The sequence below is a fragment of the Shewanella sp. GD03713 genome (genome assembly GCF_029843705.1).
Classification (GTDB): Bacteria; Pseudomonadota; Gammaproteobacteria; order Enterobacterales; family Shewanellaceae; genus Shewanella.
In genome coordinates this window covers 1324809-1381442 of sequence record NZ_JAOCIW010000001.1, presented here as the reverse complement: position 1 = coordinate 1381442, position 56634 = coordinate 1324809, and the positions used below count along the sequence as shown (strand labels likewise).

The following is a 56634-nucleotide window of genomic DNA, read 5'->3' as shown; positions in this document are numbered from 1 at the left end:
ACGCCGCGCTTGAAGCGTTAAAAACCATTCAAGCACAGCAATAAGCATAAAAAATGGGGCATTTATTGCCCCATTTTTATTAGTGCGTATGTTGGTCGCCATTGGCTTGATAGTCGAAGGTCGGCATAGACCAATGATAACGCAGTGCTAACATTCGTAAGCTAAAGCCCAGCGTTAAACAGATCACTAGGTTTATCCACTCTGCCAATTGATAGGCGTTGAGCGTGATATATAAGCCTGCGGTAAAAAGCGAAATCACCGCGTAGAGTTCTTTCTTAAAAATCAAAGGCACTTGGTTACAGAGAATATCGCGGATCACCCCACCAAAGACCCCTGTGACGAGTCCCATTACCACAGCTATCGTTGGACTAAAGCCTAACATTAGCGTTTTTTGGGCGCCAACAATCGAGAATACGGCTAACCCCAAGGCATCAATGGCCAAAAATAACTTAGACAGGTAACGCATCACAGGCGCAATGGCGACCGTTAATAAAGACGCAAATGCAATCGCCAGCAGGTAATGGACATTCTCGACCCAAATCAAAGGGTAATTTCCGAGCAGCATGTCTCTTAGGGTGCCACCACCAATCGCCGTCGCGCAGCCAATGATAACCACGCCGAATAAGTCCATCTGCTTACGGCCCGCCGCTAATGCCCCTGTCATGGCTTCGGCTAAAATCCCAATCAACCATAATAATCCGATAAATTGCGCTTCTTGCATTTAAACTACTTATTACCCATGCATAAAGAACGGATTTTGCCTGATAATCCACGGACTGGATAATGAGATTATTTAAATTTTGTCATTAGAATATTTAATCTATTGATAGAATTTGTGCATTAGTCATTTCTACTTTTCAATACCGCGTAACGCTACAACCCTTCAATAACAATACATTAACTAAGAGTAAGCTATTCCCCGTTTTCCATTAAGCTTATTTTTTGATAAGTTTTAATAAATCATAATCAATTAAAATATAGAAATTTGCAGAAAACTCATCTTAACGTCAATCAAGCCTAAATTTTGGCCACAAAAAAGCGGCCAAAGGGCCGCTTTTTTAGACTAAAAGTAAATTATTTGTTTTCAGGCTTTGGCGGGAAATTCGCCATCACGCTGCCGACCGCTTCGTTGATCAGCTGTACTCTTTCCGAAGGAGTATTTTTATCACGGATAGTATCAGCTACTGAGCCACGCCAAATTAACTTAGCTGTTTTATTATCAACTAAATCAATGATCAGGGTGCCAACTTCGTATTCTCTGACTGTGGTCTGGGTTTGCATGTTACCGCCCCAGCCCCAACCTGGGCCATAGTAAGGGTTATAGCCAAAATTGGTATTGAAGGTATCGACATTAATCTTCTTATCGATTTTGGTCAGATAGTTCACTAATACATCGGCATCTTTCGCATCAACCAAGGTCATGCCCTTAGATGAAAGCTGAGAATTCACCGCATCTCGCACGCGCTGATCCATTAAACCATCGAGGTGATAACCCGAAGCATCGGTCTTTTGTGCGACCCACGCATAGGTCTTGTACTGAGTAAAATTGGCGCTAGGGTCAAAATCCCAACCCGACTTAAGGGAACTACAGGCACTCAGTGCCAGTACGGCTAAACCTACAATTATATTTTTCATGATGATTTCCTTGGTCGTTCTTATCGAACACAAATAAGCCGAAAATAAATTTAGCTTACAGAGCAATGGCCGGTTCTACAACTCAATATGATGAAAAAGCAGTGTGTTATTCAGCTTGACTTCAGTAATTACTTTAAATGATAATGATTATCAATTGAAGCGATTAAGGGATAAATAACATGTACTGGTTCATTAGCGCATTGATTGTGGCATCGGCGATTTTCTGGTTCGCACCGCAAAAAGTCTCAGCCGATACCCATAACAGTAAGCTCACACCTCATCTTCCCATGATGTTGCTGTTTTTACCTTTAGTCGTATTGAGTTGGCTCGTCTTTGAGACTGTGTCAAACGGGGTGAATTACACTACGGTTGCCGCCTTTGGGTTTGTTGCCACCGCTTGCTTAATCGCCCTCCCTAAATTGCATCGTTTTATCATGCCCTGCGCCCTACTTACCGCATTGGCATTAATCGCTATGGTATTGCAGCATCTCTAAGTCTGCTTTTTAAACATGCTACTTCCCTGCAAAGAGCTAGCATTGACCTTCGGCCACTTTCAGTCTCTGTCAGTGGCCTTTTTTTACCTCCCCGAAAGACGTTGAGTTTGGTAAACTTAAGCGGCATATATTCAGATAAAAGATGACTTATGAGAGTAGATCCCAACGTTTCCTTAGTGTACAGCACAGATAAGGGCCGCATTACTGCCGAGCCAGAAGCCAAAGCTATCCCTGCATCCGATGGGATTGTACGTATCCACAGAGACAGCAAAGGCCGCAAAGGTAAAGGTGTCTCGGTCATTTCAGGTCTAGGACTTGATGAATCAGGCTTAAAAGCACTGGCACAGACCCTTAAAAAACAATGTGGTTGTGGTGGCACAGTCAAAGATTTCACTATCGAAGTGCAAACCGACAATCGTGAGCAACTAAAACTACTGCTTGAAAAACAAAACTACAAAGTCAAATTAGCCGGCGGTTGATACGCCACCGCTGGATTTAATCTATTTGTCAACGCCTGTGGGCTGAACGGAGCATTTAATGGAGAGTTTGCAGAACCATTTTTTAATCGCCATGCCGTCGCTCGATGACACTTTTTTTGAGCGCACCGTCATCTATCTATGTGAGCACGATGAAAAAGGCGCCATGGGGCTCGTGATTAATAAACCACTGGGCATTGAAGTGAACTCATTGCTCGAGCAGATGGATTTACCCGCTGAACAAGTGTCGACCGATCTGGCACTGGGCGCGCAGGTATTAATGGGCGGCCCCGTTTCGCAAGATAGAGGCTTTGTCCTGCATACATCTCAACCTTATTGGGCCAACAGTACAGAATTAAGCTCTGGCCTCATGCTCACCACCTCAAGGGATGTATTAACGGCGATTGGCAGCGAGCGCTCGCCAGAAAAATTTATCGTAGCATTAGGTTATGCGGGTTGGAGCAAAAACCAGCTGGAGCAAGAACTGGCCGATAACTCATGGCTGACTATCCCTGCCGATCAGGCCTTGCTATTCGATATCAAACACGAAGATCGATGGCAACAAGCGAGCCGCGCGCTCGGATTTGATGCTTGGCAATTGTCATCACAGGCGGGCCACGCCTAGCCGATTTTATTGTGACGAGTGAATATACAGATGAACGCAAAAACCGTTTTAGGTTTTGATTTTGGAACAAAAAGTATTGGTGTCGCCATAGGGCAACAAATCACCGCCAGCGCCACCCCACTGCTATCCCTAAAAGCCGTCGACGGTATTCCCAATTGGGATGAAATCGGCAAACTCATTAAAGAGTGGCAACCCGATTTAGTCGTCGTAGGTTTACCGCTCAATATGGATGGCACAGAGCAGGAAATGACCCACAGGGCGAGAAAGTTTGCCAACCGACTGAACGCTAAGTTTGGGGTCAAAATTGTCACTCAGGATGAAAGACTGACCACCACAGATGCAAAAGCTCGGCTATTTGAACTCGGCGGCTTTAAAGCCCTCACCAAAGGTCAAGTCGATGCAGTGTCTGCCGTATTGATTGTCGAAAGCTATTTTGAAAATCATTTCGGTGAATGATAAGTCATAAAAACAAAAGGATAGCCTAAGCTATCCTTTTTTATTACTGTGCTTATAAAGCTTACAGATAGGGCTTAACCAAGTTGGCCATCATGCTGATATGGTCATCATTATCATTCAGCGCAGGAATGTAACGGAACTTCTCCCCGCCGGCATTAGCAAAGATATGACCATTTTCACCCACGATCTCTTCTAAGGTCTCTAAGCAATCTGCGCTAAACGCTGGGCACACAATCGCCACGTCACGTACACCTTGGCTTGGCAACGCCTGCATGGTTGCATCCGTATAAGGTTGTAACCATTTAGCCTTACCAAAGCGAGATTGGAAAGTCATCACAAACTCATTCGCTGTAAGCCCTAATTGCTCGGCCACCAGACGGGTGGTCTTCATGCAAAAGCAATAATAAGGATCGCCTAAGTGCAGATTACGCTCCGGCATACCATGGTAAGAAAGCACTAACTTTTGCGGCTTACCCTGTTGCTCAAAGTCGGCACGAATTGAGTTCACCAATGCGGTAATAAAGTCGGGGTTATCATGATACGTGTGAATAAAATGCAGCGATGGTAGATAGCGCCACTGGGTTAATTCCCTTGCAATAGCATCGAAGGCCGAGCCGGTTGTCGGCGCTGCATATTGCGGATAGAGCGGTAACACCACCAGCTTATCAATCCCCTGTTGATGCATCGTTTGTAAGGTGCTCGCCACAGAAGGATTGCCATAACGCATGGCTAAATGTACTGATACTTGATGCCCATCGGCCGTTAATTTTTCTGATAACTTAGCGGTTTGGCGCAAGCTGATATCCATCAGTGGTGAACCCGCTTCAGTCCAGACCTTCTGATAGAGCGCCGCAGACTTGGCAGGGCGAACGCGCAGCACTATGCCATGTAAAATCAGCATCCACAGAAGTTTTGGAATTTCGACCACACGAGGGTCGGATAAAAACTCGGCAAGGTAACGCCTCACCGCCGATGCTGTTGGCGCATCGGGTGTGCCAAGGTTAAGTAACAACACACCCACTTTGCCACGCTTTGCGTGCCCCATCTCTTTTGATAATCCTGAAAACCTAGCCAAAGTAGCCTCTTAACATAAGTAAAATGAATAAATTGGGCATTAAAGCACTGATTCTATTGCCTGCTTAAGCTCGGCACTATCAGGTTTCACCTTAGAATTAAACTGCTGCACAGTATTGCCATCGCCACTGACGACATATTTGTAGAAATTCCACTTAGGCGAGCCTGCTTTATCTCCTAAGTATTTGAATACACTGTTAGCATCGCTGCCTCTCACGGGCGATGTCGCGAGCATAGTGAAGGTAACACCATAGTTGATGTAGCACACCTTAGCCGTGTCTTTTTCATCATTTTCTTCTTGGAAAAAGTCATCGGAAGGAAAACCAATCACCACTAAGCCTTTGTCTTTGTATTCTTTATGAAGCGCTTCGAGAGCCTTAAATTGCGGAGTGTAACCACAGTTACTCGCGGTGTTGACCAGTAACACTGGCTTGCCCTGAGTCAATTCACACAGATTAATCTTCTCATCCGAGTGCAATTTACGCACTTCAACATCAAGATAACTCGGGCAAGTTGCCGCAAATGCGCTAGTGCTTAACAGGCTGGCAAAGATAACTAAGGGGAGTTTCATCATAATGTCCTTCTCATTGGGCGCGCCAAGATTGGCAAACTCGTTATTCTCTATTACGTCACTCACTAATATAGAGATCATATTGAATAAAAAAATAAAAGCTACAGCGAGTTATCGATTGGCTTAAGCGATAAAAAAAGCAGCTCAAGGGAGCTGCTTTAGCATCACCGCAGACAGGATTAATCCATATCCAAGGTCACGCCTTCCATAAAGCTTGAACTGGTAGGTTCTTTATTTTGCAGTTTGATCATTAAACGTAAGTCGTTTGGCGAGTCAGCATGGTGAAGCGCATCGGCATAGCTGATTTCCCCATCGATATAGAGTTGCAGCAAGGCTTGGTCGAAGGTCTGCATGCCCTGTTCATTCGATTTGGCCATGGTTTCTTTGAGCAAATGCAGCTCGTTTTTAGCAATCAAGCTCGCGACACGCGGCGTATTGATCAAGACTTCAATCGCCGCCCGTCGTCCTGTGCCATCGACTTTGGGCACCAGTTGCTGCGCCACAATGCCACGCAGGTTGAGTGACAAGTCGAATAGCAACTGCTGGTGTTTACTCTCAGGCACTAAGTGCATGATCCGGTCTAACGCTTGGTTAGCGTTGTTCGCGTGCAGTGTCGCCATACAGAGGTGACCCGTTTCAGCGAAAGAAAGCGCAAACTCCATGGTCTCTTGGGTACGGATCTCACCAATCAAAATCACATCGGGTGCCTGACGCAGCGAACTCTTCAGCGCCGCATCAAAGGATTCGGTATCTATACCTACTTCACGTTGAGTAATGATGCTTTTTCGATGGTCGTGCACAAATTCCACCGGGTCTTCGATGGTGAGGATATGACCACGGGCATGGGCATTACGATAACCCACTAACGCCGCCAAGGAGGTCGACTTACCGGTTCCCGTTCCCCCAACCATGATGATAAGACCCCGTTTACTCATCACCAGATCTTTTAAAATCGGTGGCAGTTTTAAGTCTTCTACCTCAGGGATCTTGGTTTCAATCCGGCGCATTACACATCCAGGAGATTCACGCTGCCAGAATGCGCTGACGCGGAAACGACCTAAATCCTTAACCGCAAAAGCAAAGTTACACTCGCGAGTCGTGTGAAACTCCTTCTTTTGCGCCTCGGTCATCACGGACTCGACAAAATCCAAAGACTGCGCGGGCGTGAAGGCACTCTCGGCTAACGGGCGTAACTCACCATCGATTTTGGCGCTCGGCGGAAACCCTGCGGTAATAAACAAGTCCGAGGCTTTACGCTCCACCATGACTTTTAAAAACGGACGGACATCCATCATAAATCCTTAAAACGTCGCTTGTTTGTTTGAGCTCTTCGCCATGGCATCCTCACGGGTGATGAGGCCACGGTTCACTAAGTTTTGCAGACACTGTTCGAGCGTTTGCATGCCATGGGCCATCCCCGTTTGAATGGCTGAGTACATCTGCGCCACTTTATCTTCACGGATAAGGTTACGAATAGCGGGAGTACCCATCATGATTTCGTGGGCAGCCACACGGCCGCCACCGATTTTCTTAATCAGGGTTTGCGAAATAACCGCCTGTAATGATTCAGATAACATGGTACGCACCATGTCCTTTTCACCGGCAGGGAAAACGTCAACCACACGGTCGATGGTCTTCGCCGCCGAGGTGGTGTGCAAGGTACCAAAGACTAAGTGACCCGTTTCGGCCGCGGTCATCGCCAGACGAATGGTTTCAAGGTCACGCATCTCACCGACGAGGATAACGTCAGGGTCTTCACGCAGTGCGCTACGCAGCGCCGCGTTAAAGCTGTGGGTATGACGATGCACTTCCCGTTGGTTAATCAAACATTGCTTATTCTGGTGAACGAATTCGATCGGATCTTCAATGGTTAAGATATGGTCGTGGCGGTTCTCATTGATGTAATCCACCATGGCCGCAAGTGTGGTACTCTTACCCGAACCTGTAGGCCCAGTAACAAGCACTAAGCCGCGGGGAAAGCTGGAAATTTTCTTAAAAATCTCTGGCGCCCCTAACTGCTCGAGCGACAAAATTTCGCTGGGAATGGTACGAAACACCGCCGCAGCGCCGCGGGATTGGTTAAAGGCGTTCACACGGAAACGCGCTAAATTAGGGACTTCGAACGAAAAGTCGATTTCTAAATGCTCTTCAAAGTCCTTACGCTGTTTATCATTCATAATGTCGTACACAAGGCTGTGTACACCCTGATGATCGAGCGCGGGCAGGTTAATTTTTCTCACTTCACCGTCCACACGGATCATGGGAGATATCCCTGCAGAGAGGTGTAGATCCGAGGCTTTGTGTTTTACACTAAAGGCTAATAACTCAGTGATTTCCATAGTTTGGGATATCCTTGCAACCAGATAATTACATCATGACAACAATAGCAGACAGACTCGCAGTCGCCCAGAGCAGGATCGCGCAAGCGGCGCAAAAATGCGCACGCCTACCTCACAGTATTCGCTTACTTGCCGTCAGTAAGACTAAACCCATCGAAGATATTATAGCAGCCTATGACGCGGGCCAGCGTTGCTTTGGCGAGAACTATGTTCAAGAAGGTGTGACAAAGATTGAGGCACTAAAGAGCACACACCCTGATATTGAATGGCATTTTATTGGGCCACTGCAATCCAATAAAACCGCCTTAGTCGCCCAGCACTTCGACTGGATGCACGCTCTCTCGCGGGAGAAAATTGCCCAGCGACTCAATGAGCAGCGCCCAGCACACCTTGCGCCGCTCAATGTGTGTATTCAAATCAATATCAGTGATGAAGACACTAAATCCGGTATTGATGCCGAGCAAATGCTACCGCTGGCCCATAGCATCAGCCAATTACCCCATTTACAACTGCGGGGTTTAATGGCAATACCAAGCGCCACCAATGACACTGTGCAGCAAAGCCGCGAACTCAGCGAGCTTAAACAGTTATTCGATACGCTAAAGCAGCATTATCCCGCTGTCGATACGCTTTCTATGGGCATGAGTAATGATTTAGACATCGCTATTGAGTGCGGCTCAACCATGGTGCGTATCGGCAGCGCCATCTTTGGTGAACGGGATTATGGCGTAAAAGAGACGACCCGCAATTAGTCGTTACAGGTTAATCCATCTGTACGATTGATGCTAAGGGAAATCACAGAGATAGCCAAAGGCGAGTCAGCAATATCGGCTTTAGCCTTGTTTTTAGAGGCTAAAGCCCAAATACTGTTAGAGAACATTAAATAGAAATTTTTATCCGGCCTAATAACGCTAATTCAATGATATTAATGCTGAATGTTATCCACTCAACCTAGGCCAGACATTATGGGGTACACATGAGTCAACAAAAAATCTGTTTTATCGGTGCGGGTAATATGACCCGCAGTATTATCAGCGGCTTAATTCGTAGCGGTTATCCTGCTGCACTAGTGCAAGCCACCAACCCTAGCCAAGGTAAACTCGATGCCCTCGCCGCCGACTTTGGTGTGCGCGTATCCCAAGACAATGTTAGCGCCGCCCAAGATGCCGATGTCATCGTATTATCCGTTAAGCCACAGTTGATGGAACAAGTCTGCCAAGCACTGCAAGGCATTGATATGTCTAACAAGCTGATCATAACCATTGCAGCGGGGATTAAAGCAGAGCGCTACAGCCAGTATTTAGCACAGTCCATCACGCTAGTTCGCACTATGCCAAACACACCAATGCAAATCGGTGTCGGTATGACGGGACTCTACGCCCCGCAGCCCCTCTCTGATGCCCAACAAGCCATTACCGAACGCTTGATGTCCAGCGGTGGTGAAATTGTGTGGGTGAATGAGGAATCTGAAATTAATCAAGTCATTGCCCTTGCGGGTAGTTCACCTGCCTATTTCTTCCTGCTGATGGAATCTATGATTGATGCCGGCAAGCAAATGGGCATGGATGAAGCCAAAGCCAGAAGCTTAGTACAGCAAGCCGCCCTCGGTGCTGCTATGATGGCAAAGCAAAATCCCGAGCTTACACTGGGTAATTTACGGGAGAATGTCACCTCTAAGGGCGGCACAACGGCGCAAGCCATCGCCACATTCGAAGCGGCGGATCTTCGTGGTGTGGTCAAAAATGCGATGGAAAACTGCATCAAACGTGCAGAGGAAATGGCTAACACTTTTTGATCTAGCTATTGCTGGGTGACTCACTTTTAACGCGGGCGTTTTTAATCGGACTCATATAGGCAGAAATCTCGATGAATGCATTAACCTTTTTAATCAGCACACTCTTCGATTTGTATTTGATGGTGGTGATATTACGGATCTGGCTCCCCTTGGCCCGTGCCGATTTTTATAATCCCTTCAGTCAGTTTGTGGTCAAAGCCACTCACCCGTTGATCGCGCCTATGCGTCGATTAATTCCTTCAATGGGAAGATTCGATACTTCTTCATTTGTACTCGCCCTATTAGTGGTGATGGTCAAAGTGTTGCTGTTAAGCCTTATCGCTGGCGGCGGTATTGATTTAGTGCTGTTCTTTGTGTTTGCACTTGTCACTGTTATCAAACAGGCGGGCGTTTTGCTCTTCTGGATGCTGATCATCCGCGCCATCTTAAGCTGGTTCAATCAAGGCTATAACCCCATTGTGATGATCATGGGTCAACTGACAGAGCCCATTTTGGCTCCAGTGCGCCGCATTATACCGCCCATTGGTGGTTTAGATTTGTCGGTGATGTTGGTGATTATCGGCATGAACTTTATCAACATGCTATTGGCGCAATACGTACCATTCTGGGCCGCGATTTAATGAGCGCAGTCATTATGCAGCAAGGCGACTTGCTGCTTAATTTGTATATTCAACCTAAAGCGAGTCGCGATCAGATAGTCGGGCTACACGGTGATGAGTTAAAAGTCGCCATCACCGCTCCGCCTATCGATGGCAAGGCCAATGCCCATTTAAGCAAGTATTTAGCCAAGGCCTTTAAAGTCCCTAAAAGCGATGTTCACATCCTTAAGGGCGAATTAGGACGTCATAAGCTGGTACGGATTAGCGCGCCCAAAAACGTCCCGGCAGAAATCGCGACATTGCTCGAATAAACGCACCGTTGGAAGTCTCCTTCCTGCGACCTATACTCAAGTAATCCCTCATATGAAGGTACAACATCATGTTACGTAATCTCCTTATTATGCTCGCCTTGACTGCAAGCCTGTGTGGCGTCGCCAATGCCGAGCAAAAAGAAACCGTCGGTAATTTCGACATTCATTACATGGCGCTGGGCAGCACCTTTTTAACCCCGAGCATTGCAAAATCCTATGGCATCGAACGCAGTAGCTACAGAGGCATCATTAACATTGCCGTATTAGATATGAGTGAAGAAGGCTCGCCCGCAGTACCCGTTGAAATCACTGGCGTGGCCAATAACCTACTCGATGCGCGTATCGATTTGAAATTTAGAGAGATCCGTGAAGGTAAGGCGATTTATTATATCGCCGAAGTTCCTTACCGCGACGATCAAGAAATCAATTTCAACATCGCCATCAAACACGGTAATCAGCTCAACACCAATCTGCAGTTTAAGCAAAAGTTCTACGTCGAATAATCTCAACCTCATAAGGCAGGACGATACAAAGTATCGTCCTGCCTTTTTCTGTCCTTTACCGCTCAGCTTGGGTATCATTGCCGCATACAGTCCAATGACATCGCTCAATGTTCACACTCAGTGACACACAGACAAGAGCGCCCAATCCAATAGGTATTCCATGCAACAAATCGTCCTCGCCAGTGGCAATAAAGGTAAACTTGCCGAATTCGATCAAATGCTCGCCGCCTATGGCGTAAAAGTGCTGCCACAAAGCCAATTTAACGTTAGCGAAGTGGCCGAAACGGGCACCACCTTTGTCGAAAACGCCATTATCAAAGCCAGACATGCGGCGCAAATTACTGGACTTGCCGCCATTGCCGATGACTCGGGATTAGAAGTCGATTTACTCCAAGGCGCACCGGGGATCTACTCTGCGCGCTATGCGGGGGAAAATGCCAAGGATCAAGACAATGTGTTAAAACTCTTAGACACATTAAAGGATAATCCTGCGCCGCGTACGGCCAGATTCCAATGTGTTTTAGTCTATATGCGCCATGCCAAGGACCCAACGCCCATCATTTGCCAAGCCTCGTGGGAAGGCCAAATCGATTTCGTGCAACGGGGTGACAACGGCCATGGTTACGATCCGATTTTTATTCCAGAACACCATGATTGCAGCGCAGCCCAATTGAGCAGTGACGAGAAAAATGCCTTGAGTCACCGTGGTAAAGCTTTAGTGCAACTGATTGCTGCCATGCAGGAAAAAGGCGTATTTACCGACGGGAACGCCCAATAATGTCAGTGAATGTGTCACCTCAGTTAACCCTGCCGCCGTTGAGCTTGTACATCCATATCCCTTGGTGTGTACAGAAGTGCCCTTACTGCGACTTTAACTCCCATGGGCAAAATGGCGAATTACCCCAGCAGGCCTATGTGGATGCGCTGCTAGCGGACTTACGCCAAGACTTGCACTTAGTCCAAGGCCGTAAGCTGCACACCATTTTTATTGGTGGTGGAACGCCGTCTCTGTTTGATGCCAATCAAATCAAACGGATATTGGATGGCGCCAATGCGCTAATTCCCTTTAGTGACGATATTGAAATCACCATGGAGGCCAACCCAGGCACCCTAGAGCACGATGACTTTAGTGCCTACCGCGCCGCAGGGGTCACCCGGTTATCCATTGGAGTACAGAGTTTCTCTAAGGATAAGCTCAATCTGCTGGGGCGGATCCACGATCAAAACGAAGCCCAAACCGCCGCCCAAAAAGCCAGCCAAGCGGGTTATTTAAGTTTTAACTTGGATTTGATGCACGGACTTCCGAATCAAAGTTTTGCTGAGGCCATGGCGGATATCGATACCGCTGCGGCGCTCAATCCGCCGCATTTGTCTTGGTATCAACTGACGATTGAGCCCAATACCCTGTTCCACTCAAAACCGCCGCAACTACCCGACGATGAAGATCTCTGGCAGATCTACGAACAAGGGCAACAAAAGTTAGCGGCACTCGGTTATGAGCAGTATGAAATCTCGGCCTATGCCAAACCCGGCTATCAATGCAGACATAACCTTAACTATTGGCAGTTTGGCGATTATTTAGGCATAGGCTGCGGTGCCCATGGCAAAGTGACCTTGCCCGAAGAAAATCGCATTATCCGCACGGTCAAAATCAAACACCCTAAGGGTTATTTAGCTGCCGACAACTATCACTTCGAGCAGAGTGAGGTCGCCGAAGAAGATCGCGCCCTCGAATACTTGATGAATCGTCTGCGCTTAATGACGCCTATTCCTAAGCAAGAGTTTGAAGACAGAACTGGTTTACACCGAGATACGTTGAAAGAGGGAATGGAAAAGGCCAAACAACGGGGTTTACTGACCGAATCGGCTGAACATTGGCAATTAACCAGTAAAGGTCACATGTTTGTGAACGATTTACTGACGCAATTTTGTTAATTCACTAATTAAATTCCCCATATAAATAATGTGTTAGCCTAGGATTCTCGATGAAGGACCTTTTATGGCTAACACATTTTCTAACATTTATATTCATACATTTTTCCCCTGCTTCTTTAGAATTGCCTGAACATTGTTAAGGAACCGACATTCCGCAGCTAATTTAGGAATAAACTACCTCATAGAATCTACCGAGTAATTTGAGTAGTTGTGTTTGGTGATCTTGAAGTCCAGTGATGAACCTTTGGCCGTTAATCTCTAGCGTATCTATGCCTTCGAATTGCAAGAAGACCCAACGTGCCGTCGGTCTGGAGGTCGTCTTGTTCTTTACCATACTTGGGAAGAACGCTTCGGTTTGTGCGAGTTGTTCTCTGATTTTGTGTTCTAAACTAGCGTAAACAAGCAAGCTCAACGTCATTATCATTAGCAACGCTTCAATGCGCTCAGGCTTTTTCAAGAAGATGGAAGAGGTTAAAAACTCAGGGCTTTTTAGAAAACGGAAGCCGCGCTCGACTTTTTGTTGCGATTTGTAATGTGCTAGAAGAGCCGCCATGGTGAGTGCTTCATTGTCGGTGTCATTCGTCGCGAGGATAAACATGCCTACTTTGAGCTTAGCCAGTTTTACTTTTTCTAGGTCGGTGAAGGGGGCGGCTTCGATAAAGTATTGGTATCCTGTCGGTGCTTCATCTGTCTTTGGGCGGCCCGAATGAGAGTAAGTCGGCTGTTTGATGAGAGTGCCTTGTTCAAACCCAAGTAAGTCACATTGTTTCTTGAAATCGTTAAACGCTAATTCTGCGTCAACTTCACAAGCGAATGGTTTTTTACTTAGCTTTTCCAACGCTTTGATTTCTTTTGCTATGTTTTTCTCTAAGTTCTTGAAGAAAGTGATTTCTTCCCGCTTGGTGGCCTGTTCACTGTGAACGAGCAACCAACGTTGATTGACCTTTCCGTAATCCGAGTCTATCCAACATCCTGAGTAGCCATGACCGATAGTGCTTAATTGCTCTGGCTCTAGCGCAAGTAGTGCTTGTTTTGCGAGCTTGATGGTCATGGGGACACGGGTAATGAATTTTTGATTTTGCTCATCTAGCGAGGAGATGCTTTCTTCGGTGTACAAAGCGGCATCAGCGATAAAGTAACGACTATTTTGCGCGGCTTTTAGGCAATGTATGTGTCTTTTAGTGACTTCAGCGAATGCCTTGGCATCATTGGTGTTACCACTCAGTGCTTGCATGTAAACAGGAATACCTGCTTGGTTTTCACAGATGAGTTCAAGCACGACTTGGTTAAGCTCTGGCCTATGATCCCGACTATAACCTCTTACAAGCTTAATCACGTTGGTGTTTTCATCTTGTGCATACTCACCATCAACGTGGAAGCTAGTGATATCAAGATGAACAGAATCGGTCGTCAAGCCCAGTTTATCAACAACACGCTCAGCAATAACCTGATAGAGCGCTGAGACATCGGCTTCGTATAGAGCATCTAATGTGCGGCCTAGTACATCATCAGTCAGGTGGTGTGCTTCAATGTCTTTGGCGAGTAGCTTAGATACAGGCTTGGTCTTAAAAAAGTCCGAGAACATGTGCAGTGTTCTGCTATGAAAGCCAAGTCCATTTAGGAGCATGGCCAATACCGCGTCACCATGAGAAACATTGTGGTCAGAATATTTTGGGATAACGGCATCTATCATCCGTGGCAGGCCAATTTCGTGACAAAAGGCGGCAATGAGACCAAGGTGATCTAAGCGTTTAATAACAGGATGGGTAGACATATTTTGAGACCGTCAAATAGCAGTAATAGATCAAAACTGTCGATCGCGGTCAAGATGGTGTCGTAGTTTTTATGAAAAGCTGATCGCCAGATCACACTATTTAAATTCTGGAATTAGCTGCGGAATGACGGAAGGAAGCCTGATCATGCCAATAAAAACGAACATCAGCTTAGTCGCATTTACTCTCTCCGCCCTGCTTGCACTGCCTTCTCATGCGGTGCCTACCTTAAGTGACTCACAAAATGTGGCCAGTACCAGTGTTGCCGCCCAAAGCGAGTCAGAAAAAGCCAACGCCTTGTTTGAAACCATCTTCATGGAAAACATCATGGCAAGCCCCATTGCGCAAACCTATATGGGCATTAAGCAAGACTATGATAAGTGGGACGATATTGGCGATGAGGCGGATGCCCGTGAGTTGGCGCGAACCAAGAAACAGCTAGCCGAAGTGAATCAACTGGATGCGAGTAAGCTTGATCCACAAACTCGCCTAAGCCTGACGTTACTCACTCAAAACCTTAATAACGATATCAAAGACTATCAGTGGCGCTACCATAACTACCCAGTGAATCAGATGCATGGTGGCCACTCGATGATAGCCTCCTTCCTGATTAATCAACACCAGATCACCGATGTCAGCGATGCTAAGGCCTATATCAGCCGCTTAAATGGCGTGCCCAAACGCTTAAGCCAACTGCAACAGGCGCTCGAGATCCGCGCAGATAAAGGCATTATTGCCCCTAAATTTGTGTTCGGCTACGTGATTTCTGACAGCCAAAACATCATTAAAGGCGCCCCCTTTGATAAAGGCGAAGACAGTGCGTTGTTGGCGGATTTTCGCAAAAAAGTGAATGCGCTCAGCATCTCTGAAACAGAAAAAAACCAACTGATTGCCGACGCTGAAAAAGCACTAGTCTCGCAAGTTGAGCCTGCATACCAGACGCTTATCGCCTATATCAAAACCTTAGAAGCCAAGGCCGATACCCGCGATGGGGTTTGGAAACTCCCCGACGGCGAGGCGTTTTATAACAATGCACTTGCGCGTACGACCACTACCCACATGACGGCGGATGAAATCCATCAACTTGGTCTTGCCGAAGTGGAACGCATCCATAATGAAATGCGCGCCATTATGAAAAAGGTGAATTTTAACGGCACCTTGCAAGAGTTCTTCACCTTTATGCGCGATGATCCGCAGTTCTATTATCCAAATACCGCCGAAGGCAAGGCGGCATATTTAGCCGATGCAACCAAGCTTATCGATAATATGCGCTCACGCTTGGATGAAGTCTTTAAGGTTAAGCCTAAAGCAGCCATGATAGTCAAACAGGTTGAAGCCTTTAGGGAAAAATCCGCTGGTAAAGCCTTCTATGAACAACCGGCGCCCGATGGCTCTCGCCCTGGTAGCTACTATGCCAACCTCTACGATATGAAAGCCATGCCTAAATACCAGATGGAAGCACTGGCTTACCACGAAGGGATCCCTGGCCATCATATGCAAATCGCTATCTCACAGGAGCTAAAGGATATTCCTAAGTTCCGTAAGTTCGGTGGCTATACCGCCTATATCGAAGGTTGGGGGCTCTACAGTGAGTCTTTCCCGAAGGAGATGGGCTTATATGCTGACCCTTACTCCGATTTTGGTCGACTGGCGATGGAGTTATGGCGAGCTTGTCGTTTAGTGGTCGATACAGGGATCCACGCCAAGAAATGGACCCGCGAACAAGGGATAGCTTATTACGTCGATAATACCCCTAACGCAAAATCCGATGCGAAGAAAATGGTAGAGCGTCATATTGTTATGCCATCTCAAGCCACAGCCTATAAAGTTGGGATGATTAAGTTACTCGAACTGAGACACAAGGCGGAAAAACAACTGGGTGATAAATTTGATATCCGGGATTTCCATACTTTAGTCTTGGCTAACGGGGCACTGCCTTTGGATGTGCTAGAAGAGCAAGTCGATCAATGGATTGCCAGCGTCAATAAAGCCTAAGCATAAAACCTTGGGAGGCTAACGCTAGCCTCCCTTGAACGCCGTTGCGAATAACATCGTTAAATCGCAGCCAATAAAAAAGCCACTATCAAGTGGCTTTTTTATTGGATTTATCACCGGCTTGGTCATAAAACCCTATCTCACTGTGGGTCACTATATTTAATGTATTAAGCATAAGCACTTAACACTCGGTGTGACTTTAGGGTACAGAGAGACAAAACTCGTTTTCCGCACTCAACCACCAGAAAAAAATTACCTCAGCCTAATGAGCTGAGGTAAACCAAAAACTAGGATGATGGTTTAAAAGCCAACATTGTTTTAGTTCGCAAACTTCTGCTGGCTGTGATCCGAAACTGCATTGCTGCCAACCTGTACGCTGATATCGAAAGGGGTCATTTCCGATAAAAGTGTAGGACTCAGGTCATTCCGAATCATCTGGCATCCATTGTATTCATTTAAGAACAGACTTCAATACACCCACTAAAAAGCTGTTTTAGAAAACCCTAAAAAACCAAACTAAAATACAAACCAAAAATCACATAACAAATTGATTTTAATAGAATCTAAAAACTACCAAACTCGCTCAAAACGCATTGAACGCATTTTAAGAACAATGTTTCCAAAATTACTGACGTTCACTGAAGAGTTCCGCATAGGGAATATCCCAATAAGGCGGATTACCAATGTGGTCTTTAATAAACTCAATGAAGGCACTCACCTTAGGCGCTAAGTGTTTACGGCGTGGATAAACGGCCTGTAGCGGTAAATGATGAGTCAGTTGCCAATCCCTCAGCAGCGGCACTAAGGTGCCCTTAGCGATTTCATCTTCCATCAAGTAACTGGCAAGATAGACAACCCCTAAGCCACTGATCGCAGCTGATTTTAAAGCGGGAGCGTTATCCACTCTAAAGTTACCAGAGACACCTATCTCACAGTAATCATCGCCCTTTTTAAACTGCCACATGCTGTGCTCATGCCACTCACCTTGATACACCAAGCAGTTATGGTCGACTAATTGCTCTGGACGCGACGGTTCACCATGTTTAGCAATATAATCAGGCGAGGCAACGAGTAGGAACTGACACTTCATCAAAGGGCGCGCCACCATACCCAAGGGAAGCTGCTCAGACATAGTTAACAATAGGTCTAAACCTTCGCTGACTACATCCACCTTATGATCTAATAAGCTGACTTGCAGCTCGAGTTCAGGGTGTTTGGCCATAAATGATGGCAGCGCGGGAATAATATGCATAGCACCAAAGGACTGGGAAATCCCCACCTTTAACACGCCGCGGGTGGCATCGTTTAAGTTATGCACGCTAGCAATGGCCTGTTCGGCATCGCGAAGCAACTCTTCACCTTGCAGATATAACAAATGTCCAGCTTCAGTCAGACTTAAGCTTCGAGTGGTACGCTGGATCAGTTGAACACCGAGTCTATGTTCGAGATCGGCTACCTGCGTACTGACCTTAGATTTAGAGATCCCAAGCCTTCTTGCGGCGGCACTAAAACTACCAGCTCTGGCCACATGAGTAAAAATCGCAATAGGTTCTAACAGTTCTAACATGGAAAGTCGCCTTAAGCAGTTTCGACAGTGATATTAACTTTCGGAATAGCATAGGAATGCAGCACAAATGCCTTGAAGCATCCCTCAATGCCTTAATATCTCACAGCAATTGGGTTCGTTGTAGAGATTTAGCCCGAAAAAGTCCGCTAAAGTAGAGTGTTCTATCTGACTGAATTGCCAGCTTTTCATTATATTTTAAGAGTATACCAAACATTAGTCTTTAGAATGTAATATTCCATAGTAAATAGCCGCAAGCAATTAGATTAATATCATTCCGCTTGGCTAAAATGAATCAAGAAAAAGCCCCAGACACTTAACGTACTGGGGCTTTTTCATTTATATCACTGTATTTATGGTGTCAGTTAGGTCGAGATTACCTGACTCCAACTAGTGTTGGTTTTAAGCTACTCTGCAGATCACTATTCACGTAATTCATGGTGAGTGTTTTGCGTCAACACATAGGGGGCTAACTCTGGCACTTCTTTACGCAGTTGATTCTCAAGCACCAGCAGGTTTTCAAAACGGTCACATAAACGGTCGGCTTTCGCTTCAATCCCCTTAGATTGGGATTCAATTTGCTGCTCAATATCATCGCCCAATCTATCCATTTTTTGTGAGAATGCGTCCATCTTAGCTTCGAAGGACTCACCGTCGCCCGCAAGGATTTGGCTGCCGATATTCATCATTAGAGTGCCAATGGAGTTTTGCACGATTTGCTCCATTTCCTTATCAAATTCGTCGTTAAAGGTGTTTTGCATCGACTCTTCAGTCGCACCAAGGTAAAAACTATCGCCCTGCTTGTAGGCTACGGTATCAACACGCTTCTGCACGCCCGCCATCATCTCATCAAATTTAGCGCCAGCCGCATCGCCCATCAGTGGTGTTAATGCCATACTTACAGCTTGAGAGGCCAGTGCAACGGCTTCGTTGACTAATTCAATGACCTCAGGAACCTGAGTCGACACCTCATCGGCATACTGGCTCACGAGCTTTTTCTGTTTGTCGGTTAAGGTTACCTGCTTGCCTTCAACGTATAACTTGTCAACCTCGATACGATACTTCTCGGTGCCCTTCTCGCTCATCACTAATTTTTTCGGTTCGACTCTCACATCATAGTTAAGGGAGACCTCACAGCGCTCATCGATTTGCGGCTCGGTTTTCGCTTGTGCTGATTGCAAACCAGAAGCGCCTAAAATAACACCCGATAATGCCACTCCGGTTAATAGTGTATTTATCTTCATTGTTGTTCATCCTTTAATCTGAGGAATTCGACTAAGCTAACGTGCTAAAAGACGAATAGCAGAAGATGTGCCAACTTTGTAACAATATGATTAGTATGAAGTTATAAAAATTAGCACCGAGAGCAGATTAGTAAATTTCACTAATATTTAGCCTAACAGTGCTAATAAAAGAGTTAAATCAGAAGATTGAACGTCCGAGACGCTGGCTGAGATGCTCAAGCATCGCCGTCCCCGCGAGGGAGTTACCTTGATTGTCTAATTCGGGTGACCAAACGCAGACCGAGAGCTCCCCGGGGATCACCGCAATAATGCCGCCGCCAACACCGCTTTTACCAGGCATACCAACACGATAGGCAAACTCACCGGCGCCGTCATACAAGCCAGAGGTTGCTAACAGGGCATTTAATTGCCGAGTCTGTACCTGCGAAATAAGCTCAGTGCCATCTAAGGTTTTACCGCGGTTGGCTAAATACAACATCGCCCGCGATAGGTCAGCGCAATTCATTTTTAAGGCGCAATAATGAAAATAAGTGCGCAGCACTGTATCGACATCGCCTTGAAAGTTACCGAAGGATTTCATCAGATAAGCGATGGCCGCATTACGAGCACTGTGCTGATATTCAGAATCAGCTACTTGCTTGTCGAAACAGACTTTATCGTTTTGACTCAGCGCCCTGACCAACTCCAACATCCGATGCTTAGGCGCCCCTAAACGGCTCTGCAATAGGTCAGCGATAACTAACGCGCCAGCATTAATAAAGGGATTGCGAGGTTTACCCCGCTCGAGTTCAACTTGGACTAACGAATTGAAGGAGTGTCCCGAGGGTTCTTTGCCGACACGGCTCCAAATTTCGGTTTCTTCATATAAAGTTAGCGCTAAGGTTAAGCTGAAAACTTTAGAAATACTCTGAATTGAAAATGGCTCAAGGTAATCGCCTGCGCCTATGGTTTCACCGTCAATTGTGGTCACAGCAATGCCCAGTTTACCAGCATCAACATTGGCGAGCGCAGGGATATAATTAGCAACCTTTCCTTGGCCGAGCAAGGGCCGAACTTTGTCGACCACTTCCTCTAATAACGCCTGTTCTGGCATTAACTCCACCAGATATCGTACAGATCGCTAACTTCAAGTTGAGTCACTTTTTGACCCGCCCAGAAAGCCTTCACTGCAGCAACATCTTCTTCGGTGCACTTACCGATAGTTTGGGTAGCAATAATACCTTCCCACTCGATATGACCACCGCCGTGGAAACCTAACTTACGGGCTTCAATGACTTCATCGATAAACTTATCGACTGTTGCATCAATATCGGCTTCAGAGACAGATGCATCGAAGGTCCAAGTAATGTCAAAACCTAACTCTTGGAATTCATCAACGCGCATTTTCTTACGTAAACGACGGCTACGATTCTTTGCCATAGTGATTTTCCCCGTTGTGTTAAAAAATAAAATCCATAAAAGATGTTAAGCGATACGCTCAAACATCAGATCCCACACGCCATGGCCGAGGCGATGACCGCGGGCTTCAAATTTAGTCAGTGGACGATGATCTGGGCGCGGCACCACGGTACCATCGGCGGATTGGTTTTTGTAACCATTGGCCGCATTCATCACTTCCAGCATATGTTCGCTGTAGTTTTCCCAGTCGGTCGCCATATGGAACACGCCGCCAATCTTCAGTTTACGGCGAATAAGCTCAGCAAACTCCGCCTGCACGATACGGCGCTTGTGGTGGCGCTTTTTATGCCACGGATCAGGGAAGAACAATTGCACGCGCGCAAGGCTGCCATCGGCGATAGCATGTTCTAACACTTCCATTGCATCATGGTGATACACGCGAAGATTAGTCACCCCAGCAGCGGCAGCGTCACTTAAGCATGAACCCACGCCAGGCTTATGGACTTCAATACCGATAAAGTTCTGTTCTGGAGCTTCTTGTGCCATTTGTACTAAAGAGGCGCCCATGCCGAAACCGATTTCCAGTACGGTATCGGCTTCGCGACCAAATACTTCGGTCAGGTTTAATGGTGTTGGGCTGTAATCTAAGCCCATTGTTGGCCACTGAGTCTCAATGGCTTGCGCTTGACCTTTAGTCAAACGACCTTCTCTTAGGACAAAGCTTCTGATCTTACGCAGATACTTGCCTTCTTCATTAAATTCAGCGGTAGTGACTTCGCTCATTTTTGCCTCGTCTCGTGGACAACACCATCTAAAAAGAAGGGCATTATCCAAAGTTCAACTTACAGTGCAAGCACTAATGGAGGCGAAGTATAACAAGATTATCCTAGAGAGCGAATCTAGGCCGATTTTTCGATGGGGTGTTACTTGTTTGCCAACCAATCTCCCGCTACACTGCGCCGATGAAATCTACAGCCTCCTTTGCTACACGTATCGTTAATTGGTACGACACCCACGGTCGTAAAACCCTCCCTTGGCAGCAAGATAAAACCCCATATCGAGTATGGGTTTCTGAGATTATGTTGCAACAAACTCAGGTAGCGACTGTAATCCCCTATTACCAGCGTTTTATGGCACGTTTCCCCGATGTGTTAGCCCTCGCTAACGCGCCGGATGATGAAGTACTGCATCATTGGACTGGGCTTGGTTATTACGCCAGAGCTCGCAATCTACATAAAGCCGCTAAGATGGTTCGCGATCTGTATCAGGGGCAATTTCCAACAGACTTTGAGCAAGTGTTAGCGCTGCCAGGTATTGGCCGCTCGACAGCAGGTGCAGTGTTATCCCTATCACTTGGGCAACATCATCCGATCCTTGATGGCAATGTTAAGCGCGTATTAGCAAGACATGGCGCGATTGCGGGCTGGCCCGGTCAAAAACCTGTGGAAGAACAACTCTGGCAATTAACCGAGCAGTTAACGCCAGAGCAGGATATTCAAAAATATAACCAAGCCATGATGGATATTGGTGCCAGTATTTGTACTCGCAGCAAACCCAATTGTGCCGCTTGCCCAGTGGCTATTGATTGCAAAGCTCAATTAATGGGAAGACAAACTGAGTTCCCCGGTAAAAAGCCTAAGAAAACTATCCCAGAGAAAGCCGCTTGGATGTTGGTTTTACTCAAAGATAACCAAGTCTTCTTGGCTAAGCGCCCTCCTGCCGGCATTTGGGGCGGACTCTGGTGCTTCCCCGAATTTAGTACTCAAGCCGCACTCAATGCAGAGCTTGAGGCCCAGGGTTATCACGCCGCACAACTCGAACCATTAATCGGTTTTAGGCATACCTTTAGCCATTTCCATTTAGATATTCAGCCCATGCTACTGAATTTAGATAGCCAAGCAAATGGCTACGACAAGCAAACCTTGGGTATGCAGAGCGTGGGCGCAGTCATGGAACAAAACCAGTCTCTCTGGTATAACATCAATCAACCTTCCAAAGTGGGACTCGCCTCCGCAACCGAGCGCGTGTTGGCCAACTTGGGATCACTCGTAGCTATTGCTAGCAACCTCGACAGTCAGTAAGGAATAATCATGGCGCGTACAGTCAATTGCGTATATTTAAACAAAGAAGCCGACGGCCTAGACTTTCAACTGTATCCAGGTGATTTAGGTAAACGTATTTTCGATAACGTCAGTAAAGAAGCTTGGGGCCTATGGCAGAAAAAGCAGACCATGCTGATCAACGAAAAGAAGCTCAACATGATGAATGTTGATGATCGTAAATTTTTGGAAGAACAAATGACCTCTTTCCTCTTCGAAGGTAAAGACGTGGAAATTGAAGGTTTTGTGCCTGAAAAGGGTCAGGAATAAGCCTAAGCGCCTATCCATAAAAGCAAAAAAGCGCCCAAAGGCGCTTTTTTATTCGCTGATAAATGCAGCTCAGTAGCGTTAAGCTTACTTACGCACGCCTTCTACCACTAAATCTAACTCAACATTGGCAGACGCTGGGCCTAAATCCATCTTGATACCGTAATCTTTCATCGCAAACGTGGTAGTACCGGTAAAACCTGCACGGTATCCGCCCCAAGGATCTTGACCTTCGCCCACAGCATGCGCTTGGATTGCCAACGGTTTAGTCACACCGTTTAGCGTGAAGTTACCTGTGATAACCATATCGCCATTGCCTTTGTCTTCAACCGAGGTCGAAACGAAAGTCGCTTCTGCAAATTTAGCAGTATTCAAAAAATCGCCACTACGGATGTGCTTATCACGCTCGGCATGGTTAGAGTCAACGCTTAAGGTGTTCACTTTAACATTCACTTTAGCTGCCGTTGGATTTTTAGCGTCGTAGCTGAAATCACCGCTGAAATCGTTAAAACGACCGACGACATAGCTATAACCTAAGTGACTTACTTTAAAGGTAATAGATGCATGAGCACCTTCGCGGTCAATTACATAATCGGCGGCAGATGCAGCCATTGGAGCCAGTAAAGACCCACCAATCAAAGCAGCTAATAGTTGTTTTTTCATTATATTATCCTCGGTTAAATTTAATCATCTTGAGTAGTGTTGAATCTTTATCGATAAAATGGTGCTTTAACGCGCCTAACGCATGCAGTAAAACCAGAGCAATCAAGCTGTAGGCGGCATATTGATGAATATCCCCCGCGATATCAGCCTGATTTTCAATCAGTGGCGTTAGGCCGGGTAACTCAAACCAGTCAAACACCATAATTCCACGGCCCTCTGCCGTCGAAATCAAAATACCTGCGGCCATAATCACTAGTAATAAGAGGTAAATCGCGCCATGGGCAATGTGGGCGCTAACCTTTTCCCATGTCTGGTGATTTTGCTCAGGAGCGGGCTTTGGATTAACCAAACGCCAAACTAAACGAAACAGGGTTACCGCCAGCAGCAAAACTCCAATGCTTTTATGCCAATGTGGCGCCGTTTTGTACCATGCACTGTAGTAGGTCAATTCCACCATCCACACACCGACGGCAAAGAGTCCAATCACCACAACCGCACTTAGCCAATGGCTGGCAATAGCAATAAGTCCATAATTCAACTTAGTATTTCTAAACATATAGCTACCCCACACCTCTGCACTTAAGTCGCACAATCAAATAATAGTCATTATCATAAAACGAAAATTAAAAACTAAAATCAGTAAAAATCGCTCATATCTTTCTAAAATTCAGAAAGATTAACGCTATTATGGTATTAACGCTGATTGTGGGGCTTAAACGGGTCACTCACGCGGCTGGAAATACAACTTTGAGGCATCAAAAAGGCTCATTCCCAACTGGTTTATAGATAAAAAACAGCCAAAGTGCACATTAAACAGTCGAACACATCATTTATCAGGAAAAAGCACTTGCAGAGGATAAACACCCTCGTTAATATAGCCGCACTTCGAACGAGGCAGCATTAAGTTGTCGGTTTAAAGTAGTCAACTAACGCTTAGTTTAGTTGCCCGAATAGCTCAGTCGGTAGAGCAGAGGATTGAAAATCCTCGTGTCCCTGGTTCGATTCCGGGTTCGGGCACCACCATTCGCCGGCATAGCTCAGTTGGTAGAGCAACTGACTTGTAATCAGTAGGTCCCGAGTTCGACTCTTGGTGCCGGCACCATAAAAAACAAAAAAGCCACTCACTGAGTGGCTTTTTTGTTTCTGGGATTTGGATGAGTTCAAACTCCTTCAATGTTCGATGTTCAATGCAACTACGTTACGACTAACCAGCTATCAATCATTTAAACAGTGCTTAAGTTCGGTTCTTGGGCATGACGTCATATAAACAAAATACTGATTAACAGCTTAGTACTTAGCACTGCGAATATTTAAAATTCCCAGTCATCCACAGCCGTTTTACTCATTTATCCCACGACTAAATCGAATTAACCCATTGGAATTAACCCATTGATAGTTCGGCCAAGTAAACCATTCGCATCTCTATAAAGCCTTAAATAAGGCGCTTTTTGTTTAATACTTGGTCAGTCGAATTAAAAGGACTTGCACAGTGAAAGCGAGCACTATATGATACGCGCACTTCGAACGAATGGGGTGTTAAACACTCGGTTTGAAGTAGTTAACTAACGCTTAGTTTAGTTGCCCGAATAGCTCAGTCGGTAGAGCAGAGGATTGAAAATCCTCGTGTCCCTGGTTCGATTCCGGGTTCGGGCACCACCATTCGCCGGCATAGCTCAGTTGGTAGAGCAACTGACTTGTAATCAGTAGGTCCCGAGTTCGACTCTTGGTGCCGGCACCATAAAAAACAAACAAGCCACTCAATGAGTGGCTTTTTTGTATCCGTATTTTGAACCTGAATGTTGAGTAAAAGTCACAGCATCGACAGCCCTGAGCAACTGACTTACTCTCGATAATCACAGTCGCTCCCAAACTCCACTCTTAGTGCTAGCACCATTAAAAACAACGAAGTCACTCGACGAGTGGCTTTTTTGTTTCCGTATTTTGAACCTGAATTTTGAGTAAAAGTCACAGCATCGACAGCCCTGAGCAACTGGCTTACTCTCGATAATCACAGTCGCTCCCAAACTCCACTCTTAGTGCTAGCACCATTAAAAACAACGAAGCCACTCAATGAGTGGCTTTTGTTTCTGTCATTTTGACAATTTACTTTATCTGCTCATGCACTATCGGCCTATCCCCCGCCTGCACTTGATGTTGCAAATGCCGCCAACCATGGGTCAACTCATTAAGCGGTTCTTTTCGTTCGGGGAACTGTGCAGACAATTTATCAATAATATCAATTTGTTTTTTGCACAATAAAGACCAACGGTCAGCATTAGATAGGTACATGGCGTTTTCCTTAACTGAGGGAGTACATTTCCTTAGTAGAGTAAGACTAGGCCAGAATCATACCTTTGCCAAATTAAAATTGCGTGTTAGCGCACTGTTAAAAGCCATAACTCCAGAGTATCTTTGTCCTATAAACATAAGAGAGGAGGCATTATGACAGCCACTATTTTAAAGCTCGTTTTTATCGCGATTGGTTTGTTTCTGGTTTATAAGCTGATCTTTGCTGGTAAGAAGGGACTGACTATTTTTGAAATGCATTTTAAAGATGGCCGCATGACTCAACATAAAGGCAAAATCCCCGAGCGTTTCGAGCGCGAATGCCGCCAGCTGGCCAAAGCGGAAAAGCTGACTTGCACTATTAGAGCAGAAAAAAACTCCGGCGTGCGCCTGCATATTTCTGCCAATGTGAATGACAACCTGCAGCAGCGGATCCGTAACCAATTTCCCTTTGAGTATTACGATAAAAAGGCGGTCGACAATAGTCGCCAAGGGGTTAATCCTCTTGACGTTCAGCCCTTATTTTTCAGTAAGGGCTGAAAACATCGCACTCTCGCTAGATTTACCCAACGTTTGTATTTAAGCCAGCTCTAGAATTTAAACCTACTCTTTGGCTCTAGTCGTCCATCTTCACGGGCATCACGAACGCGGCGCTCATTATCCTGCACCATAGGATCGCTTGTTGGTTGATTAGGGTCGACTTGCTCATCTGACTGACCTTCAAATTGAAAATCGATATTCGAACAGGCCATTAAAGACAGACTTACGAATACCAGCATTAACATCCAATAATTTTTCATCGACTTAGCCATGCAGGATTGAAGTGTTTTGTCAGCCTGCTGTAATAAACGAAAAATTATTAGTTAGGCTATACCGTTAATGCTTTTGGATCACTAAGGTCACTTTGGCAACAGTGACGCCCCATTTAATAATATCGCTTTGGTTAATAATGGTATTGTCATTCACTAAGTACATCCAATCATCAAAGTGCACTTGGTATTCATCACCATCTACGGGCAGTAGCATATCGTAACGCCAACGCAGCGCACTGCCGCTCGCCTTCCCTTCCGCAGTACCGATAATATCGTCAGCCCTGCCAGTGTATTGCCCTTCCCCTTGGGATTTAATGCGCCAAATACGAGTTTGGGTTTCACCATCATCATAGACAAACCACTCTTTGATGGCGCCTTCCGTCCCCTGCCAACTCGCCTCCATGGTGACATTAAACCGACGTATCACTTTGCCACTGAAGTTCTCAACAATGCCCGATGCCTTAAGCGGGCCATTAAAGAAGCTTTCTAACACTAAGGGGGGATTGGTGCCTTGATAATCACTTACATCGACACTAGAACAGCTAGACAAAAGGCTGACCATCAACAACCCTAAGACAACAGACTTACCCCAGTTAAGCTTTAGCAATCGCATGATTTTTCTCCTAATAATTGCGCCCTTAAGGTTGGCCTGCTGGTATTGGTCGATAACCAAATCGCCAGAAATGCTTCGGCTAATTTAGGCTCTTCGATAACGCCAAGCGGCTGACCATTGAAAAAGAACTGACTGCGCTGCGCATCGATGAGTTTGAAACTTAAATGATCGCCAGGCACAACATTAGGCCAAATTCCCTTGAGTAATTGCAGCCAATTGGCAATTTCATCCTTGGTGTAACCTAAGTGTCGCCACTGATCTGCCGTCGCCTCTAACAGATCATTCGCCTCAATATCACGATAATATTCAATGTCTAATAACTGCGGATAAATCCCACTCTGGTACTTCCCCGTAGTGGTCATCAGCTTGGCTTTATAGACATTAAACCAGAGCCAATCCATCTCACCTCGGCCAACCTCAACCAGCCCTGAGGTCATAGTCTTTTCGATGGCCGCTGGCGTGGCGCTATATCCTGCGACTGGCAGCATTAATCCACACAGGGCGCCGAGATATCGCTTTTTTAACAACATCACTGACAATATGGATGAAAGATGAAGCATCAGATTTCTCCAGCAAGACAAAGATTAACGACGATATAAACGCGCCTAGATAGCTCATCCCATAGACCTATGGCTGCGCGAGAGTTTGATGAAAAGAGGCAATAACACAGCCCAAATAATCGCGAGAAACACCGCAGACACGCCCTCACCATAGGGAAGGCTCACGGCATGAAATGCGGCCCCAGCCAAGTAACTCAGGCTGCCGAAGATTGCCCCTAGAATGGCTTGTAATACGATCGCAAAGGCGCGGATAAGCTTAAGGCTATGGTGCAAACTCAACGCAAAATGCAACCAGAGACACGCCAACCAAGCGGGAAAAGCGGAAAATTCAAATACACTAGCCAACGTTAGCAGGCTATCAACCGCCATACCGAGTAACCCAATCTTAAGCATTGCGCTTAAGTCCCGCGGGATAGCGGCGGTTTCCACTCGCGGCAGTAATATAAAATGCAGCACTAACAGAGGGATACTCAGTAACAGCGCGCGATTGCCGAACAACACGCCAGTCCACCACACACACTGAAAACTCAAGCTGTTATAGAGTATAAAGCCCTGATATTTTGAGATATTGAGTATGTTTCCCGCCATAGAGGACATCTCATCACCACCTTAGTTACCGCTCACCGCATTCGGCAAACGGTAGTCTGGGCGCACCGCAACCAAATGCACTGTGCTCGTGGTACGCTCTAAAAAGCCTCCTTCGCAATAGCTTAAGTAAAACTTCCACATGCGGATAAAATCGTCGCCATAGCCAAGGGCTTGCACTTGCTCAATGGCGCGGTCGAAATTGTTATGCCAGTCCCTCAGCGTCTTGGCATAATCGAGGCCCATATCATCAATCGACCACACCTGCATATCGGTGCGCTTGGCCAAGTGTCCAACCATTTGGTGAACCGAAGGCAAGCAACCGCCAGGGAAAATATATCGCTGAATAAAATCAACACCTTTGCGATAACTGTCGTAACGTTGATCGGCGATAGTGATAGCCTGCAATAACATGCGGCCATGGGGTTTGAGTAAGGACTCGAGCTTTTTAAAGAACCCCGGCAGGTACTCATGGCCAACGGCTTCAATCATCTCGATAGACACTAGTCTGTCGTAGGTGCCGCCGAGATTACGGTAATCCTCAGTCAATAAGGTGATGCTATCGCTTAAGCCTTCCCGTTCGACTCGCGCTTTCGCGTAAGCATATTGCGCATCCGAAATCGTTGTGGTCGTCACGTGCACGCCATAATGCTTGGCGGCGTAAATGGCTAAGGCACCCCACCCCGTTCCGATTTCGAGTAAGGTCTGCCCAGGTTGTAGGTCGAGCCGCTCACAAATGGTTTTCAGTTTATGCAGCTGCGCCTGCTCTAGACTCGCTGCGCTATCGGGATAAAGAGCGCTGGAGTACAACATTTCGCGATCTAAAAACTGCTCATACAAGGCATTACCTAAGTCGTAATGGGCCAAGATATTACGTTTAGAACCCTGCTGTGAGTTGCGATTCAGCAAATGTTTCATACGGTTAACCGATCCAGTCAGCCAACCGAATTTCGCCTCAATCTTATCGAGCAAGGGGAGATTGCGGGCAAACAGTTGCACCACCTTAGTGAGATCCGGGCTAGTCCAATGACCTTGGATATAGCTTTCACCGGCGCCAATGGAGCCCGAAAACATCGCTTGGCGATAGAAGCTCGGATGCTTCACCACCAGGGTGGCATGTAAATCACTGTGATGCTCACCAAAGCGATAGCTCTTGTCGCCCTCCACTAAGGTTAAACAGCCGTGGGGGAGATTTTCTAATGCTTTGAGCAGTAGCTTACGGGCCAGACTGTCAGGCAATTTTGCCGTAATAACAGAAGATTGCGATGCAGTGTTTTCCATTTTATTTCTCCACTTGGGCTGGATGTGGCACAAAAGGTACGCGCTTAAAGAACAGCTTTAACGCCTGCCAATAAATTCCGCCGAAAATTTTCAGCGTCATAAATGGAAAGCGAAACAACAAGGCGCGAAGGGATTGAGCATTGATAGCTTGCCGAGTCATCGACAGGCTGGCATTAAACAAACGCTTACCCGTCTGATTAGGTAGATTCTCGATGCCAATGTTTAAGCGTTCAGCGGGCGGTTCAACATGCCACTGGTAGCGCATCTCGAGGTTCATAAAAGGCGAAACGTGAAACACTTTATCCGTGGTTTTAGGGGTGGATAAATCCACTAAATAACAGTGACGTTGATCCCACGGGGTGTTACTCACTTCGGCGAGCATATATAGAGGCTGTTGTGCTTGATAACAAAAGTAAAAATTCACTGGGCTGAAGTACACGCCAAAGTGGCGAATCTGCCCAACAAACAACACTCTGTCGCAAGATTGGTGACCGCCTAACTCAGCAACTTGCTCAAGCACCCGCTGCTTAAGGGCAAAGCTGCTTGGCTCGTTTATCTCAAGCTGGCGATTCTGGTTATCCCTTGTCGTAAAAGTGCAAAGGTAATCCTTGGGATTAAATCTGAGCAGAGCGCGCCGCTGACTGGCAAAACACTTCCCCATAGCACTGATGCTATCGACTTCGTCTAAATCAATCGCCAGCAACGCCATTTGGTAGCTAAAGTGATGTTTTACTGGCGTATAGCGACTATGGGTCACGCTGCCGTAGTAAATACCGCTATTGAGCTCACTCATAGCGTAACCCCAAAGTGAGCGCACACATCTAAGGCGCTGCGGACACCGTCTTCATGGAAACCATTGTGCCAATAGGCGCCCGCAAAATGGGTATGGTTTTGCCCCGAGATTTCTTCCCGGCGCGCCTGCGCCTGTAAACTCTGCTCATTAAACACAGGGTGCGCATAGTTAAAACGGCGCAGAATTTTGGCTTCGTCAATCAGCTCTGTCTGGTTAAGCGTTACGCAAAAGGTTGGTGCGTCGCTTGGTAGGCGCTGCAGAATATTCATATTGTAAGTCACAGAGGCGGGGCGTTTTTGATTGCCATCCAAACGATAATTCCAGCTGGCCCACGCCGCCTTACGCTTAGGTAAAAGGTTGGTATCTGTATGTAAAACCACCTCATTATTTTGATACTGCAAGTCACCCAGAATTGCTTTTTCGGCCGAGCTGGCATCGGTTAACATCTTAAGCGCTTGGTCGCTATGACAAGCGAGGATCACCTCATCGAATTCCTGCCACTCACCATTCACATAGAGTTTTACGCCCTCAGCATGGCGTTCGATGGCACTCACTGGGCTGTTTAAATGCAGATTGTCTTTAAAAGGAGCAATTAAATCTGGAATATAACTGCGTGAGCCGCCCTTAAGCACATACCATTGCGGTCTGTTGCTGACGTTTAATAAGCCATGGTGCTCAAAGAAACGGATAAAGAAGCGCAGCGAAAAGGCGCGCATATCCTCGATGCTCGATGACCAAATTGCCGCGCCCATGGGCAAAATATAATGTTCGGCAAAAAAGTGAGAAAACTGCTCGCGGTCGAGAAACTCCCCCAAGTTACCAGCGGGATAATTATCCTGCTGGTAAATCGCCTTGCAGCTTTTATTAAAGCGCACAATTTCATTTAAAAAGGCCCAAAAGCGCGGATTCAGGAGGTTACGCTTTTGGGCAAACAAACTGGCAACGTTATGGCCATTGTACTCAAGCCCCGTCAGGGCGTTGTGCACACTAAAACTCATTTCGGTCGGCAAAATACTGACATTTAAACGGGCTAACAGCCGTTCAAAACGGGGATAGGTTCGGTCGTTAAACACGATAAAACCAGTGTCTATCGCATAGTGTTTACCAAGATGCTCCACATCCACGGTCGCGGTATGGCCGCCTATATAGTCATTGGCCTCAAACACAGTAACCTTGTGGGATTGGCTGAGTAGATAGCCACAGGTCAGCCCTGAAATTCCCGTCCCTACAATGGCAATATTTTTCATCGTCCTGCATCCTTAAGCGCCTTCGGCTGGTTATCCCGTTGGATCATTTTTTGCCAAACCAAGGCTGGTAGAAATGACATCAATTTCAATAAATAAGTAAATCGTTTGGGGAAATGGATCTCGGTTACGCCGCGCGAGAGCCCGCGGCGAATTGCCGTTGACGCCGCCTTTACATCGACTTGCATCGGCATGGCAAAATCATTCTTGGCCGTTAGAGGCGTAGCCACAAATCCTGGGCAAATCACACTCACAGAGATCCCGTGTTGAGCAAGGTCAAGCCTTAGGCTAGCGGCTAAGTACTGCACGCCCGCCTTAGAAGCGCCATAGGCCTCCGCACGGGGAAAGGCTAAATACGTCGCGCTCGAACTCATCAGTGCCAAGCGCGCGCCTCTTGGCATTAAGGGTAAAAACGCGCCGAGGCAGTAGCCCATGGCTATCAGATTGGTGTGCACGACACGCTCAAACAATCTGTCGTCGAAGTGTTTAGCGTCATCGATATACTCGCAGCCACCAGCATTGAGGATCACTAAATCCAGCTGACAGGCGCACTGAGTCAGTAAATCTTTGATACGGAGAGCATTCTCTTGGACTTGGCTGCGCTCATTAATATCAAAGCTGATACAAGTCGCCCCAATCAGCACGGTTTCGGCAAGAGCATCGAGCTTGGCTTTATCTCGCCCGCAGGCAATCACATGCCAGCCAGCGGCGAGATAATCCTTGGCTAATTGCAGCCCAATACCCGAGCTTGCCCCTGTGATCAGCACAGTGTTGATTTTATGGATCTGCACTGAGGTCATCACTTTGCCGCCCTATCTTTAAGCAGGCGAATCAGACCGCCCATGCAAGGCAAATGCTCATAAAGCATTTGCCCTAAGTCGAAATAATCCCGATGAAAGTAAATCCGCTGATGAAACTTAAGTTGACTCATACCATCGACCCGGATGAGTTCGCCCTTGTTTAACTTGGGATGGCGATATTGCATCTGCCAGAATAGCGAAGCTTGGGAGTCATCTTGCAATACTTCTTTGATTTCAAAGTGAATGTAGCCAACGTTTTTGTAGAGTTTGGCAAAATACTCAGTCAAAGCAGTTAAACCATTCACTTGATGCATAGGATCGATAAAACAAATATTGTCATCGTAGACCTGAGCCAACAGATGCAGATTGTCCTTGTTTAATGCTTGATAGAGCGCGATAAACTCATCAACCACACCGCTCTGTTCAATCTTCGCTTGGTTTATCATCCAGATAACTCCCTAAGGGATAAGTTGTAAGGTTGAGCCTATGGCCTAGGCCTTTTTCAGCACCCCAAGTACCGCCAGCGCCCTCGCCCTTGCCGCATTGTGCTCCACAATTGCATAGGGATAAGCCGAGTCAGACTCCAGCGTTGGCACCTCAAATAACGAAGGCGTTTTTTGCATATTGGGTTGGTGCAAACGCTTGATTCCCCAAGATGCCAGCTCTGGTAAGTACTTACGGATAAAGCTGCCATCTGGATCAAACTTTTCGCTCTGGCTGATAGGATTAAAAATGCGGAAATAGGGCTGGGCATCGCAGCCACAGCCCGCCGACCATTGCCAGCCACCGTTATTAGCCGCCAGATCGCCGTCGATAAGATGCTGCCGGAAGTAGCGTTCACCCCAGCGCCAATCGATAAGCAAGTGTTTGGTTAAAAAGCTCGCCACCACCATGCGCAGCCGATTATGCATCCAGCCGGTTTGATTAAGCTGGCGCATCGCGGCATCTACAATCGGGTAACCCGTTTTGCCCTCGCACCATGCCAAAAACTCAGCTTGGTTGTTGCGCCACTGCACATGGTCGGCCTGACGATTAAAGTTATGCCCCTTGGATAAATCTGGAAAGGCGACCAACAAATGGCGATAAAACTCCCGCCAGATCAGCTCATTCAACCAGGTTCGCCCAGGGCTAGTATCATCGACAATCACCTCGGGAAAACGCCCAAGCAGTGCCGCGATACATTGCCTTGGGCTCAGCACGCCCAGCGCCAAATAAGGGGAGATAACACTAGTCCCCTCGAGAGCAGGAAAGTCTCTGTCCTGCTTATAGTCTTGGGCTTTTTGCTGAATAAATGCGGTAAGAATACGCTTTGCCTGCCCCTCTCCCGCCGCCCATTGCTCGCTCGAGGTTAGCTTGCTGGTGAATTGGAAACGTTCTTTAAAACTGATTAGCTTTGGTTCAGGTAACATTGGGCCAAGCGGCGCAGGTACAGCAAGCGGCAAAATAGCGCGTTTGGCGGCAACTTCTCGCCACTTGCGGCTAAAGGGCGTGAACACTTTATACATATCACCGCTTAAGTTAAGCACTGTACCCGGCGGCAATAGGCAGTGTTCGTCGCTGAGCACCAAAGGGATACCCGCATCGAGACAGGCTTGGTCGCGCTTTTGCTCGTTGATTTCAGGTTCTTGCCCCGCAAACACCCGCTCAACGCCAAGATTTTCGCAGTAACTCGCTAAAAAAGCGGGCACCTCTTTAAAGCTATCGAGCTGAATAAGCTCAAATTCAATCCCTAGGCTTGCGAGTCCTTGGGCGAGCAAATTCACATGCCGCTGGATAAAATCAATCTGGATCGGCGCCATATCGTGGCTGAGCCACTGGCTCGGAGTCGCAATATAAATCGCCCTGAGTTTTGCGCCCGTCGCTTGCCGCACCCAATCACAGGCAGCCGTCAGCGCTTGGTTATCCGTTAGACGCAGATCCTGGCGAAACCACATCAACGCGTGCTTTGCCGCTTGGGGTTGATTATCACTCATCGGCTTGCCCTCCTTGCTCCGCTTCGGCCGCGTTTTTGTTCTTACGTAGCTGTTTCTTCTGTTGCTCTTTTGCCGCCGAAACTTGGCTAACCCATTCAGCCAAGTCTGGCGCCATAAACGCTGATAAGGCCGTGAGAGTCGGTGCAAAGGGGCCGATGAGATAACAGGAAAGTGGCATTTGCTCGAGCAAGCTTTGCAGCTCGAAGATTTTCGATGGTGGATGATTCGCCTCAGGCACTAGCAAGAGTGCATCTACCTTGAGTCGATTATTGATAAGCCCAAGGCTTGTAGTGTCAAGCACGCCAAGATTAATGACAGACACTCTTAACTCGGCAAGTTCTAAGTGTAAAACCAGGCTATACAAGCGGTTAGTCATACTAGAGCTATTAATACTAGAGCTACTTATGCTTGAGTTGCTTGCGCTCGAGTGAATCATGTTCGAATGACCCGCGTGCTGCTCGGCCGTTTTTTGCCCTTGGATAGATTGCAAACACACGACACCGATTTGCGCCAAACTGGCCTGCCCGGCAAAACTGGCGCGCCCTCCAATGCGGCTGGCTAACTCACTTTCTAGCCATGCAAGCAACAGCTCGGCATCTAAACGAGGCTCAAGCAAAGCAGGTAACTGCGCCATCCAAGCCAGCAACAATTTTTGTTTCACTAATTGAAAGGGATATAAGCCGAGTGCTTCATCAAGAATTTGGTGCAGCTTTGGTTGATCCAATTCAAACAGCGCACTATTTAAAGCTGTGATCTGCTCAAGCCACAAATCCCCCTCTTGCAATGGGGTGCTATCATCCTCGGTCGCAAGCGCCGAACTCATCAGTAACGGTTTGACCTTACTGATGGCGACACCCTTGGCTAACCATGCATTGATCTCATGGATTTGTTGAATATTTTCAGGTGTGTATAACCTATGGCCCTTAGGCGTACGCGCAGGGATCACCAGCCCAAAGCGGCGCTGCCATGCTCTTAACGTTACCGCGTTAACCCCAGTCAGTAGCGACACTTCCCCTATCGGGAGCAGCTCGCGACTCTCGAGATTTTTGGCCTCAACCTTTGAATCATGTTGTTTCATATCAATAACTTAACTCGTTAATCTTAATGCATTATCTAATCGTTCAAGTGCGTATTTTCGCCAGCTAACTGTGATTAATAGGCATAGCGCAGCTTCAATTCCTCGGGATGGGGATTTAAGTACACTTGATCCTCAATATAGGGGGTGGGGAATTGGCGCAAATAGTGGTTAATCAAAGTGATAGGCACCAGCAAAGGGAGAAGTCCTTGGCGATATTTCATAATCATTTCAGATAGTTCTAACTTCTGTTCCTTATTCAAATGCTTTTTAAAATAGCCCTGAATATGTTGTAAGGTGCTGGTATGGTTTCGACGGGTCGCATTGATTTTTAAGGCGGTCATAAAACCCGCAAAATAGCGCTCGGCGGTTTGATCTAAGTCTTCAATATTGGCCACAATCGGCCCAAGCTCTCGATACCATTTTGGGCTATGGGCCATCAATAGATACTTATAGCGGGAATGAAACTTCACTAACTTGTGCTTGGTTAGGCCCTCATGACACATCTTATGCCAGTCGTGATAGGCATAGACTCGGGTAAAAAAGTTTTCCCGCAGCACCATATCGTGCAGGCGACCTTCTTCCTCGACGGGGAGGTAGGGATAGCGTTCCATTAATTTACGGGCAAACACCCCAATGCCTGATTTAGTGCCATTATTGGTACCGATTTTGTACTCAGTCACCCGTTCCATACCGCAGGTCGGCGATTTGGCACAGAGTAAGTAACCGCCTAAAAAGCCTAATTCCTCAACCTTTTGCTCGCTAAAGCGATTGAGTTTGTCGGTGACATCTAAGCTGCCATCACCACTCTGCACTCGGATCTGCTCACCATCGCGCACTAATCGAATGCTTTTTCGCGGTGCACCTAGGCCAATCGCCATTTCTGGACACAAGGAAACATAATCAAAAAAGGGGGCAATCTCTTGATTACAATAGGAAGAATTTTTATGCCCACCGTCAAAGCGCACCTTCTCCCCTAGTAGGCAGGCACTGATCCCAATTTGAATTCGCTGCGGATTAAACTTGTACATAATGCTATTCCTTGTATCACTTTAAATAATATTACGGACCATTCTTGTACAAGGATCAAGTTTTTGTACAAATTTTTATAAAAATTTTCTGACGCTAAAAATCCAACGAAAGTCACTAGGGCTTGGCCCTGATATTGCTTAGTTTATTCGCCCCATTGGCGCGGCATCAGGAAGTAAACATCGACGAGGGAGAATAAGGAAATGACGGTCATCAATCCCAATAGCTATGCAGCCATTGCACTAAGCCAGCTAAAATCGGCTCAGACTCAACAAACGCAGGGCGTACCAAGCACTTCGGAAAGTTCGAGCCCTCAAATGACAGCTCCGCAAGATACTGTCACCCTATCGGGCAGCGTGACTCGAAGCGCTGAAACCAGTGATACCTATAGCCAGCTTGCGCCCAATGCCAAACAACATTACACCAGCAATGTGCAAAATATTGCCGGTACAGAAGAGAGCGCAAAACCCGAAGACAGATTAGCGGAAGCCATGCAGGCTATCCTCGATAAACGCACCGGAGTCGACAGGGAAAAACTGAAGCAACTAGAAGAAGAAATGGCGAAAATTGCCGCCAATGACAGCTTATCCGAGGAAGAAAAGGCCAAGCAGATAGCGCTACTCGAAGCCCAAAAAGCTGAGCTAATTAAAGAAGCAACTGAAAAAAATGAAGAGCGGCAACGCAATAATCAAGCTGAAGTCTATTTTAGTTAATGCTTAACGTTCAAAGCTAACAATCTGAAAAAAGACCTTGATAAGCGACTCACCAGACACACAATGAGCGAGATGCAATCCAAAACGCCAGTGAGCGTGAGAACAGTGAAAGATAAGTAAACTGCCGCGCAAGAAAACCGCAGAATCGTCAACGGTTGAAAAACAAAAATCCGCCCCATCTCTGGGGCGGATAAGTATCTAAATCAGGACTTTTGATAACGCTTTCAACCCACAAGCTAAGCCATACCCGATAGCAAACTAGCGTTTCTTACCGCCTAAGGCGCGCTTCTTAGCTCGCTGTTTTTGAGCCGCTTTACTATTGCGTCTTGGCTCGGGTTCCATTTTATTAAAATCAGGTTCAAAGCCGGGATACCATTGCTGCGGCAGGCGTTTATCGAGCAATGCTTCGACCTCTTCAAGCAGCAGTGCATCCTCTTGGCTAAACAGCGTAATCGCCAAACCAGCACTACCCGCACGCCCAGTGCGACCGATACGGTGAATATAATCTTCGGCAATAAAGGGTAGTTCGAAGTTAATTACATACTGCAAGTCGGCAATATCGAGGCCACGAGCGGCAACATCGGTCGCGACTAAAACCTGCACTAGTCCTTGTTTAAAGTCCTTTAAAACCTTCTCCCTTGCGCCTTGGGATAAGTCACCGTGAAATGCCTGCGTTGCCACCCCGAGTTGATTGAGCTGAGTGGTCAGCTTATCGACACCCTGCTTAGTGCGGCTAAAGATCAGCACTTGCTGCCAATTTTTGCTGCGTACTAAATGGCTGACAAACTCGGTTTTACGATCACTGTCGATGGCATAAACCCGCTGCTCCACCTGTGCGGCCGTGGTATTGCGTTTCGCGACTTCGATAAGCTTAGGATCACGCAACAGATTTTTACTGAAACCGAAAATCGAATCGTCTAAGGTGGCCGAGAACAGCAATGTCTGTCGCTGCGCGGGCACTTGCTTGAGCACGGCTTTGATTTCATCCATAAATCCCATATCGAGCATACGGTCGGCTTCATCAAATACCAGCACACTCAAACGCTTAAGATTAAGTGCACCTTGACGCAGATGATCGAGCAGGCGCCCAGGCGTCGCGATAAGCACATCGATGCCGGCCTTAAATTCGGCTTGCTGAGCCTCGATACTCACGCCGCCGTAGGCAATCCCGATACGAATGTCAGTGCCTTTGGCATATTTCACAAAACTCTGCTGCACTTGCACCGCTAACTCACGAGTGGGCACAAGCACTAAGGCTCGAATATTTTTGGGTGCATCGAGGTTTTGGTTATCGAGGAGTAATTGCTGCAAAATTGGGAGAGCAAAGGCTGCGGTTTTTCCCGTTCCCGTTTGTGCGCCCGCCATCACATCCTGTTTTGCCAAAATAGCGGGAATGGCTTCAATTTGGATAGGCGTGGGCTGCTGATAGCCAAGTTCGGCTAAGGTAGTCACTAGCTGAGAATGTAAGGAAAGCGCGCTAAAAGACATGGAAGATCACCAAAAACAATAATGGCGCCATGTTAACAGACAGCCGCTAGAGCGACCAGTTGCATTGCATCTGTCAGTTGCTCACGGCGTTAATCGTGCCTAATCAGCCTTATGGTCGATAGACGCGCTCAGACTTTCACTAGACGCGCTTAGGCTTTCGCTAAAAACGCCTCAACATCCGCGGGTAATAGTGGACGGCTGAATAGATAGCCCTGCGCCTGATCGCAGAGGTTTTGGGTTAAAAACTCGGCCTGTGCTTGGGTCTCGACCCCTTCTGCCACTATCTCTAACTTGAGCGCATGCCCTAGAGCAATTACGGCTTTAGCGATAGCGGTATTGTTGGTGTCGAAGGGAATATCCCGCACAAAGGATTGGTCAATTTTAAGCTTATGAATCGGCAGTTTTTTCAGGTAGTTAAGAGAGGAATAACCGGTTCCAAAATCATCGACCGAAAGCTCAATGCCAAGATCTCCTAGCAGCTTTAAGTCGCGAATCGCCACATCGGGATTGTGCATCATCACGCTTTCAGTCACTTCAAGCTCAAGGCAAGTGGCGGGCAATCCTGTTTGCGTCAGGATGCGTTTCACATCCTCGACAAAGGAGCTACGTTGTAGCTGTTGTCCGGCAACGTTAACGGCAATTCGGCCAAAAGGTTTCCCCTCGGTAAGCCAACGCACGCCTTGAAGGCAAGCGGTTTCGAGCACCCACAAACCAATGTCGTAAATCAGCCCGATTTTCTCGGCGACGGGAATAAATACCCCTGGGGAAATTTGCCCCAATATCGGGTCATTCCAACGCAGTAGCGCCTCAACCCCTATGGTTTTACGGCTGACTAAATCCAATTTAGGCTGATACATCAAATACAAAGCGTTCTGCTCAAGGGCGCCATAAAGTGCGCTCTGCAGTTTTAGATGCTCAAAGGATTGCTTAGTGAGCGACTCAGTGTAAAAAGCAAAGTTATTGCGACCTTCACTCTTCGCCCGATACATGGCGGCATCGGCGTTACGCAGCAAAGTATCGGCATTACTGCCATCATCGGGATAGATGGACACTCCCATACTGGCGGTCAGACGCAGATGATCCCCAGTACTCACCACAAAGGGCTGTTCAAAGACTTGGCGTAATTGGTTAATGGCCGCTGCGGCATCCTCATGGCTTTGAATGCCCGAGATCAGCGCCACAAACTCATCGCCGCCAATTCGCGACAACACATCTTGCTCTTGCAGCTGACTGCGTAACCTCTTAGCAAGCTCCACCAGCATTTCGTCGCCAATACTGTGGCCGAAACTGTCGTTGATATGTTTAAACAAATCCACATCAATAAACACTGTGGCTAGTTGGGCATTGAGCCTTTTTGCATGTCTGAGTTCTTGTTTGAGCTGCATCATCAGCTTCATGCGGTTTGGCAGATGGGTCAAAGGATCGAAATAAGCTAAATGGGCTAGCTGGGCCTCGCTCTGTTTTTGAGCGGAAATATCGGAAAATACCGCCACAAAATAGCGCACATCACCTAACTCATCATAAATGGTGCTGATGGTGATATTTTGCGGGAAGATAGTGCCATCCTTGCGGCGATTCCAAATTTCGCCATTCCACTTACCCGTCTCGAGTAAGTGATTCCACATGGCATCGAAAAAGGCTTTCTCGTGGCGACCCGAGTTAAATAATCGTGGATTTTGACCGAGCAACTCTTCCCGCGAGTAGCCAGTGATTTCATAGAAGGCACCATTCACATCGGTGATATTGCCGTGCCTGTCGGTGATCACCACACCTTCGAGGGTATGTTTAAACACATTGGTCGCCAGCGTGAGCTGCTCTTCAACCTCTTTATGCTTGGAGATATTACGGGTCATGCCTATGACACCGGCAAGTGCGCCCTCAGAGGTCATTGCTGGAATTTTAAGGGTTTCTAACCATAAGTGTTTATTCTGTTTTTCACCGTCTAAACACTCGGCGACGATAATCGGTGTCCCCGCTTCAATGGCAAGCCTATCACCATTGAGAAAAATCTCGGCGATTTCTTTACCAAAAAGGTCTTCGTCCGTCTTGCCGACAATTTCACTGCGGGGCAGCTCCCAGGCTTTCTCCACACTGTGATTGCAGATGGTGTAAACACCTTGGGTATTTTTGACCCAAATATGCTCTTCAAAGCTATCGATAAAGGTTTGTAAGTCAATCACATCGGGCACATAGACTTGCCCACGCTGCATATCCAACGCCTGTTTTTGCAGCTTTAGCCACTCGCTCAAATTAAGTTGCAGGCTATTGACAGTTAGAGACGCAAGTTGCAAAGCCCTATCCCCTAAATGTAGAGGATCGCTGTGATATACACATAAGACGCCAAAATGTGCCCCCGAGGTCCAAAGGATCGGCAGGTAAATTAAGCTCCCAAGCCCAGTGTCGCACCACTGCTGGTTCGCGCTGATATCTTGGATAAGGGCGTGCTGATAGGCACTACCGCTGCGGATATCCTCAGGCAGATTTACCTGATGGTGGCTAAAAGTACGTGATTCATTAAAGGGGTTATCAGCAGCGTCTGCAGAGGAAGCGACTTTAACTTTAGGGGTGGCATTTTGATGTAACCTTAAATGCGCTTGGAGATTAAAATGCCTAATAAGGGCTTCAATATCAGCGAGTTGACATTGTTCTGACTGTACGAGTAGGCGATAGTCACCCGCCGCGCTGGCTTGTAAAATCACCGCATGCGACTGCGTCATATCGGCAATCAACTGCAAGTCGTTTGCCCAATCCGTCAACTGTTTTTGTGAAATTGCAACATCAATCATAAGCTTGCTTACTGTAGCCTCTACAATTCCATTTTGATTGAGGGCATCACGCGCCCTCACCTTCACACGCCGCAATCCAGCCTTGATAGCCACCAGCTTAGATTCATCGCTTTAAGCGTTTCTACGCGCTAACCCGCACAGCATCTGGGTAGATATTACCGCAGACACTCAATCATCGTCATTCACTAATACATAAATATTTGACTCAATCGCCGATTACTTTGTTTCAAATAACGCTACGAGGAAACCAGTAAATCTAACACAATGAAAAGCAATGTTTTTTCATCTTATCAATCTACAAAAAACCATGTGTCAGCCACAACACCGATTTAAAGACAAATTACCGCCTTTTGATTGACAACAACATTATCCTATTGTCTACAATGGAAATAATCAGGATGAAAAACAAGGATCTCTATGCCTACCGTGCCCACAGCAACACCCGCCATCCCGTTAACGAGTCAACAGCTTTATCGTAAATCCGAACTTAAACAGCTTAACCCTGAGTGTCAGTCTACCGCTCAGCTCACGCCACTCGACGATATTGTTGGGCAGGAACGTGCCCAACAGGCGGTGGAATTCGCCATGGGGATCAAGGAAAAGGGCTATAACATTTATGCTATTGGCCAAAACGGCTTAGGTAAACGCACTATGATGCTGCGTTATCTAAATCGCCATGATCCTATTGAACCGTCACTGTTTGACTGGTGCTATGTGGTTAACTTTGACGATACCCGCAGTCCTAAAGTGCTCAAGCTGACCGCCGGAACGGGGCAAGAGTTTAAAAAGTCCATCGAAAAACTCATGCTAAAACTGGTCAAAGCGCTGCCCTTAGCCTTTGATAACGAAATGTATTATGCCCGAGCTGAAAAGCTCAAAAGCCAACTGGCACAAAAACAAGAAGCCGCGCTGACAGAGCTGAGTGAAGAAGCCAAACAAAAAAACATTAGCCTCAGTTTAACCCTGCAGGGCGATTATCAAATGGTTGCCCTCAATGGCGAAGAGCCCCATGACGAGGCCTCCTTTGGCGCCTTAACCGAAGCCGAGCGCGCTCAATTTGAAAGCAATATCAATGGGCTCGAAGTTAAACTTCGCGGCATCATTCGACAAAATACCGAATGGGAAGAAGAGTTTAGCGATACCCAACAGGAACACGACGAACAAGTCGCTAAAGATGTGCTGGTGCACTTTTTCAAACCCTTGAAAGACAAATACAAACATCAGCCCGAAGTCAGAGCCTTCTTAACGGGGATGCAGTCGGATATCTTAAGTAATTTAGATATTTTCCTTGAGGAGAGTGAGGAGCAACTCGCCCTCGCCTACGCTTCCCTAGAAAAGAAAATGCCGCGCCGCTATCAGGTCAACGTCATCGTATGCCAGGGGGAGCAAAAATTCCCGATTGTGGTCGAAGAAAGCCCAAGCTACCACAGCCTGTTTGGCTATGTTGAGAACGCCACCTTTAGGGGCACAGTATTTACCGACTTCTCACTCATCCGCCCAGGAAGCTTACACAAGGCCAACGGTGGCGTGCTGTTGATGGATGCTATCAAAGTACTGGAGCGCCCCTATGTGTGGGACGGCTTGAAACGTGCACTGCGCTCCCGCAAGTTAGATTTAAGCTCCTTGGAGCGGGAAGTCTCACTGTCGGGCACTATCTCATTGGCGCCGGAACCCATTCCCTTAGATGTGAAGATCATTCTGTTTGGGGATCACGAAACCTATCAGCTTTTACAGCATTATGATCCTGATTTCAGTGAGTTATTTAGGGTCACGGCCGATTTTGAAGATGTGATGGATAGAACCGATATCTCGGAGGCGCAATATGCACGATTTATTTCCAGCATAGTCCACGATAACAATATGCTGCACTGTGACCGCAGCGCCATCGCACGCATCATCGAATACAGCTCCCGTGAGGCGCAGGACCAACAAAAGCTGTCGCTGCATTCGGCAAACATCGCCAATCTGCTTAGGGAATCAAACTTCTGCGCTAAGGCCGCCGCAAGTCAATGTATTGAAAAACAACATGTAGAGCAGGCGCTGAAAAACCAAGAGCAACGGGTCTCGCGCCTACACGACAATATTATGGAGAGCTTTATCAACGGCACGACATTAATCAATACCCACGATAAAGTTGTCGGCCAAATCAATGCGTTATCTGTGATATCAACCTCAGATCATCAATTTGGTCTGCCGAATCGTATTACCGCCACCACCGCCTTCGGTAAGGGGGAAGTGCTGGATATTGAGCATAGGGTTAAGCTCGGCGGCCGCATTCACTCTAAAGGAGTGTTAATCCTGACAGCCTATTTGGCTTCGGTCCTTGGTAAAACCGCGCAAATCCCCCTCACCACCTATCTCACCTTCGAGCAATCCTACAGCGGGGTAGATGGTGATAGCGCCTCGATGGCCGAATGCTGCGCCATTATCTCCGCCATCAGTGAGTTGCCCTTAAGGCAGGATATTGCCATTACCGGATCGATGAATCAGTTTGGTGAGGCGCAACCCATCGGCGGCGTAAATGAAAAAATCGAAGGCTTTTTCGATGTGTGCAAAATTAAGGGCCGCTCATCGAGCCAAGGGGTGATTATTCCCGAGTCGAATATCGCCAACCTCATGTTACGCCAAGACATTGTGGAAGCGGTTGAGCGTGGAGAATTCCATATTTGGGCAATTAGCCATGTCACCCAAGCTATGGCATTACTCTTAGGTAAAACGGCAGCGACCTTAGGAGGCAATGATGGGAAACACGCAGGCCATTATGCCCCAGAGTGCGTATTTGGGATTGCCCAGCAAAAACTCAATGCCCTGAGGGCGCTCCCTAAAGCCAATTGATAGTCGGACCAAAATCAAAAAGGGTTAGCAAAGCTAACCCTTTTTTATCGGTAATTGCTGCTCTGAGTTACACCAAGCTTGCCAGCATTTCATCGCTATAGGTCACCAATTCATGACCTTGGCGCACTCTTGCCACATAATCTGGGTTGGCAATAAAGGGGCGACCAATCGCAATTAAATCAAACTTATCGGCGGCAATCGCTTCACTTGCCGATTGGGCGCTGTAACCACCTACACCCACTAAGGTTTTGCCATAGTTAGCACGCACATAGCTAGAAACACGGCCATCTAAGTAATCAAACTCCATGCTGTCGTCGAAGATACCGATATGCACAAAGGCCAGTTCACGTTTTTCGAGCTCAGGCAACAGGTAATCAAACACGGCGCGGTCACGGTTATCGACAGCCATATTGAAATAGGCGCCGGGAGAAATACGAAGACCGGTTCTGTCTTTACCAATACGCGCCGCAATCGCATCAACCACTTCTAAAGCAAAGCGTGACATATTGGCAGGTGTGCCGCCGTATTCATCGGTACGACGGTTGCTGTCATGGTGTAAGAATGCATCGATTAAATATCCGTTTGCACCGTGGATCTCAACCCCATCGAATCCGGCTTCAATCGCGTTTTCGGCCGCTTTCGCATAATCGCGGACTAAGCCCTGAATATCTTCAAGAGTTGCCGCTTTTGGAGTGACATAGGTCAGCTCACGCATTCTGGGCACACTGCCCTCTACTTTTTCAGCCGAAGGCGCCAGTACATCGCCGCCACCGAAGAAATGTGGGTGTGCGACACGGCCGGTATGCCATAACTGCACAAAAATCTTGCCGCCATTAGCATGCACAGCATCCGTCACTTTACGCCAGCCGGCGATCTGCGCTTGATTAAAAATCCCGGGCGTATTTGGGTAACCTTGACCATCAGGGCGAATGATCGTCGCTTCGGAGATAATCAATCCCGCTTCGGCGCGGCGAGCATAGTAAGCCACCATATCATCGGTCGGTACTAAATCCGCATCGGCCATACAGCGCGTTAATGGCGCCATTAAAATACGGTTTTTTAAGGTAATAGTGTCATTAAGTTTGTAGGTATCGAATAAATTACCCACGGAATTCGCTGCATGTTCAATCGTCATTGGTGTTGCCCCATTCTTGAATGTGCATTCAAGATATTCTTATTTGAACGATCATTCAAGAACATTTTTGAATGTTTGTTCAAAATTAGTTAGAATCAGCCCAAGTATCCGTGAAAGGTGAGATTGCAATGCGAAACGCAGAGTTTGATAGGGCGCAGGTGCTCAGGGGGGCGATGGCCGCCTTTATGCACAAGGGATACACCAAAACCAGCATGCAGGATCTGACCCAAGCGACGGGGTTACATCCCGGCTCCATTTATTGCGCTTTTAGTAATAAGCGTGGATTGCTGATCGCCGCCATCGAGCAATATCAGCAGGATAGAAACGAGCAGTTCAAGCTTATCTTCTCCAATAGCTGGCCCGTGCTGGGGAATTTAAAGACCTACTTAGACAATATCGTGGTCGAATGTTTAAGCTGCGATAGCCAGCAAGCTTGTTTGCTCACTAAAGCCTTAAATGAAATTGCAGAGCAAGATGATGAAATCCAAAACATTATCAGTCAAAACCTCATGCTTTGGCAGTATGCGTTGACGGCACAATTTGAATTAGCGGCCTCCCAAGGGATGTTGCAAGGCGAGCTTAACAGTGAGCAGCGGGCGCAATACTTGATGATGGGCATTTATGGGTTAAGAACCTTTGCCCATACCCATCCGCAGGCGGAAATCCTGCAGCAATTGGCCGATAAATTGTTTGATGATGTCTGCAGATAAAAACGGCGTGCTTAGTTAGGCAGCCCCAAAAACGCAAAAAGGGCGATAAATCCACTTATCGTCCTTTAAGTTTCAAGTGTTGCCAGTGCTATTTTTCGTTTTTATTAACCTATATTAGCCTGCGCAAATACCCGCTCACCGAGTGAGTTCAATATTTTACACTCACCTTCAAGCACGGCGATGATGGATTTTCCCTTACGAAAACTCGCAGGTATCATCACACGACCGGAATCGCTCACAGGTAAACCTTCTAACACCGCGTTGTGCATAATTAACCCGACTGGCGCGTCATAATACAAAACGGTAACTGTCGCTTGTGTTGCTTGCATAACTTTTAACTCACATTAAGCAGAATCTACTGCTATCGATCAAAGTGGCAAGAGTCTCCCTTCATCTCTTATAACAACAAAACTCCAAGATGCATTTTACCTTTTAAAATCAAAAAACTATAAAAACATCATGCGACAAGCCTAAATACAACCCTTAGGAAAATCTTAGCGCCATGAATATCCAGTTATTTAAGCACTTCGGCAAATAGATGCCAAACTATTTCTATTCTGTTAAGCAAATACGCGCCAAAGATCACAACTAGTCAACATTTTATTCTGCGTCGTTATGCACTAAACCTAGAATAAATACACTAATTAAGATTTCGCCTTAAATCCAACCCTAAAACCGCCCCAATGTTTGCCATTGACATAAATCGGGACGGACAAATCATGCATCACTTCCCCGGTATCTCGCTTATAGGTTTGCAGCAGCACAGGCTCAGTATGGGCGCCGCAGCGTATTCCGGTCGGGTCGTTAAACAAACGCTTAGTGCGATTATGTACCATATCAATTTCCACCTTACCGGTTAAGGCTTGGCTAAAGCGCTTATTGTGGGTTGGGAAATAACCTTTTCTATCCACGGCGCCGGCATACACTATCTCACTGTGCTTGGCGAGGATCGGCTCTTGTATGGCTGGAAAATGTTGATCGGTATAGCGGTCAAAGGCCGTGCTGTACTTTTGTGGCTGAGTATTCGCAATTGGTTGGTATTGTGGATTAAACAATTCAGTCTCGGTAAAACTACGATTCGCTAATCCCTGGGAGAGTTTTTCGCCACAGGCTTTAGCCGCTTCATTGGCGAGTAATAACACTTGTTGGTCAAAGGTATGGGTATCCCAATTCGCTAGGGCTCTGAAAATACCCTCAGTGGTTAATGACAGAGTAAACGCCTGTTCCGAGAGTTTGTGGCTTTGCTTGCCTGTGACGTTAAGGGAGTCGCGGATCTGGCTCACCGAACCACTTATCTCATTGGTGGTGTGGTTATATTGTTTGAGTGAATCTTCCATATCACCCAGAGCCCGCGCCGAATGGGTAACGGATGTCGAAATGTCGGTAAAGTGGCCATCGAGCGTCCCCATCGCCATCACCACATCGGCAGTTTGCGAGACCACCCGCTCCATCAGTCCCGAGGTTTTATCGGTTTCGGCGCGGATCTCGAGCAGCATCTTACCAATATCTTTGGTTGCGCCCGCCGTTTTGCCCGCAAGGCTGCGGACCTCATCGGCGACCACGGCAAAGCCACGCCCCTGCTCTCCTGCCCGTGCAGCCTCAATGGCGGCATTGAGAGCCAGTAAATTCGTTTGCTCGGCGACCGAGTTAATCACCTCGGTAATTTTTTGAATTTGTTCGGCTTTAGATTTTAGTGCTTGCACCTGCTGTGCGGCGGTATTGATGTCGCCACTGAGGGATTCAATCGCCGATACTCCTTTTTGGGCTTGGGTACGCCCCTGCACACTTAAACGCTCCGCCTCTTGAGTTTGCCCTAAAATATGCGTGGCATTGTCACCTAATAGCGCCGTGGTATGGCTTAACTGTGAAGCCGCCACCGCAATGGCACTGGCATGTTCGCCATTGGACTCGATGGATTTATTTAATAGGTCAATAAAATGCGACACCTCGGCCGAGCCAATCGCAATCTTACTGGTTTGTACGCTGATCTCATGCTCTGGCGAGTTAACTGATTTGAATGCCTTCGTTACTTGCTCAGATTTGGGCTTGTAATGGCTTACTAAGCGCTGCACTATCCACAGCACCCAAGCACAGACAATTCCCCCCAAGATCAGCGCCTGCGTGAAACCAGACAGTGCTATCGCGTTGAGAAGAAGGCTACTGAGTACGACTAAAACAAAGCTGAGCGCAATGGCGACTTTATGTTGTAATTCCATAATGTTTCTCACTGAATACACGCACTAGGGGAGTGAGAGAAGCGGACATTCACTGGCTATCCTTTGCCATTCGATTCGCAAAGCTTTGCGAAATAGGCAAGATCGAGAACGATATAGTGAGTCTATCCCTCTGACTAAATTGAACTATTCGCCCATAGGAAATATAAACTATCTTGCTATCATCAGCACTCTATCGCGCTTATGGCATTAGACCTTAGTATAGATATAACCGAATTGCCTATTTCCCCAAGCCAAAAGTGTCAGCAATAAATGCCATCTTAAAATGTGGTATCCATCGCTTTATCCGCAATAATTCCCGCGAGAGTGACTGCACAATCAGACTTAAAACTGCTAATATCGGCGCAATTTTTTTGAGCTAACGAGATCAAGATGGGCAGAGCATATCAAAACCGTAAAGAATCCATGGCGAAAACAGCTGGCCAGAAAACCCGCCTTTACTCGCGCTACGGTAAAGAAATTTACGTAGTCGCCAAGCAAGGTGGCGTTGAGCCAGACGGCAACTTATCACTTCGCCGTTTAATCGAACGCGCTAAGAAAGACCAAGTGCCAGCACACGTTATCGAACGTGCAATCGATAAAGCCAAAGGTGGCGGCGGTGAAGATTATGATACAGCCCGTTATGAAGGTTTCGGCCCAGGTAACTGCATGGTTATCGTGGACTGCTTAACCGACAACGTAAAACGTACCTTCACCGAAGTGCGTCAAGCCTTCGTGAAGAACGATGCCAAACTCGGCACCCCAGGCACTGTGGGCCATATGTTTGATCAATCTGCTGTTTTCGTATTCCCTGGTGAAGACGAAGATGCCATCCTCGAGATCCTGATGATGGCCGATGCCGATGTAAACGACGTCGAAGTGGAAAACGGCATGATCAGTGTTATCGCGCCGCACACTGAGTTCTTCAAAGTGAAAACTGCACTGACCGATGCGATGCCAGACATCAACTTCGAAGTGGAAAACATCACCTTCGTACCACAAAACATGACCCCAGTGTCAGGCGAAGATGTTGCAACATTCGATAAGTTTATTGCCGCATTAGAAGACTGTGACGACGTACAAAACGTGTATCACAACGCAGACATTCAAGAATAAGTTGATTCTGATATCAAAAAACGCAGCCTAAGGGCTGCGTTTTTGTTTGTGGGCATCAACGAAATACGATATCCGCACTCTTAGCTAAACGCACAAAGGCGCCTTGGAGCGTGGCATTGTGGTGAGCAATAATCGCCTCAGCCGAGAGCTGCGCCGTATCCATACAAGTGTGCGCATCGTCGGCTAACACCACCTGCCAGCCAAGTTCAGCCGCAATCCGGCAATTGGTATCGATACAATACTGGGTTTTCATCCCCACTATCACCAGCTCGCTGATCCCCTCATGGGTTAACGCCTCTGCAAATCCGGTTTGATAAAAACAACTTGGCTTAGTTTTATCAAAGATATTATCCAGCTGCGGATTAATCGCTAAGGATTCTATCAATTGCCAATTTGCCGTTCCGGCAGCAATGGGTGAACCTTCCGGCCCGGTATGGCGAACCGCCCAAATCGGTGCCCCTGCCTCGCGGGCGTTGGCAATTAACAGATTGATATTATTTAGCACCTGTTCCCGATTAAAGGGCGGCGCATCGGCGTAAAACAGTCCCTGCTGCATATCAATAATTAACAGCGCAGTTTTAGGCAAGCTCATGTTATCCATCACATTCTCCAGCGTTATTGCCCAAAAGACGGAAAAAACAACCCCGCCACTTTGGGCGGGGTTGAGTAATCGATTTTTTGAAGCACAAATCGCTACGCACGCACCGCCGAAGCAGTTGTGGTCGTAGTGTGGGTGAAGTAAACGGCAAATTTGTGCATAAAGCCAAATTATGCCAGCAGCTTAAGAAGATCAAGCCAAGTTTGATGACAATTTAATGAAATAAATCAAATTGCTTATGAGGCCACTGACGCTGAAACTGTGTCATCTTTGCCACATTGACAGTTAGTTTAGTGACTGAGTCGTTTAGTTACTTAGTGGTTTAGTGACTTATTGCATTCTTGCCTTAGAATGGGTGCAACATGAATAAAAGGAAACCAATCAGTGCAGGGAAATCGATTAATCAGAGCAGAAACTATGCTGATTGGCGCAGGCAGCCTCACCTGGGCGCTAGTTGCTTGGCTAGGGCTCAATCAGGATATGCAAGCAAAGCTCCCCACGCTCGCGACCTTTAGCCATATCGCCCTGTATTCCTTGTTTATCTTGCTCTTCTTGTTATTAACGACGCAGGACTTCCCTCGAAAAAACCTCAACCTAAGCAGGCTGTTAAGCACCGCACTCGTCGGCAGCGTCTTCGGATTGATGTTGTTGACTCAACATCCATTGCTCCCCATTCTGCTGGTGATTTGGGCCTCGCTCTTGCCAGAATTTTTTAATCGCCGCGTCGCAATAGCACAAATCTTATTGGCCAATCTTGGTTATTACCTGATCCTGCACACCCAAACCTCAAACAGTGTGATGATTAATGTGCTTATTTACATGGGGTTTCAACTGTTTTCCTACAGCAGTAGCCAAGCGAGATTATCCGAGCGCGAGTCTCGCCGGATACAGGAACATCTTAATCAACAACTTATCGCCACCAGAGCCTTGCTGAGCCAAACGAGCGAGCAGCAAGAAAGGTTGAGGATCTCACGGGATCTGCACGATATTCTCGGCCACCAGCTCACGGCGTTATCGTTGCAACTTGAGCTCTTAAGTCATCAAGCGCCTTCGGAGCTCAAACCCACAGTCAATCAGAGTAAATCGCTTGCCAAGGAATTATTAGAGAGCATCCGCGCCGTAGTTCGGGCGCAGCGGGTGAATATTGGTCTCGATTTAACGCCGCCGCTCGATGCCATTGCAAGCCGTTTGCCCAATGTTAGCTTGCGGTACGAATCGTTAATGCCGCTCCAGTCGACTGAACTGGCACAAGCCTTATTGCTCGTGCTGCAGGAGGGGATCAGTAATGCTGTGCGCCATGGCCATGCCAATCAACTCACGCTGTCGATGCATGAGGAGCAAGCTGAGCTTATCATTTGTCTTAAAGATAATGGCCAAGGAATTAGCCAAAGCCCCTCTCAGGGCGTTGGGCTAAGTAGCATGCAAGAAAGGTTATCCCCCTTTCACGGCAGTGCGCGTTTACAAGCCAATCACGCAGGCGTAGACAATTCGCGTACTCAAGGCTGCTCGCTAATTATTCGTCTGCCGCGCGGCAACACATTGTAATGCGGTATGTAAACCGACACGCTTAATCAAGGAATGAATCCCCCATGGAATCTCAGCATAAAGTCACAACCTATGGTCAACCCACCGCTCGCACAATCAGAGTAGGATTAGTGGAAGATCAACAGCTTGTGCGTCAGGGTATCGCCAGCTTGATTGCCATCTCACAGCATATCGAGGTGAGCTGGCAGGCAGAGAATGGTCAAGAGGCGCTAAAACGACTGCAAACCGATGCCGTAGATGTGCTTTTAAGCGATATACGCATGCCTGTGCTCGATGGTATCAGTCTGCTAAAACAGCTTCGCGCTGCACAAAACCCCATACCAGTCATTATGTTAACCACCTTTGATGACAGTGAACTGTTTTTAAATAGCCTGCAGGCGGGCGCGAATGGCTTCTTATTGAAAGATGTCTCTCTGGATAAATTACTTGAGGCCATCGAAACCGTGGCTCAGGGCGGACACTTGATTGAACCATCAGTGTTAGAACAGATGCAGCAATCCTCTGCAACAGCGCAAAGCGGCCCGACTCACGACTTATTATCCGAACGCGAGCGGGAGATCTTAGGTTTTATGGCGGGGGGATTTTCCAATAAAGAAATTGCCAATGCAGTGTTTTTGGCCGAAGGCACGGTCAAAAACCATGTCTCCACCATACTGGCTAAACTCGATTGCCGTGACCGCACCCAAGCCGTGCTTAAGGGGTTGCAGCTCTCTTTGATTTAAGAAATGCGGCAAGTTTAAGGGTTGGCTTATAAATGCCAGGCTCAAAATATTCTGCCTTTAACCATTTGATTTAAGACAAATCGCAGCCAATAAAAAAGGGCCAATTGGCCCTTTTTTATTGCATCCTAAAGCTTAATTCCTAGCGCAAATCCATCTCTTGGATAATTTCGTGGGCGATAGGTGCCGTGGTGCAGGTTGGCTTTTCATGTAAGTCCGCCTTCAACTGACCTTTACGGTGTTTTAGTGCTGCATCCAGTTTTTTGGCTGCGGCGGCAATCGCGGGATACATGATTTCATCCGTACCCGATGCTGAGATGCGACTACCTTCGTAATTTGTTCGAATTTCAACCTGAAACTCGCCATGCTCCTTAGCAATAATGATATCGAGGCCGATGAGTGTGGGGAAATGAGTGGCGATTTTAGAAAACTTTTCGTTAACGTGTTCTTTTACAGAATCAGTAACATCGACATGGTGACCAGAAAGATTAATTTTCATAGGGTGTCCCTTTTAGTGTCTTTACTTTTTTTCGCTTCACTATTAGAGCTTGGGGCATGGCAAATAAAACACAAGCCCCCTAGACAAATATTTCGAGCTAAACGGGTATTAGCAGTCGCTAAATGTGAGACTTATCAAAGAAATGACACGCGAAGGGAACTTAAAAAACAGCTAACTGGTTGATTTATAATCAGCAACAAAAAATATAAACCAACCAATCAAATAACAATGGTTAATACTTACGTTGTACGCTCTGCTGCCAAAATTGCTGCGACAGATGGTGGGTTTTAGTGGATAAGCGCGAAACCTGATCGCCCCTCGCCGCCGCATCCTGTGTCTGCTCTAAACTCTGCTGCGCCAAATCGCTGATCACATGGATGGCTCGACTGATTTCCGCCGCCACCGATGCCTGCTGCGTCATGGCTGCGGCATTGTCATCACTTAAGGAATTGATGCGAGCGATAGAAGATAACAACTCGCCAAAGGCAATGCTGGCATCCTGCGCCAAGGACACAGAGCGCTTAACCTGTTCCTGTCCGGCCGTCATGGTTGAGGTTGCTTTTTGTGTGCTGTCTTTAAAGCGGCTTACAATCAGCTCAATTTGTGAGGTCGACTGACTGGTTCGGCTAGATAACTGCCGGACTTCATCGGCAACGACCGCAAAACCGCGACCGCTTTCCCCTGCCCGCGCCGCTTCAATCGCGGCATTCAGCGCTAACAAATTGGTTTGATCGGCAATCGCGCGGATCACTTCTAGCACTTGGTGAATCGCTTGGCTGTCCTGCTCAATCGTTTGCACCACATCGGAGAAATGGCTCACCTGCACACTCAGTTGATGTATCGCCTCGATAACGGTTTCAAGTCGTGAATGACCACGCTGCGCCGCCTCATGGCTAGAAACCATCTCGGATGCGGTGCGATGGATATTATCCGTTACCTCCGCAAAGCTGGCGCTCATTTGCTCCATCGCCGTTGCCGCCTGCGTGGTTTGCGCGCTCTGGCTATCGGCATGTTCCCATGTATTGGTGATGGTTTGTTTCAGATTCACGCTCTGCTCTTGGATCTCACTGGCAGAATCCGCCATTCGGCCCACTACGCCGCCAATTTCGGTGATCAAAAAACGCAGCGCCAGATCTAGCTTACCGATTTCATCCTGTCTGCCGGTGTAAACCCCCATAGCAACGGGATCATCGATAATATTGCAGGCCACCTGCACTAATGCCTGAAAGGGCTGCATGAGCATGTACCACAGACCCAAGGCAAGCAGTCCACCAGCAAGGGCGGCTAAGATGGGCGAATACGTTGCCAAGTACGCGGTTAGAGCGATGGTAAACAACATCGCCATGAGTATTTTTCCGCGAAATCCTAAGCGGTCTTTTTTCAGCGCCTTGGGCTGTTGCCCTTGATTGATCCCTTGATAGATTTCCTCGGCCGCCTTGATTTGTTCTGGCGTTGCTTGGCGGCGAACGGATTGATATTCATGAATTTTGCCATTTTCGTACACTGGGGCGACGTAGGCATTCACCCAGTAATAGCCACCGTTTTTTGTTCTATTTTTGACAATCCCCATCCAAGGTTTGCCGCTTCTTATCCGTTCCCAAAGCATTTTAAAGGCGGCTGATGGCATATCACCATGGCGCACTATGTTATGCGGGCTCCCCTGCAACTCGGCAACGCTATATTCACTGATCTGCGAAAAGGTTTGATTGACATACTTTATGTTGCCTTTGAGATCGGTCGTCGAGAGGAGAATAGCGTTTTCGGATAGGTGTTTTTCACCATTTTTTGAATGTGTTTGCATAGGGCGCACTAACGGATTCCATGTGAAAGTTGCGCCGCATTTTGCCAAAAGCACAGAACGCCTGCTTTGATTAAGCTCACAGTGAAAGCATAAAAATTAACCAAATTCTAAACAAGCAAGATCAATCACATCAACAAAACCAAACATTTGTGACAAATTGCACATTATGAAATGTTTCCCGCGTAAACGACTCCTACCTGATGTTTACACTGTCACAAATTCGTTAGGGATCTCACAGATAAACGCAAATGATATTGTTTATCATTTAAATAAACTAGGTTATACTCCAAGCCGAGTAGCGACTCTCCTTTGCTCATGCACCCAAGTGGACTGGGTTAGGCATAAGAATAATCAATGGAGTGGTATGCATGATATGGCACATCGCCATAACGGTTTTAATATTGACTGAAATAAGCAGCACTTATGTCTCATATCCCAGTTTCCAATACACCAACATCGGCAGCCTCAGCTTCCGCTGTGACGAGTTATTTTCACGCCGTCATTCGCTGGATTAAGCAAGACCAGACCCAGTTTGGTTTGCAGGTGTTTGTGCGCGCCACTGCCGCTTTATTAGCGGGTTATATCGCTGCGGCAACACTAGCCTGTATGTTGACCCAAGTCCTGCCAATGTCTCGATTTGAAAGCACCTTAACCGCCAATATGCTGGCCTTTTTGTTTTATGCCATCGCCATCATTTACGCCTTCTGTGTGCGTAAAACGTGGCATGCGTGGCGTGACTTAAGCCTATTTAGCCTCCTGTGTTTTGCTCTGCTTAAGGTGTGTGGACAGTAAGATGAAAGAAACTTTTTTTAGAACCCTCTCATGGCTGCACACTTGGGCGGGTCTGCTCGTGTGCTGGGTATTACTGCTGATTTTTTTTGCTGGTAGCCTGAGTTATTTCCGTCATGAAATGAGCCTTTGGGCCGAGCCAGAGCTCCACCGCGGCGCCTTTCAAGACTATCAAACGAATCAAGTAGCGAGTCAGCTTGACCAAGGTCAAGACTACATTGAAGCGCATTCCGCTGCGGCAACCCAACGCTGGTTAATCAATTTCCCAACCGATAGAAGCCCCATGCTGAGCTTTGCGTGGCAACTGCCGCCTGAAAAGGGTCAACGCCGAGGCAAAATCGAGCAGCATGTCACCAAAGCCGATGGCAGTGGCATGATCACCGATGTCCGCGACAGCCGCGGCGGTGACTTCTTCTACCGTTTACATTTTGACCTGCACTACATGCCAGCCATTACGGCGCGCTACATTGTGGGTGTCTGCACTATGTTTATGTTGATTGCCCTTATCAGCGGCATCGTTATCCATAAGCGTATCTTTAAAGACTTGTTTAGCTTTCGTCAGAACAAGGGCGCTCGCTCTTGGTTAGATGCCCATAATGTCAGCTCTGTGATTGCCCTGCCCTACCATTTGATGATCACCTATACTGGCCTCATCACCTTAATGCTGATCTATATCCCATGGACGGTAAGCACAGCTTATCCTGAGGATAATCAAACCTTTTTAAAAGAACTCAATCCGGCAAGACAAACAGAAAAAGCCTCGGGCATTCAGGCAGAGCAAGTGCGCTTAAGCCAACTGCTGCCGCAAGTTCAGGCTGAAT

The 56634-nt window shown here is 47.1% G+C and carries 59 protein-coding genes and 4 tRNA genes (2 of these 63 running past the window's edge); 28 read left to right on the top strand and 35 right to left on the bottom strand.

All coding sequences use genetic code 11. The features are described from left to right. Nucleotides 1–44: the 3' end of a thiol peroxidase gene (gene tpx / locus N5E87_RS06185; RefSeq protein WP_086904763.1), read on the top strand. The gene continues 550 nt to the left of window position 1, outside the view; the window shows 44 of its 594 coding nt (coding positions 551–594); its start codon lies beyond the left edge, outside the window; the stop codon is at nt 42–44. Nucleotides 45–79: 35 nt separating this feature from the next. On the opposite strand, the gene N5E87_RS06180 is transcribed toward tpx, so the two are convergent. Both N5E87_RS06180 and N5E87_RS06175 read right to left on the bottom strand, forming a co-directional pair. Continuing rightward, the gene (locus N5E87_RS06180) at nt 80–721 is read right to left on the bottom strand and encodes a trimeric intracellular cation channel family protein (RefSeq protein ID WP_086904762.1); all 642 of its coding nucleotides are present in this window, start codon (nt 719–721) and stop codon (nt 80–82) included. Nucleotides 722–1074: 353 nt separating this feature from the next. Next, nucleotides 1075–1635, bottom strand: a complete 561-nt coding sequence (locus N5E87_RS06175; protein WP_011621990.1) for a DUF4136 domain-containing protein — start codon at nt 1633–1635, stop codon at nt 1075–1077. A 179-nt stretch (nt 1636–1814) separates the two neighbouring features. Here N5E87_RS06175 and N5E87_RS06170 point away from each other — a divergent pair, with 179 nt between their 5' ends. From N5E87_RS06170 to ruvX, 4 genes are all read left to right on the top strand, one after another. Next, on the top strand, nt 1815–2129 hold the full coding sequence (locus N5E87_RS06170) for a hypothetical protein (RefSeq protein ID WP_011716287.1): 315 nt from the start codon (nt 1815–1817) through the stop codon (nt 2127–2129). Between the two features lie 149 nt (nt 2130–2278). Next, nucleotides 2279–2608 carry a stress response translation initiation inhibitor YciH gene (gene yciH, locus N5E87_RS06165; protein ID WP_086904525.1) on the top strand — a complete coding sequence of 110 codons (330 nt, stop codon included), beginning with the start codon at nt 2279–2281 and terminating at the stop codon, nt 2606–2608. 58 nt (nt 2609–2666) lie between these two features. Further along, complete coding sequence (locus tag N5E87_RS06160) at nt 2667–3230, top strand: YqgE/AlgH family protein (protein ID WP_086904526.1); 564 nt, start codon at nt 2667–2669, stop codon at nt 3228–3230. 30 nt (nt 3231–3260) lie between these two features. After that, the gene (ruvX, locus tag N5E87_RS06155) at nt 3261–3686 is read left to right on the top strand and encodes a Holliday junction resolvase RuvX (RefSeq protein ID WP_011621986.1); all 426 of its coding nucleotides are present in this window, start codon (nt 3261–3263) and stop codon (nt 3684–3686) included. Nucleotides 3687–3747: 61 nt separating this feature from the next. Here the strand turns inward: ruvX and hemH are convergent, their stop codons facing one another. From hemH to N5E87_RS06135, 4 genes are all read right to left on the bottom strand, one after another. Then, nucleotides 3748–4731: a ferrochelatase gene (gene hemH, locus N5E87_RS06150; protein ID WP_086904527.1), complete on the bottom strand. Its 984-nt coding sequence runs from the start codon at nt 4729–4731 to the stop codon at nt 3748–3750. A gap of 69 nt (nt 4732–4800) precedes the next feature. Further along, the gene (locus N5E87_RS06145; protein WP_086904528.1) at nt 4801–5334 is read right to left on the bottom strand and encodes a glutathione peroxidase; all 534 of its coding nucleotides are present in this window, start codon (nt 5332–5334) and stop codon (nt 4801–4803) included. A 176-nt stretch (nt 5335–5510) separates the two neighbouring features. Beyond that, entirely contained in the window at nt 5511–6623 is a 1113-nt protein-coding gene (locus N5E87_RS06140; RefSeq protein ID WP_011621983.1) for a PilT/PilU family type 4a pilus ATPase, read from the bottom strand. A 9-nt stretch (nt 6624–6632) separates the two neighbouring features. Then, on the bottom strand, nt 6633–7670 hold the full coding sequence (locus tag N5E87_RS06135; protein ID WP_011621982.1) for a type IV pilus twitching motility protein PilT: 1038 nt from the start codon (nt 7668–7670) through the stop codon (nt 6633–6635). Between the two features lie 35 nt (nt 7671–7705). On the opposite strand from N5E87_RS06135, the gene N5E87_RS06130 reads away from it, so the two are divergent. The 7 genes from N5E87_RS06130 to hemW all read left to right on the top strand — a co-directional run bounded on the left by N5E87_RS06130 (nt 7706) and on the right by hemW (nt 12813). Beyond that, nucleotides 7706–8422 (top strand): YggS family pyridoxal phosphate-dependent enzyme, encoded by a 717-nt coding sequence (locus N5E87_RS06130; protein ID WP_086904534.1) that lies wholly within the window; start codon nt 7706–7708, stop codon nt 8420–8422. Between the two features lie 224 nt (nt 8423–8646). Beyond that, nucleotides 8647–9465 (top strand): pyrroline-5-carboxylate reductase, encoded by an 819-nt coding sequence (gene proC / locus N5E87_RS06125; protein WP_086904529.1) that lies wholly within the window; start codon nt 8647–8649, stop codon nt 9463–9465. 71 nt (nt 9466–9536) lie between these two features. Next, nucleotides 9537–10085, top strand: a complete 549-nt coding sequence (locus tag N5E87_RS06120) for a YggT family protein (protein ID WP_086904530.1) — start codon at nt 9537–9539, stop codon at nt 10083–10085. Then, nucleotides 10085–10375, top strand: coding sequence for a DUF167 family protein YggU (gene yggU, locus N5E87_RS06115; protein WP_011625626.1), 291 nt, complete (start codon nt 10085–10087; stop codon nt 10373–10375). Before N5E87_RS06120 ends, yggU begins: the two co-directional genes overlap by 1 nt. Before the next feature lie 68 nt (nt 10376–10443). Further along, nucleotides 10444–10878 carry a DUF4426 domain-containing protein gene (locus tag N5E87_RS06110; protein WP_011621977.1) on the top strand — a complete coding sequence of 145 codons (435 nt, stop codon included), beginning with the start codon at nt 10444–10446 and terminating at the stop codon, nt 10876–10878. A 160-nt stretch (nt 10879–11038) separates the two neighbouring features. Beyond that, nucleotides 11039–11656 carry an RdgB/HAM1 family non-canonical purine NTP pyrophosphatase gene (gene rdgB / locus N5E87_RS06105; RefSeq protein ID WP_086904531.1) on the top strand — a complete coding sequence of 206 codons (618 nt, stop codon included), beginning with the start codon at nt 11039–11041 and terminating at the stop codon, nt 11654–11656. After that, nucleotides 11656–12813: a radical SAM family heme chaperone HemW gene (gene hemW / locus N5E87_RS06100; RefSeq protein WP_086904532.1), complete on the top strand. Its 1158-nt coding sequence runs from the start codon at nt 11656–11658 to the stop codon at nt 12811–12813. The genes rdgB and hemW overlap by 1 nt, the downstream gene beginning before the upstream one ends. Nucleotides 12814–12976: 163 nt before the next feature. Here hemW and N5E87_RS06095 read toward each other — a convergent pair whose 3' ends face one another. Continuing rightward, complete coding sequence (locus N5E87_RS06095; RefSeq protein WP_011787758.1) at nt 12977–14587, bottom strand: IS1634-like element ISSpu7 family transposase; 1611 nt, start codon at nt 14585–14587, stop codon at nt 12977–12979. Between the two features lie 145 nt (nt 14588–14732). Here N5E87_RS06095 and N5E87_RS06090 point away from each other — a divergent pair, with 145 nt between their 5' ends. Continuing rightward, entirely contained in the window at nt 14733–16580 is a 1848-nt protein-coding gene (locus N5E87_RS06090) for a DUF885 domain-containing protein (protein WP_086904533.1), read from the top strand. Between the two features lie 625 nt (nt 16581–17205). Here N5E87_RS06090 and N5E87_RS06085 read toward each other — a convergent pair. From N5E87_RS06085 to trmB, 5 genes are all read right to left on the bottom strand, one after another. Beyond that, the gene (locus N5E87_RS06085) at nt 17206–18147 is read right to left on the bottom strand and encodes a LysR family transcriptional regulator (RefSeq protein ID WP_011625622.1); all 942 of its coding nucleotides are present in this window, start codon (nt 18145–18147) and stop codon (nt 17206–17208) included. A 419-nt stretch (nt 18148–18566) separates the two neighbouring features. Then, nucleotides 18567–19388, bottom strand: coding sequence for a YggN family protein (locus N5E87_RS06080; RefSeq protein WP_011625621.1), 822 nt, complete (start codon nt 19386–19388; stop codon nt 18567–18569). A gap of 178 nt (nt 19389–19566) precedes the next feature. After that, on the bottom strand, nt 19567–20481 hold the full coding sequence (gene glsB, locus N5E87_RS06075) for a glutaminase B (RefSeq protein ID WP_011621971.1): 915 nt from the start codon (nt 20479–20481) through the stop codon (nt 19567–19569). After that, nucleotides 20481–20807 (bottom strand): YggL family protein, encoded by a 327-nt coding sequence (locus N5E87_RS06070; protein ID WP_011621970.1) that lies wholly within the window; start codon nt 20805–20807, stop codon nt 20481–20483. Before N5E87_RS06070 ends, glsB begins: the two co-directional genes overlap by 1 nt. A gap of 45 nt (nt 20808–20852) precedes the next feature. Further along, entirely contained in the window at nt 20853–21569 is a 717-nt protein-coding gene (trmB, locus tag N5E87_RS06065) for a tRNA (guanosine(46)-N7)-methyltransferase TrmB (RefSeq protein WP_011621969.1), read from the bottom strand. Between the two features lie 179 nt (nt 21570–21748). Between trmB and mutY the strand changes: the two genes are divergently transcribed. Then, the gene (mutY, locus tag N5E87_RS06060) at nt 21749–22867 is read left to right on the top strand and encodes an A/G-specific adenine glycosylase (protein WP_011716273.1); all 1119 of its coding nucleotides are present in this window, start codon (nt 21749–21751) and stop codon (nt 22865–22867) included. A gap of 9 nt (nt 22868–22876) precedes the next feature. Beyond that, nucleotides 22877–23155 carry an oxidative damage protection protein gene (locus tag N5E87_RS06055; RefSeq protein ID WP_011621967.1) on the top strand — a complete coding sequence of 93 codons (279 nt, stop codon included), beginning with the start codon at nt 22877–22879 and terminating at the stop codon, nt 23153–23155. Nucleotides 23156–23239: 84 nt separating this feature from the next. On the opposite strand, the gene N5E87_RS06050 is transcribed toward N5E87_RS06055, so the two are convergent. Both N5E87_RS06050 and N5E87_RS06045 read right to left on the bottom strand, forming a co-directional pair. Then, the gene (locus N5E87_RS06050) at nt 23240–23815 is read right to left on the bottom strand and encodes a YceI family protein (RefSeq protein WP_011716272.1); all 576 of its coding nucleotides are present in this window, start codon (nt 23813–23815) and stop codon (nt 23240–23242) included. 4 nt (nt 23816–23819) lie between these two features. Further along, nucleotides 23820–24371 carry a cytochrome b gene (locus N5E87_RS06045; protein WP_011716271.1) on the bottom strand — a complete coding sequence of 184 codons (552 nt, stop codon included), beginning with the start codon at nt 24369–24371 and terminating at the stop codon, nt 23820–23822. 388 nt (nt 24372–24759) lie between these two features. On the opposite strand from N5E87_RS06045, the gene N5E87_RS06040 reads away from it, so the two are divergent. The 4 genes from N5E87_RS06040 to N5E87_RS06025 all read left to right on the top strand — a co-directional run bounded on the left by N5E87_RS06040 (nt 24760) and on the right by N5E87_RS06025 (nt 25553). Beyond that, nucleotides 24760–24835: transfer RNA gene (locus tag N5E87_RS06040), tRNA-Phe, on the top strand. Between the two features lie 6 nt (nt 24836–24841). Continuing rightward, a tRNA-Thr gene (locus tag N5E87_RS06035) sits at nt 24842–24917 on the top strand. 478 nt (nt 24918–25395) lie between these two features. Beyond that, nucleotides 25396–25471, top strand: a tRNA-Phe gene (locus N5E87_RS06030). Between the two features lie 6 nt (nt 25472–25477). Further along, a tRNA-Thr gene (locus N5E87_RS06025) sits at nt 25478–25553 on the top strand. A gap of 365 nt (nt 25554–25918) precedes the next feature. Here the strand turns inward: N5E87_RS06025 and N5E87_RS06020 are convergent. Next, the gene (locus N5E87_RS06020) at nt 25919–26104 is read right to left on the bottom strand and encodes a hypothetical protein (protein WP_011625617.1); all 186 of its coding nucleotides are present in this window, start codon (nt 26102–26104) and stop codon (nt 25919–25921) included. Nucleotides 26105–26257: 153 nt separating this feature from the next. Here N5E87_RS06020 and N5E87_RS06015 point away from each other — a divergent pair, with 153 nt between their 5' ends. After that, nucleotides 26258–26641, top strand: a complete 384-nt coding sequence (locus N5E87_RS06015; RefSeq protein ID WP_086903190.1) for a DUF3634 family protein — start codon at nt 26258–26260, stop codon at nt 26639–26641. Nucleotides 26642–26691: 50 nt separating this feature from the next. On the opposite strand, the gene N5E87_RS06010 is transcribed toward N5E87_RS06015, so the two are convergent. The 12 genes from N5E87_RS06010 to N5E87_RS05955 form a co-directional block, all read right to left on the bottom strand. Continuing rightward, nucleotides 26692–26913 (bottom strand): hypothetical protein, encoded by a 222-nt coding sequence (locus N5E87_RS06010; RefSeq protein WP_086903189.1) that lies wholly within the window; start codon nt 26911–26913, stop codon nt 26692–26694. Between the two features lie 64 nt (nt 26914–26977). Then, on the bottom strand, nt 26978–27526 hold the full coding sequence (locus N5E87_RS06005; protein WP_279775173.1) for a DUF3833 domain-containing protein: 549 nt from the start codon (nt 27524–27526) through the stop codon (nt 26978–26980). Next, nucleotides 27514–28086 (bottom strand): chalcone isomerase family protein, encoded by a 573-nt coding sequence (locus tag N5E87_RS06000; RefSeq protein WP_086903187.1) that lies wholly within the window; start codon nt 28084–28086, stop codon nt 27514–27516. Before N5E87_RS06000 ends, N5E87_RS06005 begins: the two co-directional genes overlap by 13 nt. Before the next feature lie 54 nt (nt 28087–28140). Then, nucleotides 28141–28683, bottom strand: a complete 543-nt coding sequence (locus tag N5E87_RS05995; RefSeq protein ID WP_086903186.1) for a DUF2878 domain-containing protein — start codon at nt 28681–28683, stop codon at nt 28141–28143. A 12-nt stretch (nt 28684–28695) separates the two neighbouring features. Next, nucleotides 28696–29952, bottom strand: coding sequence for a cyclopropane-fatty-acyl-phospholipid synthase family protein (locus N5E87_RS05990; RefSeq protein WP_086903185.1), 1257 nt, complete (start codon nt 29950–29952; stop codon nt 28696–28698). A 1-nt stretch (nt 29953) separates the two neighbouring features. After that, nucleotides 29954–30745 (bottom strand): DUF1365 domain-containing protein, encoded by a 792-nt coding sequence (locus N5E87_RS05985; protein WP_086903184.1) that lies wholly within the window; start codon nt 30743–30745, stop codon nt 29954–29956. Beyond that, nucleotides 30742–31992 carry an FAD-dependent oxidoreductase gene (locus N5E87_RS05980; protein WP_086903183.1) on the bottom strand — a complete coding sequence of 417 codons (1251 nt, stop codon included), beginning with the start codon at nt 31990–31992 and terminating at the stop codon, nt 30742–30744. Before N5E87_RS05980 ends, N5E87_RS05985 begins: the two co-directional genes overlap by 4 nt. After that, nucleotides 31989–32789, bottom strand: a complete 801-nt coding sequence (locus tag N5E87_RS05975; protein WP_086903182.1) for an SDR family NAD(P)-dependent oxidoreductase — start codon at nt 32787–32789, stop codon at nt 31989–31991. Before N5E87_RS05975 ends, N5E87_RS05980 begins: the two co-directional genes overlap by 4 nt. Further along, nucleotides 32789–33235, bottom strand: a complete 447-nt coding sequence (locus N5E87_RS05970; RefSeq protein WP_011625607.1) for a nuclear transport factor 2 family protein — start codon at nt 33233–33235, stop codon at nt 32789–32791. Before N5E87_RS05970 ends, N5E87_RS05975 begins: the two co-directional genes overlap by 1 nt. 45 nt (nt 33236–33280) lie before the next feature. Next, complete coding sequence (gene phrB, locus N5E87_RS05965; RefSeq protein ID WP_086903181.1) at nt 33281–34762, bottom strand: deoxyribodipyrimidine photo-lyase; 1482 nt, start codon at nt 34760–34762, stop codon at nt 33281–33283. After that, on the bottom strand, nt 34755–35840 hold the full coding sequence (locus N5E87_RS05960) for a MerR family transcriptional regulator (RefSeq protein WP_279775172.1): 1086 nt from the start codon (nt 35838–35840) through the stop codon (nt 34755–34757). Before N5E87_RS05960 ends, phrB begins: the two co-directional genes overlap by 8 nt. A gap of 74 nt (nt 35841–35914) precedes the next feature. After that, complete coding sequence (locus N5E87_RS05955; RefSeq protein WP_086903179.1) at nt 35915–36868, bottom strand: DUF523 and DUF1722 domain-containing protein; 954 nt, start codon at nt 36866–36868, stop codon at nt 35915–35917. Between the two features lie 201 nt (nt 36869–37069). Here N5E87_RS05955 and N5E87_RS05950 point away from each other — a divergent pair, with 201 nt between their 5' ends. Then, entirely contained in the window at nt 37070–37579 is a 510-nt protein-coding gene (locus N5E87_RS05950) for a hypothetical protein (RefSeq protein WP_086903178.1), read from the top strand. 258 nt (nt 37580–37837) lie between these two features. Here N5E87_RS05950 and N5E87_RS05945 read toward each other — a convergent pair whose 3' ends face one another. Together N5E87_RS05945 and N5E87_RS05940 are read right to left on the bottom strand one after the other, a co-directional pair. Beyond that, entirely contained in the window at nt 37838–39067 is a 1230-nt protein-coding gene (locus N5E87_RS05945; protein WP_086903177.1) for a DEAD/DEAH box helicase, read from the bottom strand. A 149-nt stretch (nt 39068–39216) separates the two neighbouring features. Further along, on the bottom strand, nt 39217–41853 hold the full coding sequence (locus N5E87_RS05940; RefSeq protein ID WP_279775171.1) for a bifunctional diguanylate cyclase/phosphodiesterase: 2637 nt from the start codon (nt 41851–41853) through the stop codon (nt 39217–39219). A gap of 417 nt (nt 41854–42270) precedes the next feature. On the opposite strand from N5E87_RS05940, the gene N5E87_RS05935 reads away from it, so the two are divergent. Beyond that, nucleotides 42271–44688, top strand: coding sequence for an ATP-binding protein (locus N5E87_RS05935; RefSeq protein WP_279775170.1), 2418 nt, complete (start codon nt 42271–42273; stop codon nt 44686–44688). Nucleotides 44689–44755: 67 nt separating this feature from the next. Here the strand turns inward: N5E87_RS05935 and N5E87_RS05930 are convergent, their stop codons facing one another. Then, nucleotides 44756–45823, bottom strand: a complete 1068-nt coding sequence (locus N5E87_RS05930; RefSeq protein ID WP_126512726.1) for an alkene reductase — start codon at nt 45821–45823, stop codon at nt 44756–44758. A 128-nt stretch (nt 45824–45951) separates the two neighbouring features. Between N5E87_RS05930 and N5E87_RS05925 the strand changes: the two genes are divergently transcribed. Continuing rightward, nucleotides 45952–46533, top strand: coding sequence for a TetR/AcrR family transcriptional regulator (locus tag N5E87_RS05925; protein ID WP_261731572.1), 582 nt, complete (start codon nt 45952–45954; stop codon nt 46531–46533). A 104-nt stretch (nt 46534–46637) separates the two neighbouring features. On the opposite strand, the gene N5E87_RS05920 is transcribed toward N5E87_RS05925, so the two are convergent. Further along, nucleotides 46638–46862: a TIGR02922 family protein gene (locus N5E87_RS05920; protein WP_011621944.1), complete on the bottom strand. Its 225-nt coding sequence runs from the start codon at nt 46860–46862 to the stop codon at nt 46638–46640. A 315-nt stretch (nt 46863–47177) separates the two neighbouring features. Beyond that, nucleotides 47178–48749 (bottom strand): methyl-accepting chemotaxis protein, encoded by a 1572-nt coding sequence (locus N5E87_RS05915; protein ID WP_261731573.1) that lies wholly within the window; start codon nt 48747–48749, stop codon nt 47178–47180. A 390-nt stretch (nt 48750–49139) separates the two neighbouring features. Between N5E87_RS05915 and N5E87_RS05910 the strand changes: the two genes are divergently transcribed. Further along, entirely contained in the window at nt 49140–49862 is a 723-nt protein-coding gene (locus N5E87_RS05910) for a YebC/PmpR family DNA-binding transcriptional regulator (RefSeq protein ID WP_011716250.1), read from the top strand. Between the two features lie 55 nt (nt 49863–49917). On the opposite strand, the gene N5E87_RS05905 is transcribed toward N5E87_RS05910, so the two are convergent. Continuing rightward, nucleotides 49918–50463: a cysteine hydrolase family protein gene (locus tag N5E87_RS05905; RefSeq protein ID WP_011716249.1), complete on the bottom strand. Its 546-nt coding sequence runs from the start codon at nt 50461–50463 to the stop codon at nt 49918–49920. A gap of 381 nt (nt 50464–50844) precedes the next feature. On the opposite strand from N5E87_RS05905, the gene N5E87_RS05900 reads away from it, so the two are divergent. Then, nucleotides 50845–52005, top strand: a complete 1161-nt coding sequence (locus N5E87_RS05900; RefSeq protein WP_261731574.1) for a histidine kinase — start codon at nt 50845–50847, stop codon at nt 52003–52005. 44 nt (nt 52006–52049) lie between these two features. Then, nucleotides 52050–52727: a response regulator transcription factor gene (locus tag N5E87_RS05895; RefSeq protein ID WP_261731575.1), complete on the top strand. Its 678-nt coding sequence runs from the start codon at nt 52050–52052 to the stop codon at nt 52725–52727. A gap of 139 nt (nt 52728–52866) precedes the next feature. On the opposite strand, the gene raiA is transcribed toward N5E87_RS05895, so the two are convergent. Together raiA and N5E87_RS05885 are read right to left on the bottom strand one after the other, a co-directional pair. Continuing rightward, nucleotides 52867–53223, bottom strand: a complete 357-nt coding sequence (gene raiA / locus N5E87_RS05890) for a ribosome-associated translation inhibitor RaiA (RefSeq protein WP_011716246.1) — start codon at nt 53221–53223, stop codon at nt 52867–52869. A 232-nt stretch (nt 53224–53455) separates the two neighbouring features. Next, complete coding sequence (locus N5E87_RS05885) at nt 53456–55024, bottom strand: PAS domain-containing methyl-accepting chemotaxis protein (RefSeq protein WP_261731577.1); 1569 nt, start codon at nt 55022–55024, stop codon at nt 53456–53458. Between the two features lie 423 nt (nt 55025–55447). Between N5E87_RS05885 and N5E87_RS05880 the strand changes: the two genes are divergently transcribed. Then, the gene (locus N5E87_RS05880) at nt 55448–55816 is read left to right on the top strand and encodes a DUF3649 domain-containing protein (protein WP_011716244.1); all 369 of its coding nucleotides are present in this window, start codon (nt 55448–55450) and stop codon (nt 55814–55816) included. 1 nt (nt 55817) lies between these two features. Further along, on the top strand, nt 55818–56634 hold the beginning of the coding sequence (locus N5E87_RS05875; protein ID WP_279775168.1) for a PepSY-associated TM helix domain-containing protein. 866 nt of this gene lie beyond the right edge of the window; 817 of the gene's 1683 nt are visible here — the first part of the coding sequence; its start codon is at nt 55818–55820; its stop codon lies off the right edge, out of view.

Coding starts and splice junctions, on each gene's coding strand:
- N5E87_RS06180 (WP_086904762.1), bottom strand. CDS start 721: ATGCAAGAAGCGCAATTTATCGGATTATTATGGTTGATTGGGATTTTA.
- N5E87_RS06175 (WP_011621990.1), bottom strand. CDS start 1,635: ATGAAAAATATAATTGTAGGTTTAGCCGTACTGGCACTGAGTGCCTGT.
- N5E87_RS06170 (WP_011716287.1), top strand. CDS start 1,815: ATGTACTGGTTCATTAGCGCATTGATTGTGGCATCGGCGATTTTCTGG.
- yciH (WP_086904525.1), top strand. CDS start 2,279: ATGAGAGTAGATCCCAACGTTTCCTTAGTGTACAGCACAGATAAGGGC.
- N5E87_RS06160 (WP_086904526.1), top strand. CDS start 2,667: ATGGAGAGTTTGCAGAACCATTTTTTAATCGCCATGCCGTCGCTCGAT.
- ruvX (WP_011621986.1), top strand. CDS start 3,261: ATGAACGCAAAAACCGTTTTAGGTTTTGATTTTGGAACAAAAAGTATT.
- hemH (WP_086904527.1), bottom strand. CDS start 4,731: ATGGGGCACGCAAAGCGTGGCAAAGTGGGTGTGTTGTTACTTAACCTT.
- N5E87_RS06145 (WP_086904528.1), bottom strand. CDS start 5,334: ATGATGAAACTCCCCTTAGTTATCTTTGCCAGCCTGTTAAGCACTAGC.
- N5E87_RS06140 (WP_011621983.1), bottom strand. CDS start 6,623: ATGGATGTCCGTCCGTTTTTAAAAGTCATGGTGGAGCGTAAAGCCTCG.
- N5E87_RS06135 (WP_011621982.1), bottom strand. CDS start 7,670: ATGGAAATCACTGAGTTATTAGCCTTTAGTGTAAAACACAAAGCCTCG.
- N5E87_RS06130 (WP_086904534.1), top strand. CDS start 7,706: ATGACAACAATAGCAGACAGACTCGCAGTCGCCCAGAGCAGGATCGCG.
- proC (WP_086904529.1), top strand. CDS start 8,647: ATGAGTCAACAAAAAATCTGTTTTATCGGTGCGGGTAATATGACCCGC.
- N5E87_RS06120 (WP_086904530.1), top strand. CDS start 9,537: ATGAATGCATTAACCTTTTTAATCAGCACACTCTTCGATTTGTATTTG.
- yggU (WP_011625626.1), top strand. CDS start 10,085: ATGAGCGCAGTCATTATGCAGCAAGGCGACTTGCTGCTTAATTTGTAT.
- N5E87_RS06110 (WP_011621977.1), top strand. CDS start 10,444: ATGTTACGTAATCTCCTTATTATGCTCGCCTTGACTGCAAGCCTGTGT.
- rdgB (WP_086904531.1), top strand. CDS start 11,039: ATGCAACAAATCGTCCTCGCCAGTGGCAATAAAGGTAAACTTGCCGAA.
- hemW (WP_086904532.1), top strand. CDS start 11,656: ATGTCAGTGAATGTGTCACCTCAGTTAACCCTGCCGCCGTTGAGCTTG.
- N5E87_RS06095 (WP_011787758.1), bottom strand. CDS start 14,587: ATGTCTACCCATCCTGTTATTAAACGCTTAGATCACCTTGGTCTCATT.
- N5E87_RS06090 (WP_086904533.1), top strand. CDS start 14,733: ATGCCAATAAAAACGAACATCAGCTTAGTCGCATTTACTCTCTCCGCC.
- N5E87_RS06085 (WP_011625622.1), bottom strand. CDS start 18,147: ATGTTAGAACTGTTAGAACCTATTGCGATTTTTACTCATGTGGCCAGA.
- N5E87_RS06080 (WP_011625621.1), bottom strand. CDS start 19,388: ATGAAGATAAATACACTATTAACCGGAGTGGCATTATCGGGTGTTATT.
- glsB (WP_011621971.1), bottom strand. CDS start 20,481: ATGCCAGAACAGGCGTTATTAGAGGAAGTGGTCGACAAAGTTCGGCCC.
- N5E87_RS06070 (WP_011621970.1), bottom strand. CDS start 20,807: ATGGCAAAGAATCGTAGCCGTCGTTTACGTAAGAAAATGCGCGTTGAT.
- trmB (WP_011621969.1), bottom strand. CDS start 21,569: ATGAGCGAAGTCACTACCGCTGAATTTAATGAAGAAGGCAAGTATCTG.
- mutY (WP_011716273.1), top strand. CDS start 21,749: ATGAAATCTACAGCCTCCTTTGCTACACGTATCGTTAATTGGTACGAC.
- N5E87_RS06055 (WP_011621967.1), top strand. CDS start 22,877: ATGGCGCGTACAGTCAATTGCGTATATTTAAACAAAGAAGCCGACGGC.
- N5E87_RS06050 (WP_011716272.1), bottom strand. CDS start 23,815: ATGAAAAAACAACTATTAGCTGCTTTGATTGGTGGGTCTTTACTGGCT.
- N5E87_RS06045 (WP_011716271.1), bottom strand. CDS start 24,371: ATGTTTAGAAATACTAAGTTGAATTATGGACTTATTGCTATTGCCAGC.
- N5E87_RS06020 (WP_011625617.1), bottom strand. CDS start 26,104: ATGTACCTATCTAATGCTGACCGTTGGTCTTTATTGTGCAAAAAACAA.
- N5E87_RS06015 (WP_086903190.1), top strand. CDS start 26,258: ATGACAGCCACTATTTTAAAGCTCGTTTTTATCGCGATTGGTTTGTTT.
- N5E87_RS06010 (WP_086903189.1), bottom strand. CDS start 26,913: ATGGCTAAGTCGATGAAAAATTATTGGATGTTAATGCTGGTATTCGTA.
- N5E87_RS06005 (WP_279775173.1), bottom strand. CDS start 27,526: ATGCGATTGCTAAAGCTTAACTGGGGTAAGTCTGTTGTCTTAGGGTTG.
- N5E87_RS06000 (WP_086903187.1), bottom strand. CDS start 28,086: ATGCTTCATCTTTCATCCATATTGTCAGTGATGTTGTTAAAAAAGCGA.
- N5E87_RS05995 (WP_086903186.1), bottom strand. CDS start 28,683: ATGTCCTCTATGGCGGGAAACATACTCAATATCTCAAAATATCAGGGC.
- N5E87_RS05990 (WP_086903185.1), bottom strand. CDS start 29,952: ATGGAAAACACTGCATCGCAATCTTCTGTTATTACGGCAAAATTGCCT.
- N5E87_RS05985 (WP_086903184.1), bottom strand. CDS start 30,745: ATGAGTGAGCTCAATAGCGGTATTTACTACGGCAGCGTGACCCATAGT.
- N5E87_RS05980 (WP_086903183.1), bottom strand. CDS start 31,992: ATGAAAAATATTGCCATTGTAGGGACGGGAATTTCAGGGCTGACCTGT.
- N5E87_RS05975 (WP_086903182.1), bottom strand. CDS start 32,789: ATGACCTCAGTGCAGATCCATAAAATCAACACTGTGCTGATCACAGGG.
- N5E87_RS05970 (WP_011625607.1), bottom strand. CDS start 33,235: ATGATAAACCAAGCGAAGATTGAACAGAGCGGTGTGGTTGATGAGTTT.
- phrB (WP_086903181.1), bottom strand. CDS start 34,762: ATGAGTGATAATCAACCCCAAGCGGCAAAGCACGCGTTGATGTGGTTT.
- N5E87_RS05960 (WP_279775172.1), bottom strand. CDS start 35,840: ATGAAACAACATGATTCAAAGGTTGAGGCCAAAAATCTCGAGAGTCGC.
- N5E87_RS05955 (WP_086903179.1), bottom strand. CDS start 36,868: ATGTACAAGTTTAATCCGCAGCGAATTCAAATTGGGATCAGTGCCTGC.
- N5E87_RS05950 (WP_086903178.1), top strand. CDS start 37,070: ATGACGGTCATCAATCCCAATAGCTATGCAGCCATTGCACTAAGCCAG.
- N5E87_RS05945 (WP_086903177.1), bottom strand. CDS start 39,067: ATGTCTTTTAGCGCGCTTTCCTTACATTCTCAGCTAGTGACTACCTTA.
- N5E87_RS05940 (WP_279775171.1), bottom strand. CDS start 41,853: ATGATTGATGTTGCAATTTCACAAAAACAGTTGACGGATTGGGCAAAC.
- N5E87_RS05935 (WP_279775170.1), top strand. CDS start 42,271: ATGCCTACCGTGCCCACAGCAACACCCGCCATCCCGTTAACGAGTCAA.
- N5E87_RS05930 (WP_126512726.1), bottom strand. CDS start 45,823: ATGACGATTGAACATGCAGCGAATTCCGTGGGTAATTTATTCGATACC.
- N5E87_RS05925 (WP_261731572.1), top strand. CDS start 45,952: ATGCGAAACGCAGAGTTTGATAGGGCGCAGGTGCTCAGGGGGGCGATG.
- N5E87_RS05920 (WP_011621944.1), bottom strand. CDS start 46,862: ATGCAAGCAACACAAGCGACAGTTACCGTTTTGTATTATGACGCGCCA.
- N5E87_RS05915 (WP_261731573.1), bottom strand. CDS start 48,749: ATGGAATTACAACATAAAGTCGCCATTGCGCTCAGCTTTGTTTTAGTC.
- N5E87_RS05910 (WP_011716250.1), top strand. CDS start 49,140: ATGGGCAGAGCATATCAAAACCGTAAAGAATCCATGGCGAAAACAGCT.
- N5E87_RS05905 (WP_011716249.1), bottom strand. CDS start 50,463: ATGGATAACATGAGCTTGCCTAAAACTGCGCTGTTAATTATTGATATG.
- N5E87_RS05895 (WP_261731575.1), top strand. CDS start 52,050: ATGGAATCTCAGCATAAAGTCACAACCTATGGTCAACCCACCGCTCGC.
- raiA (WP_011716246.1), bottom strand. CDS start 53,223: ATGAAAATTAATCTTTCTGGTCACCATGTCGATGTTACTGATTCTGTA.
- N5E87_RS05885 (WP_261731577.1), bottom strand. CDS start 55,024: ATGCAAACACATTCAAAAAATGGTGAAAAACACCTATCCGAAAACGCT.
- N5E87_RS05880 (WP_011716244.1), top strand. CDS start 55,448: ATGTCTCATATCCCAGTTTCCAATACACCAACATCGGCAGCCTCAGCT.